At 57.5% G+C, this 54,300-nt stretch carries 66 protein-coding genes (2 of these 66 only partly in view); 32 read left to right on the forward strand and 34 right to left on the reverse strand.

The window, feature by feature from the left end; translation table 11 throughout:
* From JXQ78_RS05985 to JXQ78_RS05995, 3 genes are all read left to right on the forward strand, one after another.
* Positions 1-134: the 3' portion of an NAD(P)/FAD-dependent oxidoreductase gene (locus JXQ78_RS05985; RefSeq protein WP_330632567.1), read on the forward strand. Its footprint begins 886 nt before the window's first position; only the last 134 of its 1,020 coding nucleotides appear in the window; its start codon lies beyond the left edge, outside the window; the stop codon is at positions 132-134.
* A 98-nt stretch (positions 135-232) separates the two neighbouring features.
* The gene (sod, locus tag JXQ78_RS05990; protein WP_330632568.1) at positions 233-832 is read left to right on the forward strand and encodes a superoxide dismutase; all 600 of its coding nucleotides are present in this window, start codon (positions 233-235) and stop codon (positions 830-832) included.
* 99 nt (positions 833-931) lie between these two features.
* Complete coding sequence (locus JXQ78_RS05995) at positions 932-1,357, forward strand: zinc ribbon domain-containing protein (protein ID WP_330632569.1); 426 nt, start codon at positions 932-934, stop codon at positions 1,355-1,357.
* Here JXQ78_RS05995 and JXQ78_RS06000 read toward each other — a convergent pair.
* Together JXQ78_RS06000 and JXQ78_RS06005 are read right to left on the reverse strand one after the other, a co-directional pair.
* Complete coding sequence (locus tag JXQ78_RS06000) at positions 1,347-3,011, reverse strand: class I adenylate-forming enzyme family protein (protein WP_330632570.1); 1,665 nt, start codon at positions 3,009-3,011, stop codon at positions 1,347-1,349. The genes JXQ78_RS05995 and JXQ78_RS06000 overlap by 11 nt on opposite strands.
* A 58-nt stretch (positions 3,012-3,069) precedes the next feature.
* Entirely contained in the window at positions 3,070-3,402 is a 333-nt protein-coding gene (locus tag JXQ78_RS06005; protein WP_330632571.1) for a 2Fe-2S iron-sulfur cluster-binding protein, read from the reverse strand.
* 94 nt (positions 3,403-3,496) lie between these two features.
* Here JXQ78_RS06005 and JXQ78_RS06010 point away from each other — a divergent pair, with 94 nt between their 5' ends.
* Positions 3,497-3,868: an SHOCT domain-containing protein gene (locus tag JXQ78_RS06010; protein ID WP_330632572.1), complete on the forward strand. Its 372-nt coding sequence runs from the start codon at positions 3,497-3,499 to the stop codon at positions 3,866-3,868.
* Between the two features lie 42 nt (positions 3,869-3,910).
* The gene (locus tag JXQ78_RS06015; protein ID WP_330632573.1) at positions 3,911-5,281 is read left to right on the forward strand and encodes a geranylgeranyl reductase family protein; all 1,371 of its coding nucleotides are present in this window, start codon (positions 3,911-3,913) and stop codon (positions 5,279-5,281) included.
* A gap of 113 nt (positions 5,282-5,394) precedes the next feature.
* Here JXQ78_RS06015 and coxB read toward each other — a convergent pair whose 3' ends face one another.
* Positions 5,395-6,267 carry a cytochrome c oxidase subunit II gene (gene coxB / locus JXQ78_RS06020; RefSeq protein WP_330632574.1) on the reverse strand — a complete coding sequence of 291 codons (873 nt, stop codon included), beginning with the start codon at positions 6,265-6,267 and terminating at the stop codon, positions 5,395-5,397.
* A gap of 104 nt (positions 6,268-6,371) precedes the next feature.
* Between coxB and JXQ78_RS06025 the strand changes: the two genes are divergently transcribed.
* From JXQ78_RS06025 to JXQ78_RS06045, 5 genes are read left to right on the forward strand one after another with little or no spacing between them, the layout of a single operon-like run.
* Complete coding sequence (locus JXQ78_RS06025; protein WP_330632575.1) at positions 6,372-7,766, forward strand: heme o synthase; 1,395 nt, start codon at positions 6,372-6,374, stop codon at positions 7,764-7,766.
* Positions 7,750-8,451, forward strand: a complete 702-nt coding sequence (locus tag JXQ78_RS06030) for a DUF7546 family protein (protein WP_330632576.1) — start codon at positions 7,750-7,752, stop codon at positions 8,449-8,451. Before JXQ78_RS06025 ends, JXQ78_RS06030 begins: the two co-directional genes overlap by 17 nt.
* An 8-nt stretch (positions 8,452-8,459) precedes the next feature.
* Complete coding sequence (locus JXQ78_RS06035; protein ID WP_330632577.1) at positions 8,460-8,690, forward strand: Rdx family protein; 231 nt, start codon at positions 8,460-8,462, stop codon at positions 8,688-8,690.
* A gap of 46 nt (positions 8,691-8,736) precedes the next feature.
* On the forward strand, positions 8,737-9,672 hold the full coding sequence (locus JXQ78_RS06040) for an ABC transporter ATP-binding protein (RefSeq protein ID WP_330632578.1): 936 nt from the start codon (positions 8,737-8,739) through the stop codon (positions 9,670-9,672).
* Positions 9,669-10,418: an ABC transporter permease gene (locus JXQ78_RS06045; RefSeq protein ID WP_330632579.1), complete on the forward strand. Its 750-nt coding sequence runs from the start codon at positions 9,669-9,671 to the stop codon at positions 10,416-10,418. Before JXQ78_RS06040 ends, JXQ78_RS06045 begins: the two co-directional genes overlap by 4 nt.
* Before the next feature lie 4 nt (positions 10,419-10,422).
* Here the strand turns inward: JXQ78_RS06045 and JXQ78_RS06050 are convergent, their stop codons facing one another.
* Positions 10,423-11,031, reverse strand: coding sequence for a DUF420 domain-containing protein (locus tag JXQ78_RS06050; protein WP_330632580.1), 609 nt, complete (start codon positions 11,029-11,031; stop codon positions 10,423-10,425).
* A 259-nt stretch (positions 11,032-11,290) separates the two neighbouring features.
* On the opposite strand from JXQ78_RS06050, the gene JXQ78_RS06055 reads away from it, so the two are divergent.
* Positions 11,291-11,983, forward strand: a complete 693-nt coding sequence (locus JXQ78_RS06055; protein ID WP_330632581.1) for a DUF4097 family beta strand repeat-containing protein — start codon at positions 11,291-11,293, stop codon at positions 11,981-11,983.
* A gap of 48 nt (positions 11,984-12,031) precedes the next feature.
* Positions 12,032-12,868 carry a proline dehydrogenase family protein gene (locus tag JXQ78_RS06060; RefSeq protein WP_330632796.1) on the forward strand — a complete coding sequence of 279 codons (837 nt, stop codon included), beginning with the start codon at positions 12,032-12,034 and terminating at the stop codon, positions 12,866-12,868.
* Here JXQ78_RS06060 and JXQ78_RS06065 read toward each other — a convergent pair.
* Together JXQ78_RS06065 and JXQ78_RS06070 are read right to left on the reverse strand one after the other, a co-directional pair.
* Positions 12,865-14,298, reverse strand: a complete 1,434-nt coding sequence (locus JXQ78_RS06065) for an MATE family efflux transporter (protein ID WP_407934040.1) — start codon at positions 14,296-14,298, stop codon at positions 12,865-12,867. The genes JXQ78_RS06060 and JXQ78_RS06065 overlap by 4 nt on opposite strands.
* Positions 14,295-14,903, reverse strand: a complete 609-nt coding sequence (locus JXQ78_RS06070) for a TetR/AcrR family transcriptional regulator (protein WP_330632582.1) — start codon at positions 14,901-14,903, stop codon at positions 14,295-14,297. Before JXQ78_RS06070 ends, JXQ78_RS06065 begins: the two co-directional genes overlap by 4 nt.
* A 185-nt stretch (positions 14,904-15,088) precedes the next feature.
* On the opposite strand from JXQ78_RS06070, the gene JXQ78_RS06075 reads away from it, so the two are divergent.
* On the forward strand, positions 15,089-15,493 hold the full coding sequence (locus JXQ78_RS06075; protein WP_330632583.1) for a cupin domain-containing protein: 405 nt from the start codon (positions 15,089-15,091) through the stop codon (positions 15,491-15,493).
* Between the two features lie 159 nt (positions 15,494-15,652).
* On the opposite strand, the gene JXQ78_RS06080 is transcribed toward JXQ78_RS06075, so the two are convergent.
* Genes JXQ78_RS06080 through JXQ78_RS06090 form a run of 3 tightly spaced genes read right to left on the reverse strand, consistent with a single transcriptional unit; the run spans position 15,653 to position 17,875 of the window.
* A complete protein-coding gene (locus tag JXQ78_RS06080) occupies positions 15,653-16,237 on the reverse strand; it encodes a DUF7524 family protein (RefSeq protein WP_330632584.1) in 585 nt (194 codons plus the stop codon).
* Between the two features lie 46 nt (positions 16,238-16,283).
* Complete coding sequence (locus JXQ78_RS06085; protein ID WP_330632585.1) at positions 16,284-16,478, reverse strand: methytransferase partner Trm112; 195 nt, start codon at positions 16,476-16,478, stop codon at positions 16,284-16,286.
* Positions 16,479-16,516: 38 nt separating this feature from the next.
* Positions 16,517-17,875, reverse strand: coding sequence for an adenylosuccinate synthase (locus JXQ78_RS06090; protein ID WP_330632586.1), 1,359 nt, complete (start codon positions 17,873-17,875; stop codon positions 16,517-16,519).
* Between the two features lie 272 nt (positions 17,876-18,147).
* On the opposite strand from JXQ78_RS06090, the gene JXQ78_RS06095 reads away from it, so the two are divergent.
* Complete coding sequence (locus JXQ78_RS06095; protein ID WP_330632587.1) at positions 18,148-18,453, forward strand: hypothetical protein; 306 nt, start codon at positions 18,148-18,150, stop codon at positions 18,451-18,453.
* A 1-nt stretch (position 18,454) separates the two neighbouring features.
* Here JXQ78_RS06095 and JXQ78_RS06100 read toward each other — a convergent pair whose 3' ends face one another.
* The 8 genes from JXQ78_RS06100 to JXQ78_RS06135 form a co-directional block, all read right to left on the reverse strand.
* On the reverse strand, positions 18,455-19,963 hold the full coding sequence (locus JXQ78_RS06100; RefSeq protein ID WP_330632588.1) for a DUF7527 domain-containing protein: 1,509 nt from the start codon (positions 19,961-19,963) through the stop codon (positions 18,455-18,457).
* Positions 19,964-20,015: 52 nt separating this feature from the next.
* The gene (locus JXQ78_RS06105; protein ID WP_330632589.1) at positions 20,016-20,456 is read right to left on the reverse strand and encodes a hypothetical protein; all 441 of its coding nucleotides are present in this window, start codon (positions 20,454-20,456) and stop codon (positions 20,016-20,018) included.
* A gap of 109 nt (positions 20,457-20,565) precedes the next feature.
* Positions 20,566-21,336 carry a cytochrome b family protein gene (locus tag JXQ78_RS06110; protein WP_330632590.1) on the reverse strand — a complete coding sequence of 257 codons (771 nt, stop codon included), beginning with the start codon at positions 21,334-21,336 and terminating at the stop codon, positions 20,566-20,568.
* Positions 21,337-21,422: 86 nt separating this feature from the next.
* Entirely contained in the window at positions 21,423-22,229 is an 807-nt protein-coding gene (locus JXQ78_RS06115; protein WP_330632591.1) for a cytochrome b, read from the reverse strand.
* Between the two features lie 2 nt (positions 22,230-22,231).
* Positions 22,232-23,125, reverse strand: a complete 894-nt coding sequence (locus JXQ78_RS06120; protein ID WP_330632592.1) for a ubiquinol-cytochrome c reductase iron-sulfur subunit — start codon at positions 23,123-23,125, stop codon at positions 22,232-22,234.
* A 4-nt stretch (positions 23,126-23,129) separates the two neighbouring features.
* The gene (locus JXQ78_RS06125) at positions 23,130-23,516 is read right to left on the reverse strand and encodes a DUF7318 family protein (protein ID WP_330632593.1); all 387 of its coding nucleotides are present in this window, start codon (positions 23,514-23,516) and stop codon (positions 23,130-23,132) included.
* Positions 23,516-24,166 (reverse strand): halocyanin domain-containing protein, encoded by a 651-nt coding sequence (locus tag JXQ78_RS06130; protein WP_330632594.1) that lies wholly within the window; start codon positions 24,164-24,166, stop codon positions 23,516-23,518. Before JXQ78_RS06130 ends, JXQ78_RS06125 begins: the two co-directional genes overlap by 1 nt.
* A 59-nt stretch (positions 24,167-24,225) precedes the next feature.
* Positions 24,226-24,993: a DUF7319 domain-containing protein gene (locus JXQ78_RS06135; protein WP_330632595.1), complete on the reverse strand. Its 768-nt coding sequence runs from the start codon at positions 24,991-24,993 to the stop codon at positions 24,226-24,228.
* A gap of 155 nt (positions 24,994-25,148) precedes the next feature.
* Between JXQ78_RS06135 and JXQ78_RS06140 the strand changes: the two genes are divergently transcribed.
* Complete coding sequence (locus JXQ78_RS06140) at positions 25,149-27,188, forward strand: choice-of-anchor J domain-containing protein (protein WP_330632596.1); 2,040 nt, start codon at positions 25,149-25,151, stop codon at positions 27,186-27,188.
* Between the two features lie 20 nt (positions 27,189-27,208).
* Here JXQ78_RS06140 and JXQ78_RS06145 read toward each other — a convergent pair whose 3' ends face one another.
* Together JXQ78_RS06145 and JXQ78_RS06150 are read right to left on the reverse strand one after the other, a co-directional pair.
* Complete coding sequence (locus JXQ78_RS06145) at positions 27,209-27,949, reverse strand: CPBP family intramembrane glutamic endopeptidase (protein WP_330632597.1); 741 nt, start codon at positions 27,947-27,949, stop codon at positions 27,209-27,211.
* An 83-nt stretch (positions 27,950-28,032) separates the two neighbouring features.
* Positions 28,033-29,325 carry a glucose-6-phosphate isomerase gene (locus JXQ78_RS06150; RefSeq protein WP_330632598.1) on the reverse strand — a complete coding sequence of 431 codons (1,293 nt, stop codon included), beginning with the start codon at positions 29,323-29,325 and terminating at the stop codon, positions 28,033-28,035.
* A gap of 83 nt (positions 29,326-29,408) precedes the next feature.
* On the opposite strand from JXQ78_RS06150, the gene JXQ78_RS06155 reads away from it, so the two are divergent.
* The 4 genes from JXQ78_RS06155 (at position 29,409) to JXQ78_RS06170 (ending at position 32,982) form a co-directional block, all read left to right on the forward strand.
* Complete coding sequence (locus JXQ78_RS06155) at positions 29,409-29,954, forward strand: hypothetical protein (RefSeq protein WP_330632599.1); 546 nt, start codon at positions 29,409-29,411, stop codon at positions 29,952-29,954.
* A 25-nt stretch (positions 29,955-29,979) separates the two neighbouring features.
* Positions 29,980-30,450 (forward strand): DUF5812 family protein, encoded by a 471-nt coding sequence (locus JXQ78_RS06160; RefSeq protein ID WP_330632600.1) that lies wholly within the window; start codon positions 29,980-29,982, stop codon positions 30,448-30,450.
* A 67-nt stretch (positions 30,451-30,517) separates the two neighbouring features.
* Entirely contained in the window at positions 30,518-31,396 is an 879-nt protein-coding gene (secF, locus tag JXQ78_RS06165; RefSeq protein ID WP_330632601.1) for a protein translocase subunit SecF, read from the forward strand.
* Positions 31,393-32,982 (forward strand): preprotein translocase subunit SecD, encoded by a 1,590-nt coding sequence (locus JXQ78_RS06170; protein WP_330632602.1) that lies wholly within the window; start codon positions 31,393-31,395, stop codon positions 32,980-32,982. Before secF ends, JXQ78_RS06170 begins: the two co-directional genes overlap by 4 nt.
* Here the strand turns inward: JXQ78_RS06170 and rnhB are convergent.
* The 3 genes from rnhB to JXQ78_RS06185 form a co-directional block, all read right to left on the reverse strand.
* Entirely contained in the window at positions 32,979-33,632 is a 654-nt protein-coding gene (gene rnhB, locus JXQ78_RS06175; protein WP_330632603.1) for a ribonuclease HII, read from the reverse strand. The two genes, JXQ78_RS06170 and rnhB, sit on opposite strands and share 4 nt — an antisense overlap.
* 5 nt (positions 33,633-33,637) lie before the next feature.
* Positions 33,638-34,918 (reverse strand): tRNA pseudouridine(54/55) synthase Pus10, encoded by a 1,281-nt coding sequence (locus tag JXQ78_RS06180; RefSeq protein WP_330632604.1) that lies wholly within the window; start codon positions 34,916-34,918, stop codon positions 33,638-33,640.
* Between the two features lie 66 nt (positions 34,919-34,984).
* Entirely contained in the window at positions 34,985-35,107 is a 123-nt protein-coding gene (locus JXQ78_RS06185; RefSeq protein WP_330632605.1) for a hypothetical protein, read from the reverse strand.
* 183 nt (positions 35,108-35,290) lie between these two features.
* On the opposite strand from JXQ78_RS06185, the gene JXQ78_RS06190 reads away from it, so the two are divergent.
* From JXQ78_RS06190 to JXQ78_RS06205, 4 genes are all read left to right on the forward strand, one after another.
* A complete protein-coding gene (locus tag JXQ78_RS06190) occupies positions 35,291-35,962 on the forward strand; it encodes a potassium channel family protein (protein WP_330632606.1) in 672 nt (223 codons plus the stop codon).
* A 127-nt stretch (positions 35,963-36,089) separates the two neighbouring features.
* Positions 36,090-36,557: a DUF7384 family protein gene (locus JXQ78_RS06195; protein WP_330632607.1), complete on the forward strand. Its 468-nt coding sequence runs from the start codon at positions 36,090-36,092 to the stop codon at positions 36,555-36,557.
* A 236-nt stretch (positions 36,558-36,793) separates the two neighbouring features.
* Positions 36,794-38,644 (forward strand): vanadium-dependent haloperoxidase, encoded by a 1,851-nt coding sequence (locus JXQ78_RS06200; protein ID WP_330632608.1) that lies wholly within the window; start codon positions 36,794-36,796, stop codon positions 38,642-38,644.
* A gap of 221 nt (positions 38,645-38,865) precedes the next feature.
* Positions 38,866-40,167, forward strand: a complete 1,302-nt coding sequence (locus JXQ78_RS06205) for a peptidoglycan-binding protein (protein ID WP_330632609.1) — start codon at positions 38,866-38,868, stop codon at positions 40,165-40,167.
* 218 nt (positions 40,168-40,385) lie between these two features.
* Here JXQ78_RS06205 and JXQ78_RS06210 read toward each other — a convergent pair whose 3' ends face one another.
* From JXQ78_RS06210 to JXQ78_RS06235, 6 genes are all read right to left on the reverse strand, one after another.
* Positions 40,386-41,024, reverse strand: a complete 639-nt coding sequence (locus tag JXQ78_RS06210; protein WP_330632610.1) for a non-canonical purine NTP pyrophosphatase — start codon at positions 41,022-41,024, stop codon at positions 40,386-40,388.
* A 45-nt stretch (positions 41,025-41,069) separates the two neighbouring features.
* Complete coding sequence (locus tag JXQ78_RS06215; RefSeq protein WP_330632611.1) at positions 41,070-41,351, reverse strand: DUF5808 domain-containing protein; 282 nt, start codon at positions 41,349-41,351, stop codon at positions 41,070-41,072.
* Between the two features lie 74 nt (positions 41,352-41,425).
* The gene (locus JXQ78_RS06220; RefSeq protein WP_330632612.1) at positions 41,426-42,994 is read right to left on the reverse strand and encodes a bifunctional N(6)-L-threonylcarbamoyladenine synthase/serine/threonine protein kinase; all 1,569 of its coding nucleotides are present in this window, start codon (positions 42,992-42,994) and stop codon (positions 41,426-41,428) included.
* A gap of 21 nt (positions 42,995-43,015) precedes the next feature.
* Positions 43,016-43,330, reverse strand: coding sequence for a 30S ribosomal protein S24e (locus tag JXQ78_RS06225; RefSeq protein WP_330632613.1), 315 nt, complete (start codon positions 43,328-43,330; stop codon positions 43,016-43,018).
* A 61-nt stretch (positions 43,331-43,391) separates the two neighbouring features.
* Positions 43,392-43,964 (reverse strand): thioredoxin family protein, encoded by a 573-nt coding sequence (locus JXQ78_RS06230; protein WP_330632614.1) that lies wholly within the window; start codon positions 43,962-43,964, stop codon positions 43,392-43,394.
* A gap of 65 nt (positions 43,965-44,029) precedes the next feature.
* Positions 44,030-44,212, reverse strand: coding sequence for a DUF7317 family protein (locus tag JXQ78_RS06235; protein WP_330632615.1), 183 nt, complete (start codon positions 44,210-44,212; stop codon positions 44,030-44,032).
* 115 nt (positions 44,213-44,327) lie between these two features.
* Here JXQ78_RS06235 and JXQ78_RS06240 point away from each other — a divergent pair, with 115 nt between their 5' ends.
* From JXQ78_RS06240 to JXQ78_RS06260, 5 genes are all read left to right on the forward strand, one after another.
* Positions 44,328-44,816, forward strand: a complete 489-nt coding sequence (locus JXQ78_RS06240; protein WP_330632616.1) for an Lrp/AsnC family transcriptional regulator — start codon at positions 44,328-44,330, stop codon at positions 44,814-44,816.
* A complete protein-coding gene (locus tag JXQ78_RS06245) occupies positions 44,813-45,958 on the forward strand; it encodes a pyridoxal phosphate-dependent aminotransferase (protein ID WP_330632617.1) in 1,146 nt (381 codons plus the stop codon). The genes JXQ78_RS06240 and JXQ78_RS06245 overlap by 4 nt, the downstream gene beginning before the upstream one ends.
* 116 nt (positions 45,959-46,074) lie before the next feature.
* Positions 46,075-46,200, forward strand: a complete 126-nt coding sequence (locus tag JXQ78_RS06250) for a hypothetical protein (RefSeq protein ID WP_330632618.1) — start codon at positions 46,075-46,077, stop codon at positions 46,198-46,200.
* 34 nt (positions 46,201-46,234) lie between these two features.
* Entirely contained in the window at positions 46,235-46,513 is a 279-nt protein-coding gene (locus JXQ78_RS06255; RefSeq protein ID WP_330632619.1) for a DUF7315 family membrane protein, read from the forward strand.
* A gap of 9 nt (positions 46,514-46,522) precedes the next feature.
* Entirely contained in the window at positions 46,523-46,786 is a 264-nt protein-coding gene (locus tag JXQ78_RS06260; RefSeq protein WP_330632620.1) for a DUF7314 family protein, read from the forward strand.
* 146 nt (positions 46,787-46,932) lie between these two features.
* Here JXQ78_RS06260 and JXQ78_RS06265 read toward each other — a convergent pair whose 3' ends face one another.
* Genes JXQ78_RS06265 through JXQ78_RS06275 form a run of 3 tightly spaced genes read right to left on the reverse strand, consistent with a single transcriptional unit; the run spans position 46,933 to position 49,516 of the window.
* Entirely contained in the window at positions 46,933-47,370 is a 438-nt protein-coding gene (locus tag JXQ78_RS06265; protein WP_330632621.1) for a DUF7313 family protein, read from the reverse strand.
* 24 nt (positions 47,371-47,394) lie between these two features.
* Positions 47,395-48,168: an NAD(+)/NADH kinase gene (locus tag JXQ78_RS06270; RefSeq protein WP_330632622.1), complete on the reverse strand. Its 774-nt coding sequence runs from the start codon at positions 48,166-48,168 to the stop codon at positions 47,395-47,397.
* A 46-nt stretch (positions 48,169-48,214) separates the two neighbouring features.
* A complete protein-coding gene (locus JXQ78_RS06275) occupies positions 48,215-49,516 on the reverse strand; it encodes a M28 family peptidase (protein ID WP_330632623.1) in 1,302 nt (433 codons plus the stop codon).
* A 161-nt stretch (positions 49,517-49,677) separates the two neighbouring features.
* Between JXQ78_RS06275 and JXQ78_RS06280 the strand changes: the two genes are divergently transcribed.
* Positions 49,678-50,358, forward strand: a complete 681-nt coding sequence (locus JXQ78_RS06280; protein ID WP_330632624.1) for a hypothetical protein — start codon at positions 49,678-49,680, stop codon at positions 50,356-50,358.
* Between the two features lie 34 nt (positions 50,359-50,392).
* On the opposite strand, the gene JXQ78_RS06285 is transcribed toward JXQ78_RS06280, so the two are convergent.
* The gene (locus tag JXQ78_RS06285; protein WP_330632625.1) at positions 50,393-51,931 is read right to left on the reverse strand and encodes a methyltransferase domain-containing protein; all 1,539 of its coding nucleotides are present in this window, start codon (positions 51,929-51,931) and stop codon (positions 50,393-50,395) included.
* A gap of 142 nt (positions 51,932-52,073) precedes the next feature.
* Positions 52,074-52,637 carry a hypoxanthine/guanine phosphoribosyltransferase gene (gene hpt / locus JXQ78_RS06290; RefSeq protein ID WP_330632626.1) on the reverse strand — a complete coding sequence of 188 codons (564 nt, stop codon included), beginning with the start codon at positions 52,635-52,637 and terminating at the stop codon, positions 52,074-52,076.
* A gap of 149 nt (positions 52,638-52,786) precedes the next feature.
* On the opposite strand from hpt, the gene JXQ78_RS06295 reads away from it, so the two are divergent.
* Complete coding sequence (locus JXQ78_RS06295) at positions 52,787-53,629, forward strand: DsbA family protein (RefSeq protein ID WP_330632627.1); 843 nt, start codon at positions 52,787-52,789, stop codon at positions 53,627-53,629.
* A gap of 31 nt (positions 53,630-53,660) precedes the next feature.
* Here the strand turns inward: JXQ78_RS06295 and JXQ78_RS06300 are convergent, their stop codons facing one another.
* Positions 53,661-54,011, reverse strand: coding sequence for a type IV pilin N-terminal domain-containing protein (locus tag JXQ78_RS06300; RefSeq protein ID WP_330632628.1), 351 nt, complete (start codon positions 54,009-54,011; stop codon positions 53,661-53,663).
* A gap of 13 nt (positions 54,012-54,024) precedes the next feature.
* Here JXQ78_RS06300 and JXQ78_RS06305 point away from each other — a divergent pair, with 13 nt between their 5' ends.
* Both JXQ78_RS06305 and JXQ78_RS06310 read left to right on the forward strand, forming a co-directional pair.
* Entirely contained in the window at positions 54,025-54,159 is a 135-nt protein-coding gene (locus JXQ78_RS06305; protein WP_330632629.1) for a hypothetical protein, read from the forward strand.
* A 65-nt stretch (positions 54,160-54,224) separates the two neighbouring features.
* Positions 54,225-54,300, forward strand: partial view of a hypothetical protein gene (locus JXQ78_RS06310; protein ID WP_330632630.1) — the 5' portion only. It continues 56 nt past the right edge of the window; 76 of the gene's 132 nt are visible here — the first part of the coding sequence; the start codon lies at positions 54,225-54,227; the stop codon falls past the right edge of the window.

A 54,300-nucleotide genomic window follows, 5' to 3' on the forward strand; every position in this document is an offset into this window, starting at 1 on the left:
GATCGTATCCAAAATCGCTTGAGGAGATCGAACGCGATGGCGTGGTATCGGAGACGGATGTCCCGGCCGTTTCCGATCAGCTCCGTGAGTCTGCACGCGAACACCGACAGCAACCCACCGCAGCCGACGACTAACGGCTGTCACGATCTGCAATCAATCATTTATATAACTCGTTACAAAAATGCAGTTCAGGAAACGTTAAATGGTCGCCCGCTCCTGGATTCGAGTGCACATGAGCTACGAACTACCGCCGCTGCCGTACGACTACGACGCACTCGAACCACACATCTCCGAGCAGGTGCTCACCTGGCATCACGACACCCACCACCAGGGCTACGTGAACGGCTGGAACAGTGCCGAAGAGACGCTCGCCGACAATCGTGAAGCGGGCGAGTTTGGCGATTCGGCCAGCGCGCTCCGGTCTGTAACGCACAACGGCAGTGGACACATCCTCCACGAACTGTTCTGGGACGCAATGGGACCAGAGGGTGGCGACGAGCCGTCCGGTGCGCTCGCTGCGCGCATCGAGGAAGACTTTGGCTCCTATGAGGCCTGGAAGGGCGAGTTTGAGGCCGCAGCAAGCGACGCCGGCGGCTGGGCACTGCTCGTCTACGACAGCTTCTCGAACCAGCTCCGCAACGTCGTGGTCGACAAACACGACCAGGGTGCGCTCTGGGGTGCCCATCCGATTCTCGCACTCGACGTGTGGGAACATTCGTACTACTACGACTACGGTCCCGCCCGTGGCGACTTCGTCGAGGCATTCTTCGAGGTCGTCGACTGGGAAGAGCCGGCAGATCGCTTCGAGCAGGCCGTTGAACTGTTCGAATAGGGCTGCACTGTTCGAATACCCTCCGCATACGGTCGAATAGGATGTGACCGTCGCGTTTTTGACGAAACCCTCTTGGGTGACTGACGGGTTAGTTTTTGTATGGCGCAGGTTCGCAGGAGACGACCATGGATTGCTGCAATACTGGGATTCATTTTCACAGGCTTTGGGCACGTCTATCTCCGCCGGTGGCTTCGTGGAGCCGGCTGGATCGTTGCTGCAATGGCCAGTTCGTTTTTCGTCCCCCAGACCGCGGTCGATGCGGCGACCACTGCGGTAATGACCGCATTTACCAATCCCCAGGCTGTTCAGTCGATGACCGTCCCCGTAGAGCAGTTGCTCCCGATCTACGCGGTCATGGCGGCCAGCATCATCGACGCCTACATCATCGCGAAGATGAACAACCAGATCGTCGAAGAGATCGAACAGGGCGTTCGCCGGTGTCCGGCGTGTGCGAAAAAAATCGACGATTCGGTGAACTTCTGTCAGTGGTGTGGGACCGATCTCGACGACGAACTCAGTCTTTGAGCGCTTTCTTATCCGTCTTCCCGATGTCGGTGAGCGGCATCGTTTCGACGAATTCGACGATCTCGGGGAGCGCATGGCGAGGCACCTTGCCGTCCAAAAACGTGCGAATAGCCTCGGCGTCAAGATCCTCTGCGTTTGCTTCTGGCTCGATCACGATCTTTACGCGCTCGCTTCCCGGCCGTTCGGGATCCGGAATGCCAATCGTCGCCGGACGGCGCACATCAGGATGGGAGTAGAGCACTTCATCTACTTCTTCGGAGTACACCTTCAGCCCGGAAACGTTGATCATGTTTTTCACCCGATCGACGACGTAGAATCGACCGCTCGGATCGATCTTCACCACGTCGCCGGTGGGGACGAAGCCATCTGCATCGAACGGATCTTTCGAGCTATCGAGATAGCCGAGCATCCGCTGTGGACCCTTCACGTAGAGTTCTCCTTCGCGCTCGTTGGTGACTGCCTCCTCAATGGGGATTTCTTCGCTCGATTCCACGTCGATGAGTTTGATTTCGGTGTCGGGCACCGGGACGCCGATCGTCGGGTGGTCAAAGCCATCAACAGCAGTTCCCTCCCCGGTCATCATATCCAACAGCCCGCGAACGTTGAAGTGGGTGATCGGCGACATCTCCGAAAGTCCATATCCCTGTGAAATCCCCGTCGAGCGCTCCTCGAACGCAGATCGGGTTTCGTTCGCCAGCGGTGCCGACCCAGAGATACCGATGATCTCCTGTTCGAGGCGTTCGTCGACTAGCTCCATGAACTGTGTCGGAACGCCGAGCATGATGATTGCGCCATATTCATTGATCAGCTCGACCATCATGTCGGTGTCGCGCGCGTCCGGGACGAGCAACACGTCCAGACCGAGTTCTAACAACGAGTGCATCACGGAGTAGCCATACGAGTGATACATTGGCAACGCCATGATTCCCGCTTCCTGGCCGCGCATGAGCTGTGCCATCTGTGACTGGCTTGCCACCCCCTGGAGGGCGTTCGCATAGACGTTGCGGTGTGAGAGCCGACAGCCCTTCGGGAGTCCGGTGGTGCCGCCGGTGAACAACAGCGTGTGAACGTCCTCGGTGACGTCGAACGAGCGGGCTGGCGGCTCGGCGTCGGTCGCCTCAATGACGTTCGATAACCACTCGACGCCGTCGATTGACGGATACGACGACGGGGGATCCGCACTGTAATCTTCGACTTTCGTGAGAATCACCGAGTCGAGACCGAGGTCATCACGAAGGGTGAACAGGAGATCGCGGTGTTTGTCCTGGCCGATGAGAACGTCCGGGTCGCCCCGTTCCAGACGGTAGAGCAGGTCGTCGTCCGCATCGAGAAAGTCGTTAGGGATATGAACGCCACCAGCACGGGAGATTGCACACGAGCTGACGATGAACTGGATCGAGGTGGGCAACACCGTCGCCACCCGATCACCCTTTCCGACCCCGCGTTCGGCCAGCGCCGTGGCGAGTCGTTCTGTGTGCTCGAGAACGGTTGGATACGGAACGTGTTCGCCGTGCTGGACCAGTCCCTGCTCGGGATAGGTCTCTGCGGCGTTATAGAGCAGGTGATGTACCGGTTCATCCGGATACGGCTCGAGCGTACGGTCAATTCCAAACGCCTCGTACTCGGATAACCACGGCTGGGCAGGGTCGGGCATCGACCGGAGAAAGCTACTGTCACCCCAAAAGGTCGTTCGCTGGAATACGCGGCCGTATTTAATCGTCGGCGCCGACGGCCCCGGCGGATTCGGCGTCGGCCTCGATGCTTGGGGGATATTTTCCACGCTCGAGTTTCAGATCCGATGTCGGTCGTGCCATGCACGTGAGTGCGTACTCCTCGGCTTCGGCTTCCGTGAGTCCACGGGCGGCTGCAACAGTCTGTTCGACATCGCCCTCGATGATCTCTGCAGAGCACGCCAGACACATCCCAACACGGCAGGAGTACTCCTGTGCGATCCCTTCTTCGATGCAACGGCTCAGGATAGTTTCGCGTTCGTCAACCTGGATCGTCTCACCCGTCCCAACGAACTCTACCGTGTGCTCGGTCATACTGGCCAGGTTTGACGCGGACCATTAAACAGTTGTTGGAGTTACACGGCCACTCAGCGGGCAATTTTATTGTGGAAGATCCATAGCATCTGGTATGAAACACGATCCCGAATCGTTTCACGACCAAACAACCGGTGTCGTTGCGTTGCTGGTGTTGGGCGTGGGACTGGTTGCGATGTTTGCGCGCATTCCGAATTTCTATGCGATCTGGGCTATCGGATTTGCGGTCGTTGTCCCGCTCGTTGCCATCCTCACCAACAGTGAGTTCGGCAGCGATGCGGAGTCGTCAGCCGAGGAAACCGATTCCGACAATCCACTTGAGACGCTCCGTGAGCGCTATGCCCGCGGCGAGCTCACTGACGAACAGTTCGAGGAGAAACTCGATCGCTTGCTCGAAACCGAGACGATCGACGATGTCAAAACTCACAGGGCCACGAGTGACCCCCAGCGTGAACGCGAGCGATAATACCGACGAATCGATAATGGTTTTCCCGTCGGGAGGACTCTGATGAGTATGACCAGTTACGACGTTGTCGTCGTCGGTGCCGGAACAGGGGGTTGTTATGCCGGTGCGACGATCGCGAGCGCTGGCTACGATGTAGTCGTGCTCGAACGGAAAACCGCCGAAGAAGCCGGTCACATCGCCTGTGGTGATGCGATCAAGGGCGCATCAAACTTTCCGGAGGCGATCCCGCGGAGCCAGATCGAACCAGCATTTTCAAACACCGTTGTCGATCACGGACGGCTCGAGCTCCCGACAGAGGATGCTGTGCTCGACATTCCGGTACCCGGCGAGCTCTCCGTGTTGGACCGCTGGGAGTACGGCCGGCTCCTCATTGATGGCGCGGACAGCCAGGGCGTCGAATTCCACTACGATACTGTCGTCCAGGACGTGCTCCAAGACGACGGTCGGGTAACGGGCGTTCGGGCAGTTCGCGACGACGACGTGGTCGAGTATGAAGCGTCGGTTGTCGTTGACGGCGCCGGAGCGCTCTCGATCCTCCAGGACAAAGCGGATCTCTCGAGCGCGACGTTCGATACGAACGTCAGCTACTCGCAGTTCTGTTCGGCCTACCGCGAGATCGTCGAAGTCGATGAGCCGGTCGAGTGGGAGGACGCGCTGGTGTTCAAACCGACCGAGCGGGCAGCGGGCTATCTGTGGTATTTCCCGCGGTCGGCGACGGAGATCAACGTCGGTCTGGGCTTTCAGATGAACGAATCGCCCATGAAACTCGTCGATGCGCTCAAAGAAGATCTCCGCAATCGCCCGGAGTTCAAAGGCGCAACCGTCACGGACAAGCTCGGCGCGGCACTGCCAACCCGTCGGCCGTATGATTCCGCTGTCGCACCGGGATTCGTCGCGGTTGGCGATGCCGCCGGGCACGTCAACCCAACAACTGGTGGTGGAATTGCTGGTGCGGCCTACGCCGGACAGTACGCCGGCGAGCAGGCGATTTCGGCGATCGAATCCGGCACGGCCGGCGATGAAGGTGCCTTCTGGGAGTACAACAAGCGGATCATGGACCACTTTGGCGCGCGGTATGCCGCACTCGATGTGTACAACATCTTCATCACCGCCTACGGGATGGACGATCTCACCGGGCTACTGGCGGCGGTGCCGACCGAGAAGTTCTCCGAGGCGCTCTACTCCGGAAGCACTTCCGTCGGGCCGGCGCTCGCGCTGAAGACGTTGTACAACTCGTTTGGCCACTGGGACACGCTGTTTGATCTCTACTCCACCAAGCGACTCGCCGACCGGTTGTTGAATCACTACGAGAACTATCCGGCCACAATCGATGGCTTCGACAGCTGGCAGATCAAACGCGACCGGATCATGGAAGACATCTACGCGACGACCGGCGCAGACGCGAAATACTGAGTCGCCACGTCTATTCACCGTTTTTGAGCGTTGTAAGCAGTCCACACCGCAGGCTCGTGTTTCGAAGGACGAGAGCAATCGTTCACACAGCCGCGAAAACAGTCCGTCTTCGATCAGGCCGCGAGCGCGCTCTGTGTCTCGTTTGCGGTTTCGTTGCCGGCGTCGCCTGCAGTCTCATTACCTGCGTCGTCTGCAGTTTCGTTGCCTGCGCCGCCCTCACTCTGTTGTTGTTCGAGCCAGTTCTGATACTCCTGCTGGCTTTTCACTTCGATCGTTCCGAGCATCTGTGAGTGGCCCGAGCCACAGAACTCCGCACAGTAGAGCTGGTAGGTGCCTGGTTCGTACGATTTCGTTTTGAGCGTGTGGTACTCACCGGGGAACGCATCCTGTTTGAGACCAAGCTTCGGTGCGTGGAACGAGTGGAGTGTGTCAGCAGCCGTGAGATGGAGATACACCGGTTTGTTCGCCGGAATCACCAGTTTGTTCGTCGAAGTGAGGTTGCCATCGGCGCCAAGATAGTTGAACGTCCAGGAGAACTGCCGGGCGACGACCTCAACCTGGACGGCGTCCTCGTCGGCTGCTGGAGCGTACGTCCCGTTGTAATCGTACGAGAGTCCCTCCACTTCGCCTGGGGAGTTCGTGGTTGCGGTCGTTCCGCCGAGATAAGCGCTCCCAAGCGCGACAGTTGAGGAAAGTCCCACGAACAAGAGCACGATCGCGGTCGCAACCGTCCAGGAGATTTCGAGTCGGCGATTCTCCTGGGTCGGTTTTGCTTCGCCGGAGTTTCTGAACCGATAGACGGTGTAGATGAGAATGACCTCAACCAGCACTGTGATCGGTATCGCGGCGTACAACAATATCTCGTTGAGATTGTTGATCTGCTCGATGTTGACCGACGGTTGGGCAGCAGCCGTCCCGGCCAAAACGGTAGCCACCAACAGCCCCGTAATGACGGACAATACGCTCCGTATCCGCGTCCCAGTCATATGCTGCGGTTAGATAGCCCACGGTAAATACCTGCTGAACTATGGTGACGGCAGGGCAGAACGATGCAAAAAACGGGGAGAATAAGTACGAACGATACCGAGGTTTGATAGTGTCCACGGAAGCCTCATCCCCGCGATTCACGCAGTTGTTGGTGGCCACTGTGGTCGGTGTTTATCTACTCGTTGTGGTTGGTGCGACAGCATCGCTCGCTGACAGCGTGCGGGCGTGTTCAACGTGGCCAGTCTGTTCTGGCCCGCTCACCGATCTGCAGCTTGCGATCGCGATGGGCCATCGTGCGGTGGCGGTGCTCGTTTTCGGCTTGCTCTGTGCAGCCTGTCTGGTCGGCTTTTCGAACGCGACGGCACAGGTGAAAGCCACACTGGTGCTCTCAGCGCTCATCTATCCCGTCCAGATCGGGGTCGGCGCGCTCGTCGCGACCAGCAGCGCGCCGGTAGAGCTCGCGACGCTCCATCTTCTCGGCGGTGGTGTGATCTTCGTTGCACTCGCACTGGGGCTCGCCTGGCAGCTCGAAGCCGAAACCGGATCGACCGACACCACACCAACAGCAACTCCCTCGGGAACAGTTTCGGAGCCAACATCACCTGAACAGCAGCCACACGAGGACGGATTCATCACTACGATCCGGGCGTACTACACGCTGATGAAACCCCGGCTGATGTGGCTGCTCTGTCTCGTTGCGGGTGCTGGAATGGCGCTTGCAGCGTCCACCGGAGCCACGACGCTAACGGTGCGGACGGCAGTCCTCACACTCGGTGGGGGCATTCTCTCGATCGGCGCTTCGGGAACGTTCAACCACGTGCTCGAACGAGACGTGGACCGGCGGATGGCTCGAACCGCAGATCGACCGCTAGCAACCGACACGGTGGGCGTTAGAAATGCGATCCTGTTCGGGGCAACACTCGCGCTCGGATCGTTATTGTTGTTCGCACAGCTCAACGCACTCGCGGCCGCGCTCGGACTGTTCGCCATCGTGTTCTACAGCGTGATCTACACGCTCGTGTTGAAACCGAACACCGTCCAGAACACGGTGCTTGGTGGTCTCGCCGGCGCGATTCCGGCACTGATCGGCTGGGCCGGCGTCACCGGTCGGATCGATCTTCCGGCACTCGTGCTCGCCGCATTGATCTTCGCCTGGACGCCCGCCCATTTTTACAACCTCGCACTGGCTTACCGCGACGATTACGAACGCGGTGGTTTCCCGATGATGCCAGTCGTTCGTGGCGAAACGACCACCAGAAAGCACATCATCTACTATCTGGTGGCGACGCTGCTCACGGCAATTGCACTGACCGCACTCACCCCGCTGGGATGGCTTTATGCGAGCGCGACCGTCTCGCTTGGTGGACTCTTTCTCTGGTTCGTCGTCAAACTCCACCGCGAGCAGACTGATGGAGCGGCTCTCAGGGCGTTTCACGCCTCAAACGCCTATCTCGGGGTCGTTCTCGTCTCGGTGATCGTCGATGCAATGGTCGTCTGAGACGGCTCGGTCGGCGCTCATTTCGTGGCTCACCCGCACCGAAACAGTGGGATGGATCGCGGTCTGTAATACAGAGCTACTGGTCGTCCTCTGGTATCTTCTCATAACACCAGGGACCCCCCGATCGCCCTGGCTGTTCGCGATGCCGTTCGTCTGGATCAACGTCTCGATCTGGGCTGTGTTACATTCGAACGTCCCAACGGGAGTTGCACGGTCGAAGCGGATCCTCGGTGGCGTGCTCGCGATTGGTTACTTTCTGGTGCTTGGCTACGTTGGTGGGCTCTTTGGCGGAGGAATCGGCCCGCTTGCGACCGGGGTTCGCCTTGAGCTCGTTTCGTTGCCACCGGGATTTTCGCCCGCACTGTTGTATGCCGGCGAACACCTCAGGGTTGCCCTGCTCCCGTTCAAGCTAATCGGCTATCTCACGCTTGCCTGGCTGGTGTATGTGACTGCCATCGACGTGGCCGGCTCGCTCACCGCCAGCGTGCTGGGGCTGTTCTCCTGTGTGTCGTGTGTGTTGCCGGTCATCGCAGCGGTGCTGGGATCAGTGCTGGGTGGCACTGGTGCGCTCGTTACCGTTGCGAGCGCACAGAGCTATCTCCTTTCGACGATCGCGTTCGTGCTGACCGTTGGATTGCTCGTCTATCAGCCAACGGCGGGGAGCTTTTCGCGCTGGCGTTCGTAATCGGAAACATGACACTCGTCGAAATCGAGTACTGTGTTCCGTGTGGCTTTCTTGAGCGCGCAGAGTCGATCCAGCACGCGCTGTTAGAAAATTTCGGCCAGCAGCTTGAGGGCGTACTCCTCCAGACCGGCGAGCACGGCGTTCTTCAGGTCCGAATCGAAGACACTGTCGTCTACGACAAACAGGAGGACACGTACGACGTTGACGAGATCGTTCGCGCGGTCAGAAACGAACTCTAGCCACGAATCCGAAGCGCTTACCCAGCGACTGACCGTCAGTGTAGGTATGGTTTGTTACGCCGAGGACGTTCGGCGTGCGTACGGCGACACGGTCGCACTGGATGGCGTCTCCCTTGCCGTCGAGCGAGGCAGCGTGTTTGCGCTCATCGGACCGAACGGTGCAGGGAAAACGACACTCATTCGATCGTTAACCGGCACGACAGAGTACGAAGGAACGATCGAGCTGTTCGGTGAGCCACCATCGGCCGTCAATTCTCAGCGAATTGGGCTGTTGCCACAGTCGTTTTCACCACCAGAGCGATTGACTGCCAGAGAGCTCATCAGCTACTACGCCGGGCTGTTCGAGAACACACGCCCGGTCGATGACGTGCTCGAAGATGTCGGCATGGAAGATGCTGCCGATACCTGGTACGAATCGCTCTCTGGAGGCCAACAACGACGCGTCTGTGTTGGCACCACGCTGGTGAACGACCCCGAACTGTTGTTACTCGATGAACCGACAACGGGGATCGATCCAGCCGGCAGACAGGATCTCTGGATGCTGCTCGACAATCTCGCCGCGGCGGGGACCACCATCGTATTGACCACACATTACATGGAAGAAGCCCAGACGCTGGCCGATCAGGTCGCCCTCCTCAATGACGGTGCGATCGTGGCCGATGGACCACCCGAGAAACTGATCACAGAATACGGTGGACCAAGTCAACTCTCGATCGAGTGTACCGAAGGAACGGAGATCGAGACGGCAACGATGGCCGTTGGCGGGCTTGGTGAGGGCGTCGAAACCGACCACCGAACGGTAACAATCTATGGCGTCTCCCCCCGCGAAATCGACGCCACGTTGTCAGCGCTCGAACGCGCCGATGTCGAATTCGATGGCCTCACCTGGCAGGAGCCGGATCTGGAGACCGTCTACCTCACGCTAACAGAAGATGCCAACGATGGTGCCACCCCCCACGCGGAGGTGACACCACTGCCATGATGTCCGTTGCGCGTGTGACCGCCGAGGCAGATAGCGCCTACCGATCGTTCGTCCGCCGACGGACGGCCGTCTTTTTCACGTTTTTCTTCCCGGTGATCATCATCCTCATCTTCGGGGCCCTCGTCCAGACTCAGCCAACCGGTGGTGGGCTGTTCGCAGAGGCACCCGCCTACTACGTCCCGGGATATCTCGCGGTGGTCGTTCTGTTCACGCCGCTGTCGCGCGTCGGCTCGACCGTGGCTCGCCATCGGGACGGCAATCGATTCGAAAAACTGGCCACCACGCCGCTCACCAGGGTTGAGTGGTTGCTTGCCCACACGCTCGTTAACATAGCCATCATTGGCGTCGCGAGCTGTATCATCCTCGGACTCGTGGTCGTCACCACTGGCGCAACGATCGTCTTCTCCTGGTGGCTGGTCCCGTTCATTCTCTTTGGCGTCGCCCTGTTCTGTGGTCTGGGAGCGCTGCTCGGACGGATCGCAGACTCACAGGACGGCGTCATCGCCGCCAGCAACTCCATTGCACTCCCGCTATTGTTCCTCTCAGAAACGTTCATTACGCCGGCGCTGTTGCCCGAATGGTTCCGGCCGGCGCTCAATCTGTCGCCGCTAACCTACTTTGCCCGTGGCGTTCGCTCGGCGACGATGCCACCGGGTGGAGATCCGACAGGAGCCTGTCTCGTGGTTACGCTCCTCGCTGTGGTGTTTGTGATCGCTGGCGCGTACGCGCTCCCAAAAACCGACTGACTGCTCAGCGGGGCGTCCAGCTGTAGAGGTGATTGAGCATGAAATACGTCAGTACTCCCAGCGCCAGGCTGACCGACCAGGCAACGACTGCGATCCGGCCGACACGCGCGTGTGCTGTTTCGGTCAACTCTGCTGGCGTGTGTGAAAGTCCGAGAACGATCGCATAGAGCACAACCGGCACCGCAACTACCGACAGCAAAATGTGAACCGCCAGCATGAGAAGGTAGAGCGGTCGCACGATCGACCGGAATTCGTAGAGGAACTGTCCCGGTTCGATCAGAATCGATTTCTCGAATCCACCGCCCACCTTCCAGAGGTATAACACCAGAAACAGACAGATGAGCCCGAACGCGGTGACCATTGCAACACGGTGGAGACGAACACGGTCACGCCGAATGAGATACCAGCCAATCAACAGTGCAGACAATGCCACGGAGTTGACGACCGCGATCAGATCCGAGAACAACAACACGGTGGATTCAGAAAGTGAGGGAAACAGTGGGAGTATCCCAGCAAACGCACCAATAACGAGTGCGTAGCCAAGCACCGACAACACTGCGGTGACGGCTTTCGCGTGAGGTTTAACGGACGACAATCGAGGGGAGGTGGCCATACAAACAGTTTGGCCACCCACCTTTTCCCGGCTTCGTTTCCGTGCGCTCCGAACCAACCATCAAAATATGTTGGTATTGCGTGTGGAAACCAAAACTATAAAATTATTTTACTATGTCTCGCTTTGTCTCCGCATGGAACGACGACGATTCATACAGGCGACTACAGGCGCTATTGCACTCCTAGGAGGATGTGTATCAGACCAAAACATCATCTCAGATAACAATAATACGAAGCGAACGATAAACAAAACGCTGGACGTGGGAGACAATGCGGTGCTGGGAATCAACAATCCGAACGGCGAAGTGACGATCGATGGCGTTGATGGATCGACCGCGACGATCGACGGAACGATCACTGGACCCACACAACAATCGATCGATGAGGTGTCTGTGAACGCGTCAAAAGCAGATGGCGATATCACGGTTCGATCGTCGTACCCGGACGGAAGCCCAAAACGGGCGACTGTCTCGCTTCGCGTTCGATACCCTTCGGCGGCTACAGTTGGGCAAGTGCAAACGAATCACGGCGCGATCACGCTCCGGGACGCTGGTGGCTCGCCACGGCTCCGATCCAATAACGGGTCGATCACTGCCCGCCGTGTCGATGGGACAGTCACCGCACGTACTGAAAATGGAGAGATTCTCGTGCGCGATCCAGGAGCGATCGGGCAGCTTCGCACGCACAACGGAAGCATTGAAACCGACGTTCCGGCGGTCACTAGCGATGTGACGGTGCAAACGACGAACGGTCCGATCGACGCATCGCTTTCTCCGTCGCTTGATGTGGGTATCAAAGCAACGACGACACACAGTCCGATCAAGACACACGGCCTTGAGTTGGCAAATTCCAGCACGGCGACCGACGTTTCTGGAACGATCGGGACGGAGAAACACCAGCTCAAGTTCGTTACCACAAACGGCTCAATATCGCTCCACGTTCTTACCGCGTGACGTGTCCGAACCAGTGGGGCTATGGTCTACACGGCAGTACTTGCCGCCATGATCCCACCAATCGCTCGTCGGTTCGTGGCTGGAGAGACCGAGGCCGAAGCACTCGAACACGCGAGAGAGCTCCGCAACGACGACATCTACACGATATTGAACCTGCTCGGAGAGCATTATCACGAGCCAGCACCAGCAGCAACTGACACGGAGACATACCGCCAGCTCTGTGCAGACCTCGACAACACTGGACTCGGAGCGTGCGTTTCGGTCAAGCCGACGCAGATCGGGTTGGGCGTGAGTGAGGATACGTTCGAAGAGAATCTCGGATCGATCGTCGATCGCGCCCAGGAAACCGGTCAGTTCGTCTGGATCGACATGGAAGACAGAACGACGACCGACGCGACGCTGTCTGCGTTCGAACGGTTCGTTCGGGAGTATCCACGGATGGGCGTCTGTGTGCAGGCTAATCTCCAGCGAACGGCGACCGATCTCGAGCGATTGGTTGAGCTCCCAGGGAAGATCCGACTGGTGAAAGGGGCGTACGATGAGCCCGAGCACGTTGCATTCACGGATCGAGACGCCGTGAACGCGCACTATCGCGAGCTGCTTGAGCTGTTGTTTACGGAAAAAACCGCCGGAAGCGTTGCGGTTGGCAGCCACGATCCAGCGATGATCGATTACGCGATCGATCTCCACGACGCCTACGGAACGAAATTTGAGATCCAGATGCTGATGGGCGTTCGAGAGGACGCCCAGCGAGAACTCGCCGCCGAGTACGACCTCTATCAGTACGTTCCCTATGGCGGCCGCTGGTTCTCCTATTTCTATCGGCGCGTGATGGAACGTCGAGAAAACCTCACGTTTGCGCTCAGAGCGGTTCTGAATCGTTAGTCGTCGTTGGCCACAGCGGAGTGACCGAGTTCGTCGTCGCTCGTTCTGACGTCTGCATTCTGCCAGGTTCCACGAATGAACCACAGATACGCGATGATGCCACCGAGCACGTTCGAGATTGCGAACGCGATCCAGAGCCCAGACCGGCCAAACGGCAGCACTGTCGTTCCGAGCCACGCTGCGGGGAGTCGGATGAATCCCAGCGTCGCGATCGTGATTGCGGCCGCAATGATGGTGTAACCAGTGCCACGGAACCCTCCAGTGTAGGCCCGCATCACGCCGATGAAGCCGAACGTTGGCGCGACATAGCGCAGGAATTCGGTGCTTACGGCAATGACCTCGGGATCGTTCGAGAACACCGCGGCGATCTGTGGTGCACCGAGCCAGACGATCGCGGCAACCGCCGAGAGCAATCCGAACAGCGCGAGTGCAGTGATGTGATTCACCCGTTCGGCACGGCCCTCTTTGCCGGCACCGACGTTCTGGCCGGTCATCGTCTCAACGCCCTGTGAGACAGCAATTGCCGGGAGAAAGATGACCGAGAAGACACGGGTGCCGATCCCGTAGCCAGCCACGACGGACGTCGAGAAGGTTCCCACGATCACGAGCAGGAAGTTCACTGATAACGCGCGTCCTGCTCCTTCGAGCGACGCTGGCGCGCCAAGCGAGACGAGCTTTTTCGCATATGTCAGATCCGGCGTCATCTTCGAGAGGCTAATGTGCACACCGCGGGTGCCACGGAGCATGATCCACAGCCCAACGATTGCAGCGCCGGCACGACAGACCACGGTTGCAACGGCGGCTCCCTGGATCCCCATCTCCGGAAAGACGGACCAGCCGTTGATGAGGAACGGATCGAGGATGATGTTCAACACGACCGAGCCGAACATCACCATCATCGGCGTCACCGTATCGCCGTAGCCACGCATCAGCGACATGAAGACGAAAAAGCCGAACATGAAGACGATACCGACGGTGATCACCTCCATATACGCTGTTGCCCCGGTGTGGACCGCAGGAGACGCACCAAGCAGCGCCAGGATGTCGTCAACGAACGGATAGCCGATTGCGCTCAGTAACAGCGAGCCGAGCGTGGCTATTGAGACGGTCTGTGAGGCGGCGTACTCTGCGCGCTCTGATTCGCCCGCGCCAATGTGTTGTGCCACGAGCACCGATCCGGCCACCGAGAGGCCCGTTCCGAGCGAGATCAGCAAGAACACCACTGGAAACGCAAAACTGATCGCCGCCAGCGCGTTCGTGCTGTACTGCCCGAGCCAGTACGTATCGGCCAGGTTGTACGCCGTCTGGAACAGATTCGTGACGACGATCGGCAACGAGAGATAGAACATTGGCCGCGCGATCGAGCCACTGGTGAGATCGAACTCGTCCCGGTCTTTGAACAGCCGGTTGAACAACGAGCGAAGGCTCACTCGCTATCACCCGTCACGTCGTCGGTGAACAGCTGTTGGTCCATAAACGAGCGCAACTGTTTACGCGAACAGGTTGTCGGTCGACCGGTCGAAATCTGTCGGACGTCCGCACCACCGACGTAGGTGTAGATAAACTGGGCAGTCTTTTCGGGCGAGACGTCCTCGCGTACTGAACCGTCATCGATCCCTGCTTCGATTAATCGCCGGATCTCACCGACGATCAGCTCCTCGAACTCGATCAGTTCCTCACGAAACGTTTCGTTGTACGGTGCTTCTGCTTTCAGTTCAAGCATTGCCGTTCGAAACTCCGTTTCTGGGGAGTCCTCCGATGATTTCATTTTCCCCTCGACAACCTCGAGAAGCGTCGCCGCCGGATCCTCACGACCAGACGCAACCTCGTTTTCGAGGCGCTGTTCCATCCGGTCGTAAAGAAACTCCAGAAACGATCGCAGCAGCTCTTCTTTGCTATCGAAGTGGTAGTGGAGCGCTGCCTTCGATTTGCTCGATTCGTCTGCGATGTCTTGCATCCGCAGCGACGCATACCCCTGTTTGCACAGGGCGCGATACGTCGCCTCCATTAACTCGTCTATCGTATCATCTGACATGGTAGGGTAGTAACTGAACGGTCAGTCAGTTCGTATACTAACTGACTGGCCAGTCAACTAAAGGGCTTTTGGTGTCAGTGGATTGTGACGTAAACTACCATGGTCCAGTTTCGCACTGGTAACGGTTTGAGCGCCCGTGTATGGCCACCAGCAGGCCTTTCGGCGGCGGCGACAGGGTTCAGTTCATGGATCACGCAGTCGTCCATACCGATGACGTTCCGCAAGTGGACTTGAGTGAGACGTTCGACGGGCTGTTTGACCCGGACGTTCGTCGCGTACAGGCAGCCCTCGGAACCGAACAGCTCGTCACCAATCTCTGGTATTTCGAGGAAGATGAAACGATGGTTCATCATAGCCACGAGCACCAGGAGGAGTTGTTCTACGTGCTCGAAGGAGAGTTCGAGGTGAAGTTCGGAGCTGTGGGGGCGACTGAGACCGAACGCGTTGAGTCCGGTGGGTTCTTTGCTGCAGGTCCTGGTGTCAAACACGGACACGCCTGTGTGAGCGATACCGGCGTGCTCCTCGCGGTTGGTGCGCCGAACGAGCCGGACATTCAGCCGGCTAGCTACACCGATTTCGAGGACGTATGATCCACACGATATATCATAAATCTCACTAATGGTGCAGATATCAAAGCAAGACTATATTGAGATTTTATATGATATTGGGACTAGATGGACGCAGAATTTGTATTAGTTTCTCTACACGGAACCTGGTGAACGCACGCCAAACCGACCCGATCGCCGCACTCACTCGGAAAGCTGTGTCATGACAAGGGCTCCGGCGACGAGCGCAAGGAGACCGAGCACCACCCGTGAGCCACCGTCAACAGCAATCGATGAGAACGCAAGCGAGATCGCAATCACGCCAAAGACAACCGCCGGGAGTGTCTGTTGAATGGAGGCTTGCGTACCCCTGGGTTGTCCGTGAACAACCGGCGCAGACGAACCGCCGTTCGTTCGCTGTGTGCGCGTCGACGCAAGCGACGAATCGACGTTCACCGCCGTGTTCGACGGTGACGCTGGCTGTGCATCGATCCTCACCAGTCGCTTTTCGCTTCCATAGGCAGTTGCGACCGTCAGTTGGCCCTCCTGAGGGACTTCAGCGGTCATCGGAATGGTAATCGAAACTGATTCACCCGATTCGATGTAGTAGTTCGTCGCATCAAGCTGGGCAATCTCCGAAAGCGTCGAATCGAGATTGAGATACACGTGGGTAGACTCACCGTGATTCCGGAGTTCGACAGTGAAACTGCCGTCAGTTGCGAACGACTCCGGGACGTCGAGGGTGTGCATGCCGTCCGGGTTCACATCGACGGTGAGTGTTCCCTGCACGGATTACTTAAATGAGTGTGACCCTAAAAAAAGTACGTGTTCGGGGTCACTCTCTCATGTCAGGCGGAAGCAGATTCGGGATGCCGTCTTCGATGGGATACACCGTTCCACACTCTGTACAGGTGAGTTCACCGGCGAGAACCTCCGTATCGTCGTCGTTCGACTCCGTGTCTGTCGCCGACAAATCGAGCGGTTCTTTATCGAGCGGACAGGCGAGAATGTCCATCAGCGACTCCTTCATACCCGTAATCGGAGGACCGACGCAAAAAGCGTGCCGGGTCAGTCCGACAGTTCGAACGGATTCTCCAGGACGATGGTCTCCGAGCGGCCGGGACCAATGCCCACAGCGTACAGCGGTACAGCAAGTTCGTCGCTGATGTACTCGAGATAGGTGCGTGCGTTCTCGGGGAGCGCCGAAATGCCGTCGTCTGCGACCGATGGGTCGAACGGCTCCCAGCCGTCGAACGTCTTTTCGATAACCGAACACTCGCCCCAGCGTTCTGTCGTCGGTGGCATCGTCTCGATCGTCTCACCATCGAGTTCGTAGGCGTGACCAACGGTGACCGAATCAAGACCGGCGAGCACGTCGAGATGGTTGATTGCCAGGCCAGTAAAGCCGTTGACCCGCGTTGCGTGGCGCAACATCGGCATGTCAAGCCAGCCAACACGGCGGGGACGACCCGTAACAGTGCCGTACTCTCCACCCTCATCGCGGATCCACGTCGCAAGCTCTGCGTGTTCTGGTCGGCCACCATCCGGTGGCGTCTGGCCGTCGACGCTGCCGAGTTCCGTCGGAAGCGGACCGGTGCCAACACGGGAGAGATACGCCTTGACAATGCCGACAATCTCACCGTCACCGATCACGGCTGGTGCGAGTCCGGTGCCTGCAGGCGCACCAGTCGCCGTCGTGTTCGATGAGGTGACGTAGGGGTAGATGCCGTGGTCGATGTCGATTGCGGTTCCCTGCGCACCCTCAAACAACAACGACTTCCCAGCAGCCCGTTGTTCTGCGAGAAACTCGCCACAGTTGACGACCATCTCTTCACGGCGGAGGCGATCGGCAAACGACTGATAGCGCTCGAACAGTGCCTCGACATCGAACGCATCGCCGGGTTCGATCCCGTAGACCTCCTCTGCAACCGTTCGGTGGTGTTCGACCGCGTATTCGAGTCGTGTTCGAAACACCGATGGGTCAAGGAGATCGCCGACACGAATCCCCCGGCGGCCGGCCTTGTCTTCGTAGGTTGGGCCGATCCCTCGACCGGTCGTTCCGGCCGCCAGATCGTCCTTGGCTGCCTCCTCGCCACCGTCAAGCACGCGGTGATACGGAAGAATCACGTGAGCGCGAGCACTGACACGCACGTCAGGGTCGAGTCCCCGCTCTTTGAGCGCGTCAATCTCCTCGAACAGCGTGGTCGGATTGACCACACACCCATTGCCTAACACGCCCGTTCGGCCCCGAACGACACCACTGGGAACCAGCGAAAGCTTATACTCAGTACCCTGGTGGACGACCGTGTGTCCCGCGTTGTCTCCGCCCTGATATCGAACGACAACATCGGCCCCGTCACCGTACAGATCTACAATGCCGCCCTTGCCCTCGTCGCCCAACTGCGAGCCGACGATGGTTACAGTCATGGTTGAACCTTCCTGCCACCACGCTAAACCGATTTCGATACCCCCACACGACTAGCGGTCTTGCTAAACAACGTGGTACACGTTTTGCAAAATTGAGAAACGACCAGACAACAATCGACAGCCGAACACTCACCCCGCTGAATTTGGGGTCCTTAGCCCAAACAACCGCCATTCCACAAGTGTTAAGCCATGGCAACAATTACCGCCAGATAGCTAGCTTATTCGAGAAGACAGCAAGGTTTAAACCCGTCAAACACAAGTTAACAAGTGCCATGATAGACAGACTTGAGAAAGAGGTTGATATGCTCGAACGGCACCTACAGGTGCTGAAAATGGTGATTGAGAACGAACCGATCGGAATCGTGAAGATGTCGAACGAGACGGGTTACCCACACCACAAGGTTCGATACTCGCTTCGCGTGCTCGAAGAGGAAGACCTCATCGAGCCATCGAGCCAGGGTGCAATCACGACCGATCGGACGGCAGAGTTCGTCAACGATCTCGGTGGCAAGCTCACGGAAATTGGTGATAAGCTCGACGGGATGAAGATCGACGAGACGGTCGAAGTCGAAGGCTAACTTACAGATCTGGTACTGCAACGTGGAACTGTCGCTGTCGAGCTTCTACCATACTGAGGTGGAACCCACGCTTTCTCGACAGCCTGATGTAACTCGCACGATTCGAGCCACCGAACAGGCCGCCGCTTCCGCCGGTTGCATCTTCGGCGACGGCAAGCGCGTTCGGTTCGAAGTAGCTGGTCGAGACCAGAAACGCTCCAGTTACTGGCCACTGGCTGGCTGCCACGCTCGCATCGTCGAGTAGATTTTCGAGGTGCGCATCGGTCGTCGGATCGGTAGAGTCGTGGATGTTGACAACGAGCAGCGGATCGCCACGCTTATCGAAACAAACGACATCGAAGTAGATCGACGTGCCATCCACCGTATTTCTGGCGTGAAGCGCCGCACGGTCGATATCGGGGAGATAATCGTATAGATCCGCGAGTTCGTTTTCGTAGCCCGCGTTGTAGATCACATAGAGAAGGTCTCGGACGAGCCAGGAGACCACATCAAACTCGATCGAATTCGAGAGAAACTCCTCGTATGGCGTTCCGTCAACGACCGTCGATTCGGGGTCGAAGCTCGTGTGGTGTTCGAGCATGAGGTTGTCGTTTACCTCTTCGGGCGTGGCCTCGCCGTGGTAGGCGTCGGTGAGCGTCGCTCGATTCTGGGTGTGATAGCGGACGAACAGTGACGTGCCCGCAAGCGCCTTTTCTGGCGTTAGCTCTGTCAGATTTTTGCTGCGCTGTGAGGAGACCGACCCACCATTGGATTCGAGGTCGTGAATTCGGTCCTGAAGGCGGCTAATGCGGGAGTTGAGATACTCGCGCTCTTCGAGGAGATTGTCTCGTTCGGCTTTCAGCGTGTCGCGTTCGTGTTCGAGCGCCGTGATCTGTCGGCGAAGGTCCTGGATCGATTCGTTCGAGCCATCAGTTGCCAGCGGCTCTGTCTCACCAGGCAGTGCGCTCGGGGATCGAACGCTCGAGCCGCGCGAATCAGACACCGGTGAGGGCTCGACCGGAACGATCGAAACGGTGTACTCTCCGGTGATCGTCTGGCCCACGGTATCGGCCTGTTCATTCGTGAGAAGGCGATTTTCGCCACTGACGAACGCAATCGACGTGGAGCCGGTCTGATCGTATACGGTGTAGTATTCGTCGCCACCACCTCTGAGCTCAAGATAGCCGATGAACTCCTGGCTACCGTTCCAGTTGTCGAACGCGTTCACTTGATTTTCGATCGGGACTCTCGCCGTGTGGTGTGTCGAGCTCCGAACGGGCTCCTGTTCGAGCATCGAGAAAAGGACTGGCAAAATAGGATCAGGACTGATATAGATGGTTCCCCGGTCGGTGATATCGTCTACAGCTCCATCGAACACCCCCACACTATCGCCATCACGCATGAGAATCCATGTTCCAGCGTGCACCGCGCCGCTGAATCCAGCGTTTGCCAGATCTGAGAGTCCGACATCAGATCGGAGAAACTGCCGTGATGGCCATTGTTCAATTCGTTCGACCGTGCGCCTCTGCATACGATTGGATTATCGGCCAGGAACAAATACTTTGTAAAAGCGCTCGCACCCGTTACGAGCGGGTTTCGATGTAGGCGGAGGGTCGACAGCGGTAGGTCAACTCCCGGTCGATCGGCTCAGGAAGGCCACCCCAGAGTGCCTGGGTTGCGAGGTCTTCTTCGCCCACGGCCACGACCCATTCAGTGATCGGCGTCCGTCGTCCCTCAATCAACAGCGGATACTCTTCGATGCGAATCACGCGGTCGACCGGAAACTGCCGATAGCCGTTGCCCACATCGATTTCGACGGGGCCAGTGGTGAACGCTGGACGAAGATCCGTTGAGGTGTCAACGAGAATGTGATAACAGTAGAGCTGGTGCATCGATCCATCGGCGAACACCGACGCCGTGTCTCGGCCAAGCTCAATAATTCGATGCGTCTCGGTGGCCAGCTGGAGGCGTTTTCTCTGAGTAGTGGGCTCGTCGGCTGGCGTTGATGGCATGGGTGAACTCATTCAAACGTCACCGGCAACACACGCCTCGTGTGTACTTTACGGATCCACTATTAGTTATCGGATGCACCAATAACGTATCTGAAACGGGTATAATCTGCGTTCAGTCGGATTATTTTGGCGGTCTGAGTCGGTAGTAGCGACGGTTCAGTTCGAACATATACCCTTCACGCATCGTTTTGAGCACCGCATACGTGAGACAGCCCCCAACGATCGGCAACAGGAACGTCAGATCGAACAGAAGATGCGGTGGCATCATATCCGGGAAGAGATTTTTGACCGAGAGTGCAGCGATTGTGATCGAGAAGATCACACCACTCATCCCGATGGCAGCCCAGAACGGCTCTTCGACTGGCCGGCGTGCCGATCCCTTGTTCAAGAACGGGACGATGGCGATTGCGCCGACGATGACGAGATTCGCAAGCACACCGTAGGTTCGGTCTGCCATCAGCTTTTGCCCCCCAAGGATGGAAAGCTCAGGATTGAGCGGGCCGAGCTTCAACAGTCCGAACGACCAGTAGAGATACCAGTCAGGCAAAATTACGGCCGGGGTAGTCGAGGAGTCAGCTGGTGCCTCGATGTGTGGGGGCATCGTTGCCGACAGAAAGATGATCATCCCGATGAAAAACGAAGCGATCGCTAGATTGCGGATCGTTTCGTGTGGCCAGGCCGGAAACCCGAGCACGTCTCGCTCGATGTAGCTGGATTCGGTTCGAAGATCCTGGTCCTCACGACGAGCGCGTTCGAAGTACTCGTACGTGAGCCGTGAGAGCCCCTGCGTTCGAGCCTTCCGATCGCTCCACGTGGGCGTTTGATCGTCCGGCGCAACGATCCCCGAACCGTCTGTCCGGGGCTGTTCGCCGGTGGTGTCGCTCTCGGTCATTTGTGGCTATCAGGAGTTACCAGTGAGCTACCTTCAACCCTGCGGAACTGGCACAACAAGAGAGTCGTCGATCGGAATGCAATCGATCAGTGGGGCTCGGCGATGCCCTGCATCCAGACGATACCGATGTGAATCGCGATCAGCGCCGTCACGATGAACGGCAAGAGGAACACGTGCATCAGATACATCCGCTGTATCGTCGCTGCGCTGGGTGTAAATCCACCGAACACCAGCTGTGCGGCCCACTCACCCAGCAGTGGTATCGAAAGGGCCATCTCCACGCCGATCTGGCTGGCCCAGAACGCGAGCTGATCGAACGTCAGCAGATAGCCGGAGTATCCGAACACCAGCGTTAGCGAGATCAGTACGATCCCGAGCAGCCAGTTGAGCTCTCGTGGCTCTTTGTAGGCACCGGTGAAATACACACGCAGCATGTGTAAGAACACCGCGGCAGTCATCACCTGCGCCGACCACCGATGGATCGAGCGCAGCATATATCCGAAGTTGAGATCCGTCATGATGAACGTGATCTGCTGGTAGGCAGCCGACGGATCACCCGTCGCACCGCCTGCAGCTCCGGGAACGTAGTAAAAGCCAAGCAGTGCGCCACTGAACGCGGCCACGATGTAGGCCAATAGCGAGAAAAAGCCAAGCGAGTAGAGCGGATACCAGTACCAGAACTTGTTGTCCAGATTGTACTGTTCCGTGTGGCTCTTTGGCATCTGGAGGTTGATCTTGTAGTAGAGATTCTCCAGCAACTCCATGTAGTCCACGATGCGGAATCGCTTATCGATCCACATCAACGTCGAGAGATAGCCTTTCTCGACGGGAGAGAGATCCTTCTGTTGCAGCCAGCCCTTGTGATCGTGGTCGTCTTTGGGTTCGAGGCTCATTCTCAGTGTCCTCCACCGGAATCGCTGCCCGAATCACTGCTCTCACCCGAATCCCCAGCCGGCCGTGGAAGCGCAGTGAACGTCTTATCGACGATGCTAAACGGATCGTACGACGACTGGTGGCACTGACAGTACACCTGATCTTCTGCGCCGAACTTCTCACTGCCGGGGAACGCTTTGAAACCCGGCACACAGCAAAAGTGCGTGCACTTATCTAGCCAGGCGATAAAGCCCTGGGCCGTTGTTGCCTCGAGCCACGGATCGTTTTGGGCCATCTCTTCGATTCGTGTGCTCCGCAGCAACTGGATTGGAATGGTGTTGTCAGTGTCCTCCGACCGCCAGGTTGCCATCGCGGGTTTGCCGAGGCCGCCTTCGCCGATGTCGTTGCCCCAGTCCTGATAATCACTGAAGTGATCGACAGTGAGGTTATCGCCGGCAGAGAGCTCGTTTGCCTGCCATTCGTACGGCGATTCTGGTGCCGATTTAAACTCGTTTGGCTGGTCGGCATCCGGACGAACGCCCTGGTATGTCTGGACGCCACAGTACTGGAACCACTCGGTGGAGTAGGTGACACCGGCAATATCCATCTCCGCGACCGTGATTTCCTTTCCGGCCTGCTCGACGGTCTTTGACTCCGGCCAGACCCCTCGAATCGTCCCATTGTCTGCTATTTCCAGGGGAATCTGGGGCATGCCACGGGGGGCTGGCCCGCCCGTGTTTTCGATTGCCTTGAACTGCGTGACACCACCACCCTCACCGGTTGAGGAAGTGAGCGACGTCGTTCCGATACCGGTGGTGACGCCCACCGTCGACAACGATGCTGCGCCGACGACGCCTTTGACAAAGCGGCGACGGCCGGACTCGGTCGGATATTTGTCTGAATCGTTTGAACTCATAGAATCACCGTTTGTAGTAAGGATACACTGCGCGCTTGATGGAATCCCAGACGCTCACATCGGTCGTCTGTCCCTCGGCATCCTCTTCGCGCACGTAGAGATCCTCCCATTTGCGACGGCGCTTTTTCACGACCATCACATCGGGCAAGAATTCTTTCCGATAGAGCATGAGAATGAACGAGAGGTTGACGAACACCAGCGTGAGCAAACCGCCAAGGAACATGTTTCCGAACGGATCGAGTCCCCAGCCGGTTGCGATGCCGTAGGTGAACATCCCGACGAACACCACTTCGAGCACCGTGAGCAGCACTATTGCGATCGCCGCCGCAGTGCTCTCTCGGGGTGGTTCGTAGCGATGGATCGCACCGTAGTCGCTGTCACCCGATGGCATCAGTTCTGTCCTCCTTTGGTGTGGGCGCTCTCACCGTATTTGAGCTGGTAGAACGTGAACACCAGCGTCATAAACATCATGAGAACGGCACCGAAGCCGACGTAGTGAGGCTGAATGGCAACGCCCATCTCATGGGGGTCGACCGCCTGTGCTGCAGCTGGTGACTTTCGGGGGACGTTAGCACCGACCGCAACACCGCCTTTCATCCCGCTCCCCTCATGTGGCACACAGTGGTAGTTGAAGACACCCTCCTCTTCGAACGTGTGCTCGAAGGTCGTCCCTGCGTCGGCCGTTGGGCTGCCGCTGTTGAACGCCTCGTCGTTCGAGACGACGTTGTGAGCACCGCCCTCTCCGGTCCATTCCCAGATCACGGTCGTTCCTGGATCGACGTGGACGGCTGCCGGACCGAACGCCATCCCGTCACTACCAGCACCGACCTGGATGGTCACTTCGGCGTTGCCAGTCTGATCATCGGCCGAATCGGAATAGCCGTTTGCATCGTCGAGATAGCCACCGAAGTCGATCGGGCCGCTACCACCGCCACCGCCTCCGGAGCCCTCCTGTGCGGCGACGGGCCCAGAAGCCGCAGAGGTTGCAGCTGCGGCCCCTGCCGCGCCGCCAGCTGTGCGGAGAAATTCCCGTCTATTCATACACACGCTGGATTCAGGACCGAATTCGTATAAACCCACCGAAGCCACATACAGCGCCGCTACAGCCCGTGTTGTGGCGTCTCGTTCGTTTCGTCAGTTGAATTGTCAGTTTCCAGCTGCTCGAGTGGGATCGCCGATTCTCCATCCCCGCGTCCGACCGCTCGCAAGCGATCTCGATACTCCTCCGCCCGGAATCGGTCGGACAGCCTGGCGTTGGCGACCATCACGAAGACGAACAGCCCGATCAGAACGAACACGCCACCGAGCATACCACCGAACAAACCACCCTCACCAATCCCAGCAATCGACGCCCCGATCAGTCCTAGCCCCATCAGTGAAACGGCACTGCCGACCACCAGCAACATCGTGTGGCCGAGCGAGCCAGTTCCCTCTGTTACCTCGTCTGGATGTGGAAGCACCTCACCTGCTGGGCGATCAGGAACGTCGTATGACTCCATTGAACAGAGCGCAACCGACGGTTCAACGTCCCGGAGGACGGTCCCCTGTCCGCTCACCGTCCCATCGTCGAACACGACAGCGTATCCCTCATCGGAGACTGCGGCGACGCGATCCGGCGAATCGAGACGTTCGATCCGCGCAAACACGTCCCGGTCTGCAACGCGGTGTTTCAGATCGGACTCCACACGATCGAGCAGTCGCTGTCCCGTGATCCAGCTGTCCGGATCGAACACTGCCTCCCACTCTTCGGCCGTCATCTCCGCCATATCCCGGGGACCGAAATCGTCGAAATCGTACTTCGATTCCACCTGCTTGCGAAGCTCCTCGAGCTCGTCGTCCGTCGCAGGGGGGGCCGAATCGTCGCTCATACGGCTTTTACACGCTCCAAACCCCTTAGCGTGACGATCAACGTTCCAGATGGTGCCCTTTCGTCTCAGAGTTTCCGATTACCTACCAAAACTATTACACAATGTGAGATAAAGTCGTAAGTATTATGGTTAATCGTTTATCAGAATTGCTCGGAATGCGAATCCATGCCATTCTACTGACAGCCATACTGATAGTCTCGGCCGGTGCTGTCGGAACCACAGGCGCAATGATTCCGACGGAAACGGTCGACACTGGCGTTGCAGATCGTCCTGCACACCAGCCGACCAACGAAACGGACGGTCCGATTCCGGTTGAGCCGGCACCTGGCGAACTCGAACAGCCCACTGCGGGCGAGGTGCACGCGGCGGCCAATAGCCTCAGCACTGCAGACTCTGAGGACAGTGCGAACGCTGCCGGCGATGGGATCACACGCCAGTTTTACACCTCACAGAGCGGTGATTTCACGCAGTTCGAACGCCGCGGCGTGGGTGATAACATCGAAGTGTGGGTGGCGACGAATCTTTCCTGGCCAGCGGAGGATCCGCGAGCCGATCCGTCGGTGAGCGACCGTCAGGTCGACCATCTGATCTCGGAGTTTGACGACCGGATCTACCCCAACGAGACGGAGGTGTTTGGCACACCAGCGCCGCGCGACGGCGTCGACAGTCCGCTTTCTGAGGCTGGGTATTTCCCGTCTGATTACTACAACACCGCAGATGACGCCGCCAACAAGACGGCGTTGCTCGTGACGAACATCGTCGATGAGAACTACTACAACGCGAGCTATCCGGTCTACACCGCCGGCTACTACTCGCCGACAACACAGCAGTACTCCGATCGGAACGTCATCACGATCGATGCGGCCAACTGGGACGACCTCGGCGATGACACCGAGTACGTCGGGATTGAGGGCACGCTGGCACACGAGTACCAGCACCTGATCCACGGCGATTACGACAGTGATGAAACGTCCTGGATCAACGAGGGAATGTCGGACTACGCAGAGCACGTGGTTGGCTATCCAGCTCCGGAGAGCCACATCACGGGCTACGAGCAGAATCCATCGAACTCGCTGATCAACTGGGGCGACCAGGGTGAGATCAACATCCTGGCCGACTACGGCGAGGCCTACGCGTTCCAGATGTATCTCGCCGACCGGTTCGGAGAAGAGTTCATCTCCGAACTGTTCAACAACGAGGCCAATGGGATCGAAAGCGTTGAGCAGACGCTCGATGCCAACGGTATCTCGGCCGATTTCGCCGACGTGTACCAGCAGTTCGCGGTCGCGGCGGCGCTTGACGGCAAGGTGAAAAACCCCAAAGATGCCTACCAGATCGACGGCATCGATCTGAACCTCAACACGTCGAAGGAATCGCCAACGGCGGGTGCGTGGGGCACAGCGTATCAGGAGTACGACACGAGCGAGAAAGGACCGATCAAGGACGTTTCTGTCTCGGGCACCGACTATCTCGGTACGCAGTGGCAGACAACGACTGATCCGGTCGATGGCGAAGAAGACGTGCTCTACAGCGGCTCTGGCGACCTGTTAGATCGATTCGCCATCACGGAAGCCGATCTCTCGAACACGGACGACACCACGCTGACGTTCGAGACCAACTACGCAATCGAGCAGAACTGGGATTATGGCTTCGTGCAGGTCTCGACCGACGGCGGTGAAACCTGGACAAGTCTCTCGAATGAGAACACGGTTTCGGAAACCGCAGATGGTGCACATCCGCGCGTGAAAGAGAACGTTCCTGGCTTTTCGGGAAGCTCCGACGGCTGGACGAAACAGACGTTCGATCTCTCGGCCTACGAGGGACAGGAGGTCCTGATCGGCTTTAGATACACGACTGACTGGGCAACGCAGGACGAGGGCTGGTATCTCAAGAACGTCTCTGTCGGTGACAAACGCCTTAGCGGTGACTCGACGGAGCCGTTCATGAGTCTCCGGGAAGCACAGCAACAACCAATCGACTACCAGTACTCGATCATCGGCATCAAACACAACGGCAAGGCAAAAGTGAAACATCTCGACCTGAAGAATTTCGATGCGTCTGACGAGCAAGACCTGAAGAAATTCCTTCACAACGGCAATCTCGAGAAGGTGATCGTTTCGGCCACGTGGGCTGCCGACACCGGCGAGAGCGGTCGCGTCCCGGTTGGCGTCGATCTCTCGTTCGCCAACAAATAACCGAGCCGTTCGTTATTTTTTCACAGCTGACCGGTCGCCTGGAGATATGCCAGGAGAAACTGCGTGGCGTTGAACAGCCCGTGTACGACGGCTGGAACGATGAGGTTCTCTGTTAGTTCATACAGCGCACCCAGGGTCAGTGATAGTACGAACACCACCGAGAGCGCGCCGACGACACTGACGACCGAGCCGTTCATGCTGGTGTAATGAATGGAAGCGAAAAAGAGACTGGCCAGCACGATGGCGCTGACAGGTCCCATTGCCCGTCGCATCGATCCCTGGACGACACCGCGAAAGAGCAGCTCCTCGCTCGGCCCGACGATGAGCTGAAAGCCCAAAAAGAGCCAGATCAACACTGGTTGTTGTTGTACGTCCTGGATGAACGAGCTTTCAGCCGTGGGGATCTGCAAGATGTGTTCCAGAAGATATGATATCGCTACCCAGGCGAGCACAACCAGGAGAAATCCAGCAAGAATCTCTTTTATCGTCCGCCAGGACGGCCGTTGCAGATTGAGCAATGAGAACCGATCGAGCAGCGAGAGATACGCCAGACTCGTCCCAATGAACGCCACCCCCTGCAGCGAGACCGAGCTCAGCAACGCCACCCGTCCAGGATGACCCGTAATGGCGACACCGAGGCCTGCCAGCAGCGATTGCAGCACGATCATGACGACGAGTCCGACAAACAGCGCGCTGACACCGACGGCGATCGCGCGGAGCACGGTTCGAAACCGCCAGTACGGCTCGTCGGCCTCGATCACAGACGCTCACCTGCCCAGCAATGATTCATTGGCCGGACTATGTCGGGTCCAGGCAATAATTTTGGGAAGCGACGGCGATCCGCTCAGGGGCTCTCGATCGTGAGCGAGCGTTTTTCAGTGATAGCATCTGCTTCTGGGGCGTCGTTTGCACCGAGCAAGCCACGAGCAGCCCGTTTGCCCCACTCGACCGCCGGCTGTGTGAACGTGTCGACGTTTAGCAACTCACCTGCCATGATCGTGGCTGCCTCCATAGAGACGAGAAGTTCGCCCAGCGAATACGCATCGAGCGCGTCGATCTCGAGTCGAACGTTGGGCTGATCGGCTGCCGCGAGACTGGCTTCGGTAGCCTCGAACTCCGCATCCAGCAGCTCTCCGACGCCAGTGCCACCCAGATACGACAGCTCGTCGATTGCCGTCGACGGGATCGTCAGCTCGGGGCGTTCACGGGGACGCACGAGCGTCACGAGTTTGTCGTGTCTACCGGCCCGGTAGAGCTGGAGCTGTGAGTGCTGGTCGGTCGCGCCGAGAGCGCGCACTGGCGTCTGTCCGAGGCCGTCCTTGCCAAGACTTTCGGCCCACAGCTGTGCGAACCACTCTGCGAATGGCTCTAAGCGCTCTGCGTACGGAACGAACGCGTTGACGTTCGCACCTCGCAGTTCCAGCGCGTAGGCCACCGCGGCGTAGGCGTACGCTGGCGTCTCAAAGAGACTTTTCGACAGTGAGTTTCGAGCCGCACGACCGCCAGCAAGCAGCACTTCCACATCACAGCCCAGAATCGTGGGGGCTACGAGACTCGTCGTCGATAGTACAGAAAACCGCCCCGGCACACCCGCGGGAACGCTGAGCGATGGGAGATCGTGGCGATCCACGAGCGCTCTGAGCGGGCCATCCACGCCCGTCGTCACGATCGTGTGCTCGGTCCAATCGACGCCTGCGTCAGCCATTGCATCGCGAACGACGAGGAAGTTCGAGAGCGTCTCCGCCGTTGTTCCTGACTGAGAGACGACGTGGACAGCCGTTCGATCCCACGACAGTGAGGATAGCAGTGAGGAGAGATGTTGTGGATCGACATTGTCGCAGACGGGATTGTTCTCGCCAACGCCGAGCGCGCTGGTGACCGTCGCACTGCCAAGCGCACTGCCGCCAATGCCGACGGTGAGCACTGTCTCACAATCTGTGAGTGGTTCGACGGCGCTCGCAATGCGGTCTGGATCCGTTCGCTCACCGAGTGCCAGCGACCGATAGCCAAATCCCTCGGCTGCAAGTTCCTGTTCGATATGCTCGTGTGCATCGGCGACCCGTTCGTCAAGTCGTTCGAGCGCCCCACGAGAGAGTCCCGGCTGTGAATCGAGGACGTTGCCGATATCGACGTACATGAGAGCATGATGGGCAACTGGTGGTATAAGCTGGGCGAAGCCGATCGGGGAATTAATCCCAGAGCGACCCATTCACTCACCTAATGACCGCTGCAGGCGAAACTCGAGCGTACGGCGGCCTGCTGACGGCGCTCCCGTTCGCGTTTCGACGGAGCAATTCCACAGTATTTCGGGTGTATCTGCTGATCGGTGGGTTCGTGGGGCTGTTCGTGACGCTTATTTTTGGACTCGGGACGCTTGTCCTTCTGGATTCGATGGCCGGCGTCGCGGCAGGCGTCATCACGTTCACGCCCGCGCTCTATCTGCTCATCTGGCTGGCAATCGTCGCACCGCTGCTCACACCTCCGCTGCTCGTCGCCAGACGCCACCGACTCGGCAATCCGAGCCAGCGGTATGACTGTTGGATCGCCGTAGCCGGCTTTTGCTTCGTGGGGCTGCTCTACTGCGGTGCGGTCATCGCCCTGCCGCCTACACAGCAGCCGCCGATTCAGCCCGGTCCGTTCGCGGGACTACTTCGCCAGTTCTACGCGTGGACACAACCGATTGGAGTCGTGCCACCGTTGATTGGCGTTGGAGCCATCGTCGGCGTCCATTGGCTGTTCCGTGATGACGAGCGAACGCTGGAGTGAAATTCCTCGACGGAGTGCATCCGGTATGGAAGCAACCACCAGCACGTTTCTCATAACCCACGCCGACGATGACAGTGCGATGGCGCGTGACGTACACAGCGGACAGGTGCATCCACTCGCCGACAACCCTGGCGTCGAAGCCGGAGACGTTATCGAAGCGACCGTCGCACCCGAGCCGCCACTCGAGCTCACCTGGCAGGTGATCGAGGTTGATGACCGGCGCACAATTCCTGTCAAACGCTCAGAAGAACCCCCGACGAGCCAGGAGCGTGAACTCGCCAGCGAACAGGAAATTGGCGAGATGACACGAACGGAGCGAGCTGGAACGGGCGAAATTCACGTTATTTCCGTCGATCCGGCCCAGACCGACGCGGCAGTGGCCGACGTGCTCGAAGACGAAGGAACCAGAACACGGGGAGCACGACTCGGGGTCAATCGCGTCGAGATCAGGGCTGACGGGACCGATGGAATCATCAGCGTCCGCTATCTTCCGTGACCCATTCGCGTCGCCGGTTGCGATTTATATAAAAACGTTTATCCGATCACGTCTCACACGCCTTGGCATGATCGATATCGACGTACCGGATGTTCCATACAGACGGTACAGCAACCGGCAGCTCGTGGCGATCCCGGCCGCCGTGTTGCTGGTTGCGCTTCTCATTATTGCTGGCTGGTACGTTACGACGGGAGCACCCGTCACGCCGGGGATCGACTTTACTGGCGGCACCGAACTGCAGATTAGCTCGGATCAGTCGGCAGATCAGATTCGATCGACGTTCGAATCCGAGCTGTCGGTTCCCGTCGAAACGGTAACCCAGAGCGGGAGTTCCTACATCGTTACCTTCCAGGCGACCGACCAATCGGAAATTGATCAGATACAGTCGGTTGCCAAATCATCTGGCTATGAAATTGAGCAGATCCAGACCCGTTCGGCGACGTTCAGCGGTGATGCACAGCGCCAGTCGCTGATCGGGATTGGCGTTGCGTTCGTTGGAATGAGCGTGCTGGCGTTCGTTTTCTTTCGCACATTCGTCCCATCGATTGCGATCGTACTCAGCGCGTTTTCCGATCTGGTGATTCCGATCGCCGTGATGAACATCCTGGGGATGCGACTCTCGCTGGGGACGGTCGCCGCGCTGTTAATGTTGATCGGTTACAGCGTTGACTCCGATATTCTGTTGAACAACTCGATTCTGCGCCGGAGCGGTGATTTCTACGAATCCACCTACCGCGCTCGCCGGACCGGTGTGACGATGACGGTTACCTCAATCATCGCCATGATCGTGATGACGATTCTCTCCTCGCGGTTCGTGTTCGGAATCCCACTGTTGCCCCAGGTTGGAATTATCCTGGTTGTCGGGCTGACCGCAGATCTGATGAACACGTATCTGATGAACGTGAGTCTCTTGCGCTACTACGTCTATGAGGGGGTGGCCAAATGAGCCCCAATCTCCGTGAAAACTGGCGAATCATTCTATTGGCCGTGATGGTTCTTCTCAGTACGATCGCAATCTTCGGTCCCGTCGGGGGTGACCAGACGGTTCCCGGCGCGAACACGGCAAACCAGACCGATGATCCGACGAATCTCCAGTTCGGATTGGATCTCTCCGGTGGCACACGCATTCGTGCGCCGCTGATCGGCATCACCGCCGAAGATGTCGAACTACAGGAGATGGAGAACGAAGAGGTTCGCGCGCTAGAGCGCAACCTCACCACCGAGCTCTCCGTCTCCACGCAGGATCTGACAATCCGAACCTCGGCAAACGAAACGAACACCGTCGAGGTGTTCTCGAACAACATCACGAAAGCCCAGTTAGAGTCAGCACTCGATGAACACGGCGTGAACCACGGCGAAATCCGAGACGGTGTGACCGATCAGACGCTTTCAGAGACCGAGCGAACGCTCGACGATAAGATCTCTGGGGCTGGCCTTTCGGGTGGCGACGCCTCCATCTCGCGGTCGGCGACCGGCGGTGAGGCGTTCATCGTCGTGGAAGTGCCAAACATGCCACGCGAGGCGGTCAAAGAGCTGATCAATGAGCAAGGAACCGTCCTCGTCGTGGCGCATTTCCCCCAGAACGGGAGCTATCGAAACGTCCCAATGTTCTCCCAGGAGGGGATCGCCCACGTGGGCACAATGCAACGGAGTCAAACTGGCGAACCGAACGTACCGGTCGATCTCACGCCACGGGCCGGTGACAACTTCACGAACGCGATGAACACGTTCGGCTTTACCTCCCCGCAGGGGACAACGAACTGCACGTATCAGTCAAATCCGGACGACTCCGGCCACTGTATCTACACCGTCTCGAACGGCAAGGTGGTGAACGACACCATCGTCGAGGGGACGATCGTGCAGGGTGCTGGCCTCAACCCGGGGCTTGCGAGCACGATTCGGAACGGCGACTTCCAGAACGCGTTCCAGGTCGAAACGTCGAATGCTTCTGAAGCCCAGCGGTTGGCGCTCAACATGCGCGCCGGTGCGTTGCCGACGAATCTCGATCTCGATGCGGGAACGACCTCCTACATCGAGCCGAGCCTGGCCCAGCGATTCAAATCGCTCTCGGTCGTGACGGGGCTGCTCGCCATGCTCGCCGTCGGTGCGGTCGTTGGCTGGCGCTATCGAGAGCCGAAGATCGCGATTCCGATGGTGCTCACGGCCGCCGCTGAGGTGTATCTCCTGCTCGGATTCGCCTCCATAATCGGGATGGCGCTGGATCTCTCACACATCGCCGGCTTCATCGCGGTGATCGGAACTGGCGTTGACGATCTCGTCATCATCGCCGACGAGATTCTCCAACAGGGTGATGTTTCGACCAACAGGGTGTTCCGTTCGCGATTCCGCAAGGCGTTCTGGGTGATCGGCGCGGCCGCCGCCACGACCGTGATCGCGATGGCACCGCTGGCAGTGCTTTCGCTGGGTGATCTCCAGGGCTTTGCGATCGTCACGATCGTCGGCGTCCTGATCGGCGTGCTCGTCACCCGACCGGCATACGGTGACGTGATCAGAAATCTCGTAATGGATTAAAGCGAGTCAAGCGTCGTCTGCTCAACGCTCGCGACGATATCCGTGGCGGTTTTCCAGGAAGAACGTGCACAGTCCGGGAGCTCGCCGTGTGTTTCGACGTACGTTTCAAGAAATGATCGCGTGGTTGGATCGCCCGGATAGCCGCTTCCAACGTCGCCGTACTCCTCGGCGATTGTGGCCACTGCTCTGTCCCGTTCGACCTTCGCGATGACGCTTGCTGCACCGACGATCGGATAGCGTTCGTCACCGCCGTGTTCGGCGTGAACGGTGAGTTGCGCATCGACTCTATCGCCCACCCGGCGGGCGAATCGATCGGCATCGGTGTCAGCACCATCAAGGACGCCAGCCGTTTTGCTCCCACCATCAAGCGCGCCGTCGATCGCGTTCGCGTGCGCAACGACCGTCAGCGTGTTCATATCAGTGTCGGGGTCGTCGATTGTGTCGGTTGAAATTCTTGCGACGCCGACATCGAACGCCGAATCTGACCGAATCCTTGTGGCGAGTTCCGTGCGCGTCTGGGCTGTGAGCGCTTTCGAGTCGTCAATGCCGTCGGGGAGTTCATCGGTCGGCCCAACCACACAGGCGGCCACCATCGGACCGAGAACCGGCCCTTTTCCCGCTTCGTCGACGCCAAATTCGAATGCTGACATCTGTCTCACCGGAGGAACGCAGGATCGGCAAACGGCTCGGATTCACCCTCAACCGCCAGCACGTCGAGCGTAGACACTGTGCTCTCGACGCCAAGCAGTCCGGCGAGACTTGGCTCGGTTCGGCCATCGTCGCCCGAGACGAGCTCTTTGACGTAGAGGCCACCCTCGCCGTGGAGTTCGATCGAGGCGTGGGTCTCGTCGGTCAGTTCGCCCTCGATATCGTACACTGTCCGCGTGCGATCGATATCCGCACGGCGGTGGTCTACCCGTTCTGGCGTCCGCTGGGTGATCGTTGACCCGTTCAGTTCCTCAAGCGCTGTGGCGAGCGCTTCAGCGGAGACTGGTTCGGCGAACGTCACTGCCATGCGGTAGGTCTTCGATGCATCCAGGCGTTTGACCCGCTCGACCATCTCGTGGGTTGCAAGGGACAGATCACTGACAGAAGCTGCGGGAGCTTCGTCGTTGATCTGTATCTCAATTGCCTCGAGATCGACAGTCCGGCGGCGTGGCTCTTCGATCTCGATCACGAACGGACGACCGGTGCCCAGCATGAGCGCATCAACGTCCTCTCGGCCCGCACCGTGAAAGACCGCACCGCTGCCGTCCATCGCTTGTTGGACGATCGGGGCCGTCTGCTGTTCGACGCTCGTGCCGTAGCGATAGCCGGTTCCGTCACAGGCTTCACACGTTTCTCCCCGATGGAGTCCAGTCTGTGCGCAGTCAGAACACGGCCACTTCGTCTGAGGAACGTCGCGGGCCTCCTTCCGATAGCGCCCATAAACGAACGCCGAATGGATACGGACCTCGACCTCGTCGGTTGCAAGATCGATGAGTACCTGCACGTCCGGACGGTCGAGATCAACGTCTGTCTCGGTTTCTTCGCCGATTCGCTTTCCCACTTCCCGGTTCAGTTCGCGTTTGAGCGGTGCACCAGCGTCGGTTGCCAACCCAACGTCCTCACGGAGGAGCTCATCGTTCTCGGTGAGCAACGGTGGCACCCGCGTTCCAACCTGATAGCTCTCGAACTCCCAGCCTTCGAGCGTGGCGATTGCACGCTGTGCGAACGTTTCGATGCGGTCGCTTTCACCCTCACACACCCAACACCGTTCGTCGTCGGTCGGATCCGAATACGGCTCGTCAGCTTTGAGGGCGTGTGTGATTCGAAGCGAGCGCCCCCGCTCGGTGTTCGTCAGCCCAAAACTCCGGTCGGCAACAAGCCGGCCGAGACAGGCGTCGCACAGCGGCCCCGTCGCGGTTGCCTTGCTGGTGAGATCGAGAAGCTCCATCGTTGGGGCACGCTACACGGTGGACTGATTTGTCCGTTGTGTGTTCGAGGCACGGATCACGCAAAACTAGACGACCGCGTCGTGTACCGTCCGAGCGTGTTCTTTCAGCTCGTCGGCCGTATCGAAAAGCTGTCCACAACTACACCGGTGACGTGCACACACCGGCTCGTGAACGTCGTTCGTGGCCATACGGTCCTCTCGGCCCACACCAATATGTACGTTGTGTTTATTCATACCAAATGGTGGATTAAGTACATATCTCGACAACGCAGATGGCTCACTACGCTCACCGAGAACGATGCTACACCCTCCAGCAGTGTATACGGTACCGTTGCACGAACGTTTTTAGTATTAGTTGTTCTTTCCATCGGTATGAAGTTCGTACTCGTGGGCTACGGACGGGTTGGAATTCGAACGGCCAACATTCTCAAAGAGGAGGATCACGAGGTCGTAATCGTCGATTCAAACCCGGAAAAGGTCGAACTCGCGCGATCTCGTGGGTTTGAGGTGTACGCTGGAAGTGGCGACGACGACAGCGTCCTCAAAGCGGCTGGCATTGAAACCGCCAACGCCGTGGGGGGGCTAACCGGCGATCTGACGGTGAATTTGAGTGCCTGCGTGATCGCCGATCGATACGGCTGTCGGACGGTGTTGCGGATCGATGACGACTACCACGCAGACATCTACGAAAAGTACGCCGCAGAGGTAGACGCAGTGGTGTATCCAGAGCGACTCGGTGCAGCAGGAGCGAAAACCGCGTTGCAGGGGGGTGACTTCGACGTGTTGGGCGATCTCACCGAGAATCTTTCTGCAGGAACCGTCACCGTGGGAAAAGACGCCGGAGTGATTGGTGAACAGGTTCGGGCCGTCGATCTCCCGGAGGAAGTACTGGTTTATGCACACGGCCGAGCGGGTGAGCCGATGACGATTCCACTGCCACAGACGACGATCGAGGCCGGCGATCAGATTGCCTTTATGGCCGCTCCCACGGAGGTAGACGCCGTCCAGCAGCTGTTCGGTGGAACAGAGTCGCCGCCAGCGTGAGCCGCCGACGGAGGTTTGGCGCTTGCACCCGTATCAGCCACCATGTCGTTGCAATCGCTGTTCGAACGCGCCGATGCGTACGAGGTGACAGTTGTGGAGATCACCGACGCCCTCCAGTCAGTTCGCAATGACCGATAGCACGACGATTGTGGCCGACAGCGACGTTCTGGTCGCTGATCTGCTCGTTGGAGGAACTGCCCGCACGGCACTGTCGGCTATTCGTGAACATAGCTGGCTGACGCTCGTTGTGAGTAAACCGTTGATCGAGCAGTCTGCGACGGTAATCGAGACGCTCACGACCGCTGAGCTGGCTACCGACTGGCGCGCGCTCATCGAAGACGGCACACAGCTGGCCGACCATCGCCCAGGCGACCACCCGGCACTGGCGGCGGCCTACGCGAGCGGCGCGGCACACGTACTCACGTTCGATGAACAGTTGCTAACCGCCAGCACGGCCAGAGCGCTACAGCATCGCCTCAACTGCTCCATCAAGCCCCCCGACGGCTTCGTTCAGCTGTTCGATCCGGCCGCACTCTACGAACACGCGTTCGACGAGTCGTATCCTGGACCGGACGAGAGCGCAACCGAGTGGTGACTACGAGCTGCAGTTTGTGGAATGTTTGGGTGATTCTCTTCTCAACGTCCTAACGAAACGTGCTACTGTCGGCCCTAGATGCTTTCAGAACCTGGTTATCGAGGGATCTCATCAACCATCATAATATATCAGCTAAAGTAATATAAACAGATATGTTTGATTATAAATTATATCTAATGAAGGCCAATAAGATAATTATCACTTGATCAATTTTACAAAGTGTTGTTGTAGAATATATGAGCAGAGAAAACGATACAACTCGATCAGATCCAGATCTATCGTCACCGGAAGAGTCGAAATCGAACGTGCCGATGATCGACCGACGGAAGCTGCTACGCGGGATCGCAGTCGCGGGTGGGTTCGCTGCTGGTGGCCCACAGTTGTTCGCCCAGGAGGCGGATGCCTATGATGGTGAGTACGACGACGTGTATGAGCTCCAGGATCGCCTCGAAGAGGCAATTGCCAGTCGGCAGGAGACGATTCAGCAGTTGCTCGTCAATCTAACGACAATCGAATCGGATTACGACAGCACGTATTTCGATCTTACGAAGAAGATGCACGGAATCGAAATGTATCCATCGTTGTTCATGAAGGGAATGTCGATGGAGACGAACAGTAACGATGACCCATATCCAGAAGGCTTCGTTTCCGTCGGGGCCCACGAGGCCGTCATGAGTCCGATTCTTCGGAATCGGGATGAATATAATAATATCCCACAGGGTGACGAACGCCGGTTTATTAGTCCCCAGTCAGTCCATTCTTTCCCAACGGAGGGGATGGATTCGTGGTCCGGAACGATGCCACCCGCACCATCTCCCGGCAGCGACCATATGGCCGGGGAGATGGTCGATCTCTATTGGATGGCGGCCCTTCGTGATCAGCCGTTCGATGCCTATAGTGGGACGCTCGACGGTGCGATCACGAAATCGGATATCAATGCAGATATCACCACCATAGCGGACGCGATACAAACCCCGTGGTGGCACAATACTGGCTATCTGTTCGTGGAAGCAGCGACCGACGAACTTGATTATGGACCGTACCTCTCTCAGTTTCTGATTCAGGATGTAATGTTCGGTGCATTCCCGATTAGTCCAGAGATCAAGACGTTCCAACAGGGTCAAGATTATCGTACAACACGCCAGGAATGGTTACGACTGCTAGCAGGAGAAGGCCAGGGAGCAGAGTCCTCACCGCCTGCATCAAGGTTGACTGAAGGGCCACGCTACATTGCTACAGGACGCGATCTCGCGGCGTTGGTGAATTTCGATCCGTCATACCACGTTTATGTCATGGCCGCACTCACGCTCCTGGATCAGGGGATCTCAATGAACCCAGCACTCCAATACATGACAGACGCAGGAAACAAGATATTCGATTACATCGACGGTGGACCTGTAGCGCTGTTGGATCTCATTGGTCGAGCTGCACGTAACGCTCTTCTCACAGCGTGGTATCACAAGTGGCGCGTCCATCTCCGCCTTCGTCCCGAAACGTTCGCCGGTCGAATTCACTCCCAACGGATAGATAGTCGATATTATGGCATTTCAGATCTCGTTTTCGAATCGAATGCGCTCACCGAAATCGAGGAGAACACCGGGACTGCCTTTCTCCCGCTGGCGTACAAGGAGGGGGCACCGGTACATCCGGCGTATCCCAGTGGACACTCAACTATCGCAGGAGCCTGTGGAACCGTTCTGAAAACCTTTTTCAAGAACGAAGACTGGCCTGGAGAGCTGTTCGTTCCAGTCGATCATGGAGCCAGCCGAACGACCGTTCCCGTCCCAGCGAACCATCAGGGGGTCCATCAGGAGATTGATAAACTGATGTCGAATATGGGTCTCGGACGCTTATTCGCTGGCGTTCACTACTACAGCGATCACTACTGGGGAATCAAACTCGGAGAACAAACAGCCGTTGCCATGTTACGAGACGTCCTCGATCAAGCATACACTGACGGTCGAGATGTCACTCCAACCTTTACCGAATATTTCGGAGATTACAGCAACCCACTGGAGATCTCGATCGAGGAATTAGAGAATCTTCGCGAGAGTGCCACACACGGTCTTACATATCCAAAATCGTAACCGATCCACTGGTGCAATGATCTCGAAATCGATTGTGAATACAGTCTAGCCGATATCGACAACGGATCTGATCGGTCCCAACCACCGCGCAGGTGTTTTCCCGTCCATACGTGGAGGGACCGAATAGTGACATCCGTAATGATCATTATATATAGATTATTGAGTCATAATTATAGGATAGATATGGAAAATTATTAGTAAGGTGTATTTTATTTATCTTTATGGATCGTAGGCAATTCCTTCAACGAACCGGAGTAGCGGCTGTCGGTGTAGCGACGATCAACGTATTCAACGGACGAGTAGCGGGGGCAGTTCAGTCTCCTCCGCTGGTTTCGACCTACGATCACTACGACTACCAGCAACCCCCAGGTCCGGACCAGGGGTACTATCTCACTCTGAAAGATGGGTATACGGAAACGGGGTACGACACTATTGGGGATATTCCCAGTCTGGACACAGAATGTCAGGAGGTAGTTGTTTATATCCACGGGTTGGATGTCGACGACGAGCAGGTCGTTGACAGAGCGACCACGGCTCGTACTGTGCTTCAAGATTCGGGGTATTCCGGTGGATTTGTAGGTTATTCGTGGGACTCCGCTACGTGGTCGATATATCGCTCTAACGAGGTTGCAGAACGGAATGGGACGAAGCTCGCACAGTTTTTGGTCGATCTCAAGATGGCCTGTCCCGAACAGACGGTTCATCTCGTCAGTCACGGTCTCGGCGCTCGGGTTGTTATGAGCTCACTCGAAGAGCTCGACACTCACAACAGCTGGACTGCTGAGATGGAGATCGGATCGGTCCAGTTACTCGGTGCTGCAGTGGACAACACGGAGCCTGCTGTAGCGCCGATCGACAGAATCATCACAGAGCAAACTGGAACGACGAAAAACTACCACAGTGAACAGGATGCTGCGCTCTCGGATATGGTGTACTACATCGACACCGTCGACACTGCACTTGGCGAAACGGGAGTTCCAAGCAGTCATGGTGATCCCGAAAACTACACCGATATCGATGTTACAGCTGACGTTGGGGCCGACCATTCGGCCTACCTAACCGTCGCAAGTGATGAGATCGCCAGCGAGTTCGGAGACGAGCCAGTCGAATACAGTTGGCCATTGTACGCCCACGGTGACGAGGGCGAGGCCGTATACACAATACAATATTTACTGGGCCAGCACGGTCACGAGTTGAACACTCACGATGGGATCTATGGGCCGGAAACGAAAAACACCATAGAGACGTTCCAGAACGACCGTGGGCTCCTCGTCGACGGTATCGTTGGGCCGAATACGTGGCGTGAGCTGATCGTTCCTGTCTTTCCAGATCAGGCTCCGTGGTGGGCGACATTTGCCACACAGCACAATCTCAAACACGGCCATGGATACGATATCGCTGTCGATGGCGACTACGGACCCGAAACCAGAAGTGCAATAGAAGACTTCCAGCGTGATTCTGGTCTCACCGTCGATGGTCTCGTCGGTACAAACACCTGGCAAGCACTCGTCGACCGACTGTAGATCTGCACCTCCTGACGCGAGGGTATGACTCTGGACTACGTTTCATCCCGACAGAACCGGTCCGGTTCGTCAGCGTGGACTCCGTTCGCTATCGATTGCGCTTCTCAAGCTCTGGGTGCTTTCGAATGCCTGCTTTGGCGTGATGTCTCTTTAACACACGATCATACGGTGGGAATGGACGGGCCGAATGCCTGGAGAGTTCTGTCCCCTGTGAAGACTCACCGGGAATCGTACCACTCTGCAAATTTCGCCAGCGCACGTCCACGGTGTGAGATTGCGTTTTTCGCTTCCGTTTCCAGTTCTGCGAGCGTCTTGCCGTCGTGCTCGAAGATCGGATCGTAGCCAAAGCCGCCCTCACCGCGCGGTTCGACGATTCGACCTGGCATCACACCGGTGAACAGCTTCACGGGCAGGCCACCAGAGTCGACCGTATCGTCCGTGGCTGCGGTTGCCCGATCTGCAACCGCGAGATCGTCACCGCGTCGTCCCTGATCGACCGGCTCTGGTGTGGCATCAAACGACTCGCCGTCACAGTACGCGATCACACACCGAAAGGTAGCCCGCGTCGCGTCGGCCCGGCGGGCGATCTCGCTGACGCGCTCGACACCCAGTGTCGATTCGACAAACGAGGAATACGGGCCCGGAAAGCCCTCCAGTCCCTCGATAAACAGTCCGGCGTCGTCGACGATCACCGGCGCATCGACCGCACGATACGCTTTTCGTGCGCCGTGGGCCCCAATCGGCTCAAGCGTCGAAGACTGGAGCTCAGGATAGTCGAAATCAACCGCCGTAACGTCGTCGAGATAGTCCTCAGCCTCCCGAACCTTTCCAGGATTCGTCGTCACGTAGTTGAGCATGCCACCGATCAGTGGGCGAAGAGAAAACGTTCGTCGGTTTCGTGATCAGTCGACGATGACTTCGACCGGTTCGTCGGCCGCGTCATCGTCATCGCCGTCGGCTGCGTCGTCGCCAGCAGTCTGTTGATAGTACAACACTCCGGCCACTCCAAGCACGATCCAGGAGCGCCAGTTGGCCAGATTCAGCGTGTATCCGATCCCAAACGGCTTCTCGACGAGCATCCCCTCGTCGGGCCGCCAGTACGACGAGAGCATGCGACCAATGCTCGGGCGCTCAAAATTGTACGGAACACCGAACAATTCACCCGACTGTGGCTTATCCACCATGCACGCAGATATGGCCGGCACGGTTAAACCATTTGCCACATGCTGCTGCTCAATTTATTTGCCCTGTACGAGAGTCACTGATACCGTCCACGGCCTTCGATCTGCTCGAGCTGTTCGAGCACAGCAGGGTTTCCCGATTCGCGATAGGCGGCTTCGAACGCATCCCTGAGTTGTTCGTGGTCGGCTGCCGTCCCGGCAAGGCTGCGCTCGAAGACGTGACAATCCATTGCGTGATCTTCGATTGAATCAGAGTGATAGGCCAGTCCGAAATCGATGAGCCACGTCCGGTCACCGACACGAACGTTACGCGTGGTTGGATCGCCGTGGACGATGTTTGCGCCGTGAATAGTTGCCAGGTGGCGACCAACTGTTCGGACGCGCTCGATCGTGAGCTGATCACGAAGATCGGCCCGACCAACACGTTCGAACTCGATCGCTGGGGCTCCAAGATCGATATCGAAGATCACGGGCGTTGGAACGCCGAGCTTTCGGACGGCGTGCGTGAGCCGCGCTTCCGAACGCGTGCGGTCTTGGCGAAGCCGTTCGTCGAGCTGTGGATGTCGATATGACTTTTTGATCCGAGTTTTCGTGATACTATCCCCATCCATCTCGATTGTCGCCTCAGCACCCTTTTGCGGGCCCGTGTCGGGAGAGGATACGGGATATGAGGCGTCATCCGATCGCCAGCTGACAGACACCTCGTCTGGGCGAAACTTCGGTCGCACGGCAGAGCCATCGATCGCTATCGTATCACCACTGGCTGCCATCTTCGCGCCGAGCACGGCGATCATGCCGGCGTTGTCCCGCAAAAATCGGTTCTCCGGTGCGTAAAACGACGCTCCACGCGCCTCGCACATCGTCTCGAGCATCGTCTGAAGCCGCTCGTTCTGCCCGACGCCGCCACCAAGTACGAGCTCGTCGCTCCCCGTGAGCGCCAGCCCGCGTTCTGCAACCTCCGTGAGCATCGCAAAGATTGTCTCCTGGAGCGAATAGCTCACATCTTCGACGGAGTTACCCGCATCCACCGCCGCTTTGGCTGCGCTCATAATGCCCGAAAACGAGAAATCCATCCCTTTGACCACGTACGGAAGGCGCTGATACTCCCCGTCTTTTGCCGCACGTTCGACTTTTGGACCACCGGGGTGCGACCAGCCGACGTGTCGGGTGAACTTATCGATCGCGTTGCCCACTCCCGTATCCATCGTCTCGCCAAGCATCCGGTAGCGACCATTGTGATAGCCAAGCAAATGTGCGTTCGCGCCGCTAGCATTGAGACAGACCGGCGACGTAAAGCCCGACTGGTGGCGACCGATCTCGAGATGAGCGAGCATGTGGTTGACACCAACCAGCGGAACGTCCAGCGATCCCGAAAGCGTCCGCGCTCCAGTGCCGACGATTCGAAGACACGGTCCAAGACCGGGGCCTCGAGCGAACGCAACCGCATCGACCGACGGTTCCTCTGCCAGAACGGCGTCGATTACCGATGGAATCGCCGCGCGCATGTGCTCAGCTGCCTCCCGAGGATGAATGCCGCCGCTATCGGGCTCATACGCGTCAGTAACGATCGAAACCTCTCCAGTATCTGTATCGAAAATAGCAGCACTCGCCGCCCAGGCAGTTCCTTCAATACCAAGAACACGCATGCTGTGGCGGCGATGGGTCGTTCAGGCCTCTTCTGTCTCGGCGTCAGCCTCTGCGTCAACGCCGATCTTGTTGCGCTCTAGCATGTAGGTCTGCTCGATTTCGCGGGCCTGATCGGCGGTTTCGTACACTTTCGCGTAGCCGATCGTCTTTCGCATCCCGTATTTTGTATCGAGTTTGTGAACGACGACCTCGTCGGCGTCCTTGTTCAACATTGCCGCGAGGCTGTCCCGAACCGACAGCCGTGATGGGGTTGCCTCCTCGTGAACGATCCGAAATCGCACATCAGACCGGTGCAACATCGGATTATCGGATTCGTCGATGATTTCGATGTCCATGTTACCGTTACTTGCCCCTGAAACGGCTAAAAGGATTTCGAACCGCTGAATCACCCTGCGATTATTCCTCACGCCATTTGATCGAGCAGCCACGCGATGGCCGGAACGCCGTGTCGGGCGAGTTGCCGGCCAGAACGTCGTCAATCACCGCACGGATCTCGAAGCCTGGCTCGCCCGATGGTATTGTGTCAGGACTCATCGCGTCGTCGAGTCGACCGTGATAGACGAGCTCGAACTCGCCATCGCGCTTGGCAAAGAAAAATGGATCCGGCGTACACGTCGCCCCGTAGGCCCTTGCGATCTCCTGTTTTTCATCGCGCAGATAGGCGTCGTAGGCGATCGTCCCATCGGCCACGAGTTCGCCCATTCGTTCGAGCGAATCGTCGGGATACTCCGTGGCGTCGTTCGGATTGATTCCAATGGTAGCGATCTCGTCGTACTCGGCCGCAATTGCGTTCAGCGCCTCGAATTTCGCCTGTGCGTACGGACAGTGATTACAGGTGAACACAATGAGAAGACCGCGTGCGTCTGCGAAATCCGAGAGGCTATACTCTGTGCCGTCCGGTCCGGGAAGCGAAAACGACGGGGGAGATGCACCAACCGCAAGCTCCTGGCTGGATTCTTCGAGTGCCATACGTCACTCTCTCTATTCGAGGACTATGTGTGTTTCCCGCCCGGAAAGCGAAATTGCGGTCGGACTCAGTCGCTTGCAACGGCCGGCTTACCACGAGTTCCCAGGTCGTCCCGAAGCGTGATTCCGCGACGCCGACAGTGGCCAGCAAACGCCTCCGGCGCGAGCCCCGCGTACGCTGCTGCCTGCTCGAGCGTCAACGTTTCGCCCTGATACAACGAAATCGCGCCCCGAACCGCGTGGTGGGTCATACACACGTGTGGATCCTAAGACCCTATAAGTATATCGTGAGATTAATTCTCATTATATGTCTTTGTCTTTCTTTGTGTAGCAAGGCTTTTTACCGGTCTGATATGGGGAAGTGATATGGACGCACGCACCGAACTCCTGGGGTTGCTCCGGGAAAACGCTCGATACTCGATCAGTGACCTCGCCCGGCTGACCGATCTCCCAGAAGCGACGATCGAGGCGACGATCGCAGACCTCGAGGATGAGGGCGTGCTACGGGGCTATCAGGCGGTCGTAGACTGGGGACAGTACGACTCCGAACCAGTGCGCGCGAACGTCGAGCTGAACGTGGCGCTCGATCATGAAACGGGCTATGACGACATCGCAACGAGACTCGCCAAGTTCGAGGAAATTCGCGCATTGCGCCTCGTAAGTGGTGATTATGACTTCGAGCTCGAAATCGAAGCCGACTCGATGAGCGCGGTCTCTCGGTTCATCAGCGAGCAGGTCGCCCCGGTTCCGGAGGTGACCCAGACGGTGACTCATTACGTGATGGAGAGCTACAAGGAAAACGGCGTGGTGTTCGACGACGGCCACGACGACGATCGACTCTCAGTGACGCCATGACGAACGATCGACTCGCAAACCGGGTGCAGGGCGTGCCACCCTCTGGTATCCGTCGATTTTTCGAACTCGCCGAGGAGATGGACGACGTGATCTCACTGGGCGTCGGTGAACCGGATTTCACCGCGCCGTCGCGAGCGCGGGCGGCTGCGATCGAGTCGCTTGAGCTGGGACGCACGTCGTACACAGCAAATCGTGGGATGCGCCAACTCAGGGCAAAAATCGCCGACTACGTCCGAAAATGGGATCTATCGTACGATCCTGACGACGAGTTGTTGATCACGACCGGCGCGAGCGAGGGGCTCGATCTGGCCTTCCGCGCGCTCGTCGATCCGGGTGACGTGGTCGCCGTCGTCCAGCCATCGTACGTTTCCTACGCACCTGGCGTTCGGTTTGCCGGTGGTGAGGTACTAGAAGTGAAGACACGGCCAGAAGATGACTTTGCGCTCACCACGGACGTTCTCGAGGCGGCAGGTGCCGACCGCGCCGATCTGCTCGTCTGTTGTTATCCCAACAATCCGACCGGCGCTACAATGACCGATACACAGATCGAGGACGTTGTGCCGTTCCTCAGAGAGAACGACATATTTGTGCTTTCCGATGAGATCTATGCGGAGTTGACCTACGATGGTAGTCACACCTCGTTTGGCTCGTTCGAGGGGCTGGCCGATCGAACGGTCGTGTTGAGCGGCTTTTCGAAGGCGTATGCGATGACGGGACTCCGGCTGGGATACGCAATGGGTCCAGCCGACGTGATCGGTGCGATGAACCGCATCCATCAGTACACCATGCTGTCGGCACCAACCACACCCCAATATGCCGCGATCGAGGCACTGACGGAGTGTGACGACGCCGTCGAACGGATGCGGACGCAGTACAATCGTCGCCGAAACTTCGTGCTCTCACGATTCGAGGAGATTGGCATGGACTGTTTCGAGGCGACCGGCGCATTCTATGCGTTTCCAAAAGCCCCGATCGAGGACGACACCGCGTTTGCAGAAAATCTGCTTGAGGCAGAACGGGTCGCAATGGTTCCCGGAAGCGTCTTCGGCGACGGCGGAGCCGGCCATCTCCGCGTCTCGTATGCGACCGGGCTGGACGATCTCCGTGTGGCAATGGACCGACTTGAATCGTATCTCGGTTGAATAGACAGTCTTCTGACCCATCGCATCAATTCCTCGTATTCTTTTGGTGAATATAAGGTGTATACAGCTCTTACAGGGTTCGATTGAAGGGCCTGGTTGGCGAACTGCGGGTTGCTATGACACGACACACACTTTCGGACGTTTCTCACACCCCACCAGCCGGCGATTCCGTCGAGCGGGTTTGGACGCGAGGGACGGAGACGACCGAAGACGGTGGTTCGCAGGAGTCGCCCTCCGAGTGAGGGAACTCAAGTACTGTCGGCCCAGAGGATATCCATGGGCGATCGAACCAACGAGTCTCGAGACGTAGAGGTTCCACTCGAGGTGTATAAGATCGTCACGGTATTTTCAACGCTGTTTGCAGCAGTGGCCGTGGTTGGCGGATTTATGCTGTTAGATACGGCGACGAATCAGGCGACGGCGTCGCTTGAGACGGTGAACGTAGTGCTTGCCATTCTCGGAATTGCCGTTATCCTGGCGGGTGCGGCGTTGTACATCTTTTCCACACGATTCCGAACGCCTGAAATGGGAAACCCTAAAGACGGCCCTGACTAATCACCGATAATGGCCGACGAATTCATCAAGGGGTTCGGCATTCTGACGAGTGGCATGCTCGGCTGGATGGTCATCGCAGGCTGGTACAACACGACTGGCTTCGAGGAGGCCCAGCTCTCTCAGCCAGCGCCAGATAACCTGGTTCTGCTCGATCACCTGGCACTGTCGCTTAAAACTGGACTCGTCACGTTTGCCCTGCTCGGCGCACTCACCTTCTGGGTTCTCATTCCGGCGGGACGCGAACTCCGCAAGGCAATGGCCGCCGAGCAGTAAGTATTGTAATTGACACGCTTGCTTTTTGATTGATTCTCTGAAGCGTGCGCTCATCTGTGAGAGCAAACTCACCACGCAGTGTGTCGTTCCATTTCGGAGCGGAGCGCTCTTGACGGTGAGCACATAGAAGCTGAAAATCCAGTCGTTCAGACGATCTGCGACCAGAACGGTTCGATGACGAAAAAGACGCTGAGAAAGCCAGCATAGAGGACGACCAGCAGCGAGGCGACCATCGCGCCTTTTGGCCGTTCAATCGGGAATCCCTGTCTGGCCTCGACTTTTCGTGCCTCAAACTCGAAGAAGTCGGTGAGCACCATCCCCAGGACGAGCGTTGAGATGACGATCCCGGCGTGGTAGTGGTGGGTCGTGTAGTAGAACGCACCGAGCACGAGCAGCATGTTCGACCCTTCGAGCAGCGGGTGTCGTTTCATTGCCTCTACACCGTCTTCGGCCTGAGCGACCGTCGATCGATGCGCCAGCGCACGGGCGACGAGGTTCACCAGGGCGAGCGCAAAAAGGACGTGCTCGATCTGGTCACCCAGGACCGCATCGATCGGACCGAACATCGAAGCCGCGAGTACCATACGTACAACGCGGTGGTGGACCCATTAGAGCCTTTCCAATCCCCCCTGGATACCAATCGTTTCGATCGTGTCCACCGCGCTGAGCGTGACGGTCTCGGTCGCCGGAACCGTGCCAGCGAGCGTGCCATCAACCAGCAACTCGACAGCCGGCTCATCCCGATCGACGGTGAGCGAAATTGCGGATAGGTCAACGACCCAGTGTTCTGGTGCCGTCGAGAACGGCCCGATTGGGACGATCGAGGCGACATTCGTTTCGAGGCCCAAAAGCGGCCCGCCGGCGTCGTGTGCGTAGCCGTGACTACCAACCGGCGTTGCGACGACGATGCCGTCGGCGCGAACGCTCGTGATCTGTCGGCCCGAGCTGCCATCGCCGGCAACGACCGTGAACTCGGAAATCCGAGCCGGTTCACCGGCGATGAGCGTCACATCACCCAGCGCGTAGCCAAGGCAGTCGCCACAGGTTGCCCTGAGTACTGGCTGTGTAACGGTGAGCTGTGACGCTGACAGCGACGACGATTCCGTGGTGCTGTCAGTACCAAACGCAGCACAGAGCGTTGGAAGAATGCTCGGGAGGGCATCAACCGGGAGGGATTCGAGCCCACGCCAGTCGAGTCCAACCGGGAGGACTGGCGACGCTATCGAGGGAAGCACAGAGCGAATGCCAGCACCCCCGACGGCGATCGTAAACGCAACCGGCCGGACGTCCTCACCTACAACCGGCGTCGCGCCGGCAGATTCGACTGCCGATTCGACTGAATCGGTTGGCTCACCAACGATACCGACGCGCGTGTCGGACATTAGTTCCGTCATTGGCCCGGCTTGCTAAACGACTTTCGAGCCGAGATTACTCGAGATCGCCGATCAGTCGCATGCCTGCAGCCAGATCCTCGTTTTCAAGTGCGTCGACGATCGCCGATCGCGGCCGGGGGGTCAGCGTCGTCGAATCGCTGGCGAGTTCAACGATCAGTTCGGTGGTGATGATCGCACTCTCACGGAGGGTTCGTGATTCGAGTTTGTCAATCGTATCCGCGTGGGTGTGTGCCCAGCCACGTCCCCGGCCATCGGTTTCTGACATGAGATGGAGTCCTGGCACGCCGCCGGCGAGCACGAACGGCCAGTGGTCGCTATGGGGACCCATTCGTGGCGTCGTCGATATCGGATGATCGAACCGTTCAGATACCGTTTCGACGGCGTGTTCTATTCCAGCAAAATCGTGCGTGTGCGCTCGAATCGTTCGCCCACGGCCAATCCCGTCGTTGTTGACGACCGCATCGATTTGCTCCAGATCCATGCGCTCGGCCGCGTACTCTGACCCACACAGTCCAACCTCTTCGGCACCGAAACAGACGATGTGCACCCGGCGATCGAGGTCTGCCTCGCGTCGGGCGAGGGCGGCCGCCAGTTCGACCACCAGTGCAGTCCCCATGCCGTTGTCCAGCGCCCCCTCCGAAATGTCATGGCCGTCGAGATGACTGGTCAGGAGGATCTCGGTTTCCGTATCGGGGCCAAGCTCGGCGTGAACGTTCTGACTCGTCGCTTGTTCGATTTTAGCTGAGACCTCAAGGGTGACTGCGTCGCCGGTTGCGCGCCGGCGCAGTCGTGCACCCACCTCTTTTGCGACGCCAACCGCGGGAATTTCCCCGATCGGTTCGTCTGCAGTCCCCACGCTTCCAGTCGGTGGGAGACAGCCTTCGACGTGGTTCGCGAAGATGAATCCCGCTGCGCCGGCTCGAACCGCCCGGTAGTACTTCTCTCGTCGGTGGATGAACCGGTCGTACCATTCGGGAACCGTACTCGAGACGAGGACGATCGATCCCGAAAGGTCAGTGTCAAAGTCCTCCGGCAGTCCGTAGCCGAGATCGACGAGTTCGCCAGTGACTCGATCGGACGGTGATCGTGGAAGCCCAATTGATTCGTGCGTCCGATCGGCGGTCTCGACCGAACTCGATCCGCGTTCCCATCCCTGAATCGAAAACTCTTCGAGACGGGCGTTCCGTGCCCCAACTGCTTCGAGATGCTCGCGCGTTAGCTCTGCGGCCCGACGCTCTCCAGCCGTTCCAGCCAGCCGACTCGGTATGTCGACTAGCCGTTCGAGATGGTCCCATCCGACATCGCTCGTGAACGTCGCACCGATCCAGTCGGTCATATGCGACGTTCATCAGGCCGGCGAAATAGCAATTGTGGATGTTCGACCGATTGGTTCTCGTCAACGACGGTCACCCCATCGCACCCTCGCGCAATACTATTCAGGATCGAATTGTTTCATGAACGTGAATATATAATATCGTGTGCAAGCGACGTTGGGTCATGGATGAGCGATCGTCGGAGTCCGCTCAAGCGCGCGACACTCATGCAGACGAGAACGACGCCATTGCAGAGACAGACAGCCACCAGTTGAACGACGACGCGGCCCTCGAGATCGCAACACAGGAAGCCAACGATACGTTTCAATCGATTTCCAATCTCGACAGCATCTGTGACACCTCGATCGTCGGGATTACGTTCTTGTTGACCGCGATCGTTGGCTGGGCTGGGTTTGCGCTCCCTCGGCTCCCCGATCGATCGCCCGCCTGGCTGGGTGTTGCCGGGACGGTTGTCTTAGGAGCGGTCGCAATTTTCATCAGCAGTTTTTACATCGTGAAATCCCTGATTCCGCGGGCGTTCTACACTGACAGCGTCGGTGAGGTGCTTATCGATCAGCCGTTGGTTCCCGGATCCACGGACCCAACGACGGCAATTGAGGCGACAGAGCAGGCAACCGGCGAAAGCTCATCGAAAGCGGCATTCGATCACTGGCTCAACCAATATGGCAACGACGAGCGGATCACCAGTGCGGCGGCGTTTCAGTACGCCAGGCTGTTCCACTATAAAACCGTTGCACAGATGAAAGCGACAGCGACGACACACGCGATCGTCTGGTTCAGGGTTGCGGTGGGCTGTGTTGTCGTCTCAATTCTTGTTGGAACGGTTGGGCTAATTCTTGCTTGACCATGTCACAAATCGCATATGATCTAATATTATCTCACTCAGCCGCTTCCGTAGTGGCTACGAAGTACAACCGATCTGTATTGATATGTGTGATGTCGTTCGCGATGCGTTTGAACGTCCGTGTGAATTTCGCACGTTCCATATCGTTGTCCAATTGCTTTTTGTACGGCAGGAGTCCAGCTTGTGCGAAGTCGTCAACCAGCGTGTCGGTATAGCCAGACTCCGTTTTCATGATTTCAATCGGCTCAAAGCCTGTGGCGTGCAACAATTCGGTGATGGATTGTTTGGTGTGGTAATTTAGCGGATACGAGAAGCTACTGAATTTGTGTGAGATGCCCATCTCCCGAATGGCGGCCTCAGCAGCTTCACGGAGCTCTTTGTAGCAATTTTCGTATCCCTGATGGACAGCGAGTAACCCCTCATCATCAATTAACCGTCGAATATTCCAGTATGCTTTCTCCTGGTTTTGAATCCAGTGCATCACAGAATTAGAATAAATAATATCGAACGTGTGATCGGATTCGTACAGTTCGATGTCGGCACGTTCGAAGGAAACGTTTGAGATATCACCACGATTTTCCCTGGCCGAATTTACCTGTGCTGAAGACGAATCGATTCCGACGATATCAGCAGTAGAAAATTCCTCCGCAATCTCTGCCGTCAACACTCCGGTTCCACACCCGACATCGAGCACTTTGTCTGCATCGACATTGCGTCGACTCGAGTATTTTTGCATCAAGAAAACAAGGAAATCAGATTGCTTTTTCTGAATATTCGAGTGTTGCTCATACATATTCGGATTGTTGAACATCTCACCTCGTTCACTCAGTCGTTCGAAGCATTCCTTTGCAAAATAATATAAAAGTGGACGGTCAGATTGATACTGTGGGTTAGAATATGCGTCTATAAAGAATGTTAGTGCGGCCGCATAGTTTCCGCGCTTGTACTCCTGGGCCGCCGTATTGAACTGATACAGATACTGCTGATCAGTTCCCTCAACTGCGTACAGTTCGTAAATGTCCATCTGTTCGTAGATGCCATCGATCCACTGGTTTGGAATGAGCCGAAATCCAAACGACTCAGTTTCTGCACCGATGGCCTCGCGTGTCGGCAAATCAGCTAGCACATTAACTTGAAACTGTTTGCACAAACTCTGCAATCGAGAGGCGATATTGACACTCCGACCTACGACCGTGTTGTCAAGTCCCGCAATATCAACAGACTGTACTTTGCCAGTTGCAATACCAACTCCAACACTGATCTCGAGATCGTGATTCGCATTGAACCCATCGACATTCTGTTGAATTGAATGCGCACAACTTACCGCATCTGTCTCCGCAATTGAAGATTCACTATCAGAAAATACAGCCATCAGTTCATCACCAATTATCTTATCGACGGTTCCTTCATACAACTCTACAGACGATTTGACATCTCTGAAAAAGTCATTGAGTGTGGATTCGATCGTTGTCGGTCCAAAGTTCTCGAGAATATTTGTGGAATTTCGTATATCAACGAATAAAACACTCCGCTTGGCACGGTCCACACCGTCTGAATCGCTCTGACCATCCATTAGTATCACGTGCTAATAGTTCTAAATTTGCGACGATATTTGTATATTAGGGTTACATAAACGAATAAAACGGTATCGTCCCGAGCCAAACAGCAACTACTTCCGGGAAATACTCGGGGATGGAATGGATCCAAGCTCTGATCTATCCGTCGCCTTCTTCATCCACAATGACGACTTCTCCGTCCTGCACGTCGACATTGATGAGCGTCTTGACATCGTGGGTTTCCATCTTGTTTTCGCCACCGACCTTTTTGATGACGGCAACCACGTCGGAAACGTCAGCACCGATCTCCTCGAGCGCGGAGGTGATCGAATGAAGCGTGCCGCCCGTCGAGAGCACATCGTCAAGCAAGAGCACGCGATCGTCCGGCTCAACGTCGTTGAGATACATCTCGTTCTCGGAGTAGCCCGTCACCTGCGCGAGTGACACTTCGCCGTCGAGTCCGTACTGGCGCTTGCGAATGACAACGAGCGGTATGTCCGTCATCAACGAGACGGCCGTCGAAATGTGAATCCCCATTGCAGCCGGCGTCACAATCTTATCGACGCCATCGAGCTCTGCCTTTCTGATGATGCCGATCACGATCTCACGAAGCAGTTCCGGTTCTAACATCGGAACGCCATCGCTGATCGGATGGACAAAATATTCGTAATCCCCCTTCTGAATTATCGGCGCGTCTCGAAGCGACTGAGAGAGCCGTTCCATGTTGCGCGTACTCAGCGGAGACGTAAAAGCACGGCTGTGTGTGCCGTCTTCGGCAGATATTATCATACAGCCAACAACATGTGCCGTGATCGACGTGTCTCGAAAGGTTTAGCAGGGCGTCCGCCGCAGGGGTTGTGTACAGGAGCAGTATGAGAACCACAAATCCACTCGACAGGCCACGTACGAGGCGCAGCGTTCTCGGTACGACGGGAGTTGCTATTGCGAGTTCGATCGCAGGATGCACCAACATCGTCGGCTCCGATTCAAGCGACAACGAGGCGGGTGGCGACAGTACAGGATCATCGTCGGACACTACGCCTGAAGGCGTTACCCCCTCGGGCGAACTGCCGTTCATGCACACGGCAACCGGGACGACCGAGTACGGTGTGCCACTCGATGGATCACCGGTGATGGGTGCCGACGACGCGCCTGTCGACATCTACTACTGGAGTGATTATCTTTGCACCTACTGTTCTTCGTTCGCGTTGCAGGTTCACTCCCAAATCCTCGAAGAGGACGTTCGGGCCGGTACCGTCCGATTTGTCTTCCTTGAGCTGCCGTTCAAAGGCGATAACTCCGTCCCGGCTGCTGTGCTCGCAAAATGTGTCTGGGAACAGCTCTCAGAGGACGATCCAAACGCGTACTGGGAATGGCACCAGGCGCTCTACCAAAACCAGGGCGAAGTCGATAGCGGCTGGGCCGATCGCGAGAAACTGCTCGCGATCACCAGCGATCTCGGCATCGACACGGGACCGATACAAGACTGTATCAAAAGCTCCGAATCCGAGAAACGAGAGGAGATTCAAACTGAAATCGATCTCGCAGATCGCGCCGCACTCAAAGGAACGCCGGCGTTCGTTCTCGTCAACAAAGAAGCGTACGACGGATCGGACACGGTCGGTGATGACGGAAACGTGGTGAAGAAAATCGAAGGGTCACATCCGTACGAGCTGTTTTCGAAAGAGATTCAGACGGTTCTGAACGCAGGATGATTTGTATAAGAAACGGTGAATACCGCCGTGCTCACTGAAGTGCAGTCTGTGTGAGCGTCACCGACTGACCGGTCGTCTGTGAGACCCAGATGACAGAAACGGTCTTTGCATTCGACGCACTGCCTTCGTAGATCTGTTCGCCGGCCGTGTATCGATCATCATCACCAGCTGCCGAAAGCGCGCTTGAATCGACGGCAGTGCCATCGATAACGACCTGGACGCTTTTTGCAGACAGCGAATCCCCGCTGTCGTGAGCGATCAGCAGAGTCTCACCGGACACGTCAACGTCAATCCGTGTCGACGGTGGGGGATCGTGATGAGCACCCATCGTAAAGACAAACGATCCAATCACGGCGGCGAGAATAACGGTTATTGCCACCATCAAAATTACACCAATGACGGGCGAAACCCCGCGCTCGTCGGAAAGAACGCGACCGACGGGAGCGTCACACACGTCGCTCACCTCGTCGATCGCAGTGGGGAAACCTGAGCGTGTGACACGAGCGATGGCGAACGAACTGGGTATCTGACACGCCGTGAGGCTGGAACGACCGTCGTCCAGCACAATGCCTCTGTACCCTGCAGATGACCGCACATGCGACCCCACAGTGTCGCTCTCGACACGGCGTGTTTGCGTCGGCCGGGACCGCAAGGCGGAGCTGGCGACACCG

The organism is Halocatena halophila, from assembly GCA_027563145.1.
GTDB classification, from domain to species: domain Archaea; phylum Halobacteriota; class Halobacteria; order Halobacteriales; family Haloarculaceae; genus Halocatena; species Halocatena halophila.

Excerpts from the sequence above, each read along its gene's own strand:
- JXQ78_RS06210 (WP_330632610.1), bottom strand. The coding sequence starts at position 41,024 with ATGCTCAACTACGTGACGACGAATCCTGGAAAGGTTCGGGAGGCTGAG.
- JXQ78_RS06040 (WP_330632578.1), top strand. The coding sequence starts at position 8,737 with ATGGTTTGTTACGCCGAGGACGTTCGGCGTGCGTACGGCGACACGGTC.
- JXQ78_RS06180 (WP_330632604.1), bottom strand. The coding sequence starts at position 34,918 with ATGGAGCTTCTCGATCTCACCAGCAAGGCAACCGCGACGGGGCCGCTG.
- JXQ78_RS06195 (WP_330632607.1), top strand. The coding sequence starts at position 36,090 with ATGACCGATAGCACGACGATTGTGGCCGACAGCGACGTTCTGGTCGCT.
- JXQ78_RS06220 (WP_330632612.1), bottom strand. The coding sequence starts at position 42,994 with ATGCGTGTTCTTGGTATTGAAGGAACTGCCTGGGCGGCGAGTGCTGCT.
- rnhB (WP_330632603.1), bottom strand. The coding sequence starts at position 33,632 with ATGTCAGCATTCGAATTTGGCGTCGACGAAGCGGGAAAAGGGCCGGTT.
- hpt (WP_330632626.1), bottom strand. The coding sequence starts at position 52,637 with ATGGAACGGCTCTCTCAGTCGCTTCGAGACGCGCCGATAATTCAGAAG.
- JXQ78_RS06105 (WP_330632589.1), bottom strand. The coding sequence starts at position 20,456 with ATGAGTTCACCCATGCCATCAACGCCAGCCGACGAGCCCACTACTCAG.
- JXQ78_RS06015 (WP_330632573.1), top strand. The coding sequence starts at position 3,911 with ATGAGTATGACCAGTTACGACGTTGTCGTCGTCGGTGCCGGAACAGGG.
- JXQ78_RS06120 (WP_330632592.1), bottom strand. The coding sequence starts at position 23,125 with ATGAGTTCAAACGATTCAGACAAATATCCGACCGAGTCCGGCCGTCGC.
- JXQ78_RS06000 (WP_330632570.1), bottom strand. The coding sequence starts at position 3,011 with ATGCCCGACCCTGCCCAGCCGTGGTTATCCGAGTACGAGGCGTTTGGA.
- JXQ78_RS06090 (WP_330632586.1), bottom strand. The coding sequence starts at position 17,875 with ATGACTGTAACCATCGTCGGCTCGCAGTTGGGCGACGAGGGCAAGGGC.
- JXQ78_RS06260 (WP_330632620.1), top strand. The coding sequence starts at position 46,523 with ATGGCCGACGAATTCATCAAGGGGTTCGGCATTCTGACGAGTGGCATG.
- JXQ78_RS06170 (WP_330632602.1), top strand. The coding sequence starts at position 31,393 with ATGAGCCCCAATCTCCGTGAAAACTGGCGAATCATTCTATTGGCCGTG.
- JXQ78_RS06240 (WP_330632616.1), top strand. The coding sequence starts at position 44,328 with ATGGACGCACGCACCGAACTCCTGGGGTTGCTCCGGGAAAACGCTCGA.
- JXQ78_RS06095 (WP_330632587.1), top strand. The coding sequence starts at position 18,148 with ATGATAGACAGACTTGAGAAAGAGGTTGATATGCTCGAACGGCACCTA.
- JXQ78_RS06155 (WP_330632599.1), top strand. The coding sequence starts at position 29,409 with ATGACCGCTGCAGGCGAAACTCGAGCGTACGGCGGCCTGCTGACGGCG.
- JXQ78_RS06160 (WP_330632600.1), top strand. The coding sequence starts at position 29,980 with ATGGAAGCAACCACCAGCACGTTTCTCATAACCCACGCCGACGATGAC.
- JXQ78_RS06270 (WP_330632622.1), bottom strand. The coding sequence starts at position 48,168 with ATGTCCGACACGCGCGTCGGTATCGTTGGTGAGCCAACCGATTCAGTC.
- JXQ78_RS06235 (WP_330632615.1), bottom strand. The coding sequence starts at position 44,212 with ATGACCCACCACGCGGTTCGGGGCGCGATTTCGTTGTATCAGGGCGAA.
- JXQ78_RS06135 (WP_330632595.1), bottom strand. The coding sequence starts at position 24,993 with ATGAGCGACGATTCGGCCCCCCCTGCGACGGACGACGAGCTCGAGGAG.
- JXQ78_RS05995 (WP_330632569.1), top strand. The coding sequence starts at position 932 with ATGGCGCAGGTTCGCAGGAGACGACCATGGATTGCTGCAATACTGGGA.
- secF (WP_330632601.1), top strand. The coding sequence starts at position 30,518 with ATGATCGATATCGACGTACCGGATGTTCCATACAGACGGTACAGCAAC.
- JXQ78_RS06295 (WP_330632627.1), top strand. The coding sequence starts at position 52,787 with ATGAGAACCACAAATCCACTCGACAGGCCACGTACGAGGCGCAGCGTT.
- JXQ78_RS06150 (WP_330632598.1), bottom strand. The coding sequence starts at position 29,325 with ATGTACGTCGATATCGGCAACGTCCTCGATTCACAGCCGGGACTCTCT.
- sod (WP_330632568.1), top strand. The coding sequence starts at position 233 with ATGAGCTACGAACTACCGCCGCTGCCGTACGACTACGACGCACTCGAA.
- JXQ78_RS06205 (WP_330632609.1), top strand. The coding sequence starts at position 38,866 with ATGGATCGTAGGCAATTCCTTCAACGAACCGGAGTAGCGGCTGTCGGT.
- JXQ78_RS06185 (WP_330632605.1), bottom strand. The coding sequence starts at position 35,107 with ATGGCCACGAACGACGTTCACGAGCCGGTGTGTGCACGTCACCGGTGT.
- JXQ78_RS06010 (WP_330632572.1), top strand. The coding sequence starts at position 3,497 with ATGAAACACGATCCCGAATCGTTTCACGACCAAACAACCGGTGTCGTT.
- JXQ78_RS06110 (WP_330632590.1), bottom strand. The coding sequence starts at position 21,336 with ATGACCGAGAGCGACACCACCGGCGAACAGCCCCGGACAGACGGTTCG.
- JXQ78_RS06045 (WP_330632579.1), top strand. The coding sequence starts at position 9,669 with ATGATGTCCGTTGCGCGTGTGACCGCCGAGGCAGATAGCGCCTACCGA.
- JXQ78_RS06280 (WP_330632624.1), top strand. The coding sequence starts at position 49,678 with ATGGATGAGCGATCGTCGGAGTCCGCTCAAGCGCGCGACACTCATGCA.
- JXQ78_RS06225 (WP_330632613.1), bottom strand. The coding sequence starts at position 43,330 with ATGGACATCGAAATCATCGACGAATCCGATAATCCGATGTTGCACCGG.
- JXQ78_RS06140 (WP_330632596.1), top strand. The coding sequence starts at position 25,149 with ATGCGAATCCATGCCATTCTACTGACAGCCATACTGATAGTCTCGGCC.
- JXQ78_RS06250 (WP_330632618.1), top strand. The coding sequence starts at position 46,075 with ATGACACGACACACACTTTCGGACGTTTCTCACACCCCACCAGCCGGC.
- JXQ78_RS06070 (WP_330632582.1), bottom strand. The coding sequence starts at position 14,903 with ATGTCAGATGATACGATAGACGAGTTAATGGAGGCGACGTATCGCGCC.
- JXQ78_RS06130 (WP_330632594.1), bottom strand. The coding sequence starts at position 24,166 with ATGAATAGACGGGAATTTCTCCGCACAGCTGGCGGCGCGGCAGGGGCC.
- JXQ78_RS06050 (WP_330632580.1), bottom strand. The coding sequence starts at position 11,031 with ATGGCCACCTCCCCTCGATTGTCGTCCGTTAAACCTCACGCGAAAGCC.
- JXQ78_RS06115 (WP_330632591.1), bottom strand. The coding sequence starts at position 22,229 with ATGAGCCTCGAACCCAAAGACGACCACGATCACAAGGGCTGGCTGCAA.
- JXQ78_RS06265 (WP_330632621.1), bottom strand. The coding sequence starts at position 47,370 with ATGGTACTCGCGGCTTCGATGTTCGGTCCGATCGATGCGGTCCTGGGT.
- JXQ78_RS06190 (WP_330632606.1), top strand. The coding sequence starts at position 35,291 with ATGAAGTTCGTACTCGTGGGCTACGGACGGGTTGGAATTCGAACGGCC.
- JXQ78_RS06060 (WP_330632796.1), top strand. The coding sequence starts at position 12,032 with ATGATCCCACCAATCGCTCGTCGGTTCGTGGCTGGAGAGACCGAGGCC.
- JXQ78_RS06300 (WP_330632628.1), bottom strand. The coding sequence starts at position 54,011 with ATGGTGGCAATAACCGTTATTCTCGCCGCCGTGATTGGATCGTTTGTC.
- JXQ78_RS06230 (WP_330632614.1), bottom strand. The coding sequence starts at position 43,964 with ATGGCACTCGAAGAATCCAGCCAGGAGCTTGCGGTTGGTGCATCTCCC.
- JXQ78_RS06075 (WP_330632583.1), top strand. The coding sequence starts at position 15,089 with ATGGATCACGCAGTCGTCCATACCGATGACGTTCCGCAAGTGGACTTG.
- JXQ78_RS06125 (WP_330632593.1), bottom strand. The coding sequence starts at position 23,516 with ATGCCATCGGGTGACAGCGACTACGGTGCGATCCATCGCTACGAACCA.
- JXQ78_RS06305 (WP_330632629.1), top strand. The coding sequence starts at position 54,025 with ATGACGGGCGAAACCCCGCGCTCGTCGGAAAGAACGCGACCGACGGGA.
- JXQ78_RS06085 (WP_330632585.1), bottom strand. The coding sequence starts at position 16,478 with ATGAAGGAGTCGCTGATGGACATTCTCGCCTGTCCGCTCGATAAAGAA.
- JXQ78_RS06200 (WP_330632608.1), top strand. The coding sequence starts at position 36,794 with ATGAGCAGAGAAAACGATACAACTCGATCAGATCCAGATCTATCGTCA.
- JXQ78_RS06035 (WP_330632577.1), top strand. The coding sequence starts at position 8,460 with ATGACACTCGTCGAAATCGAGTACTGTGTTCCGTGTGGCTTTCTTGAG.
- coxB (WP_330632574.1), bottom strand. The coding sequence starts at position 6,267 with ATGACTGGGACGCGGATACGGAGCGTATTGTCCGTCATTACGGGGCTG.
- JXQ78_RS06030 (WP_330632576.1), top strand. The coding sequence starts at position 7,750 with ATGCAATGGTCGTCTGAGACGGCTCGGTCGGCGCTCATTTCGTGGCTC.
- JXQ78_RS06005 (WP_330632571.1), bottom strand. The coding sequence starts at position 3,402 with ATGACCGAGCACACGGTAGAGTTCGTTGGGACGGGTGAGACGATCCAG.
- JXQ78_RS06100 (WP_330632588.1), bottom strand. The coding sequence starts at position 19,963 with ATGCAGAGGCGCACGGTCGAACGAATTGAACAATGGCCATCACGGCAG.
- JXQ78_RS06255 (WP_330632619.1), top strand. The coding sequence starts at position 46,235 with ATGGGCGATCGAACCAACGAGTCTCGAGACGTAGAGGTTCCACTCGAG.
- JXQ78_RS06285 (WP_330632625.1), bottom strand. The coding sequence starts at position 51,931 with ATGGATGGTCAGAGCGATTCAGACGGTGTGGACCGTGCCAAGCGGAGT.
- JXQ78_RS06245 (WP_330632617.1), top strand. The coding sequence starts at position 44,813 with ATGACGAACGATCGACTCGCAAACCGGGTGCAGGGCGTGCCACCCTCT.
- JXQ78_RS06275 (WP_330632623.1), bottom strand. The coding sequence starts at position 49,516 with ATGACCGACTGGATCGGTGCGACGTTCACGAGCGATGTCGGATGGGAC.
- JXQ78_RS06215 (WP_330632611.1), bottom strand. The coding sequence starts at position 41,351 with ATGGTGGATAAGCCACAGTCGGGTGAATTGTTCGGTGTTCCGTACAAT.